This is a genomic window from Pseudomonas sp. MPB26, assembly GCF_046605355.1.
GTDB lineage: Bacteria > Pseudomonadota > Gammaproteobacteria > Pseudomonadales > Pseudomonadaceae > Aquipseudomonas > Aquipseudomonas cedrina.
The window spans coordinates 5,411,643-5,467,130 of sequence record NZ_CP176793.1 but is presented as its reverse complement, the minus strand read 5'-3'; the positions used below and the strand labels follow the sequence as shown (position 1 = coordinate 5,467,130).

Here is a 55,488-nt window from a genome sequence, read left to right as displayed (position 1 = left end):
GGCATAAGACAGCTATCACTCTTTGAGCTAGTCGTTATTCTGACGCTGGGCTCCGCTGCCGGGGACGTGTCTTTCTACCACGACGTTCCGCTGTTGCCGGTCGCCATGGTTTTTCTAACGCTCCTGCTCCTTTATCGCACTACCGTGCTGATCATGACGAAGAGCAAGACATTTGAAGCCTGGATAGATGGTTTGCCTGTGACTGTTATCAGCGAGGGCCAATACGAGCTCAAATCGCTGGACAAACTGAATATTTCATCGAGCGAACTGCTGATGGAGTTACGGCAACAAGGCGTTGAACACCTGGGCCAGGTGAGGTTGGGGCTAGTGGAGACTGACGGCGATATCAGCCTTTATTTCTATGACCAGGAAGATCTACGGCCTGGGTTATCCGTCCTCCCGGTGGAGCACCGTCCAGAGTTCAAGACAGCACCGACTTCTGCGCTCTATTGCTGCGTGAATTGCGGTTTCACTGTGCATCTTCAGGAAGAACAAGGTGCGCATTGCCTGCGATGCGATCAGGACGTCTGGTCAACAGCGCTAAGCAGCCGAAGATGCAGGTGAGGGTATTGATACCACCGCTCTCCCGCCACTTGGCACTGCCTCCCCTCTAGCACATTGATCGAAGAGCAACGCCAATAATGAAAAATCAGGCACCCTGCTACGTGCTGTTTACGGTAATGCTTTCAATGTTCTGCCAACCCGTCCTGGCATCATCCTGGCAAATCTGCAGGATGGAGTTGCGTATTACCGGTACCGTGACAAAACCGTTTCCACAGTTGCAGGCCGAGATCCTCAAAGTGAGCGCAAAGACGGCCACTGTGATCTGCCCGGAACAAGGCGCGACTATCCTGTTTACGCCGGAAACTTCGGACTACCAGGCTGTGCTTCCGCGCCGGACCTGGCCTAAAAAAGGGCACGTGGTGCGCGTTGATTACCGCTACCTGGATGGCATCTGTAAAGGCGACGGCAAGGACTACCCTTGCCGCATCAAGCACTACCCTCTGCCGGGCCACTGAATGTTGAAACAGCCCCCCATAAATCCAATGAAAAGCACCGTGTATCAATCGTCCACGTAGAAATTTTGAATTAGCCAGTTGCCCGCCCGGTCAAGAATTATGAACGCGGTAAATCTGACGAGGTGACAGCAATGACTATCCAGGCAGAGACACTCGTACAACTGACCGAAGCACTGCAAGAGCGCGGGATGAAACTGGTTTCAGATGTCCATTTCACCCGTGCGCCCTATCGGCACAACCATCTGTGGATCTGTACCGTCGAGTAATGATGCACTCTGCCGACGGCCTGGCCCACTGGCCGCCGTTGGCACCACCTCCCTTCTTTCCACCCGCCACCCTTGGCAGGCACTGGCCTGTACTGCCCCGTTCGCTCCCGCGACACATTTAAACTGGTCAGTCCAAAATTCATTTATTAACAATTGGTATTGCCAATATCGCATCCGGCGCGTAGGTTTTCAGTTCTGATCACTCGGGCGGGCATGTGTCCGCCTACAACAAAAAAGAGATCGCCTGAATGTATGCACCCCATCGCCCGCCGTTCGCTCGCTTCCCTCTTGTGCTCATCGCCACCTGTCGCGTGGCTCCCCACAAAGGAGCTTCAATATGCTGACTGTCATCTGTAACGAACCCGGTTCGTTAACCGCCGTAGAGCGTGAAAAACCGGCCAGGAAGCCCGGCGAAATCCTTATCCGCATCAAGCGCGTCGGGGTCTGTGGCACCGATCTGCATATTTTCACCGGCAATCAGCCCTACCTCGACTACCCGCGGGTGATGGGGCACGAGTTCTCCGGGGTAGTGGAAGAAGCTGACAGCGCCAGCGACCTCAAAAGTGGCGATGTCGTCTACGTGATGCCCTATCTTTCCTGCGGAACATGCATCGCCTGCCGCCAGGGCAAGACCAACTGCTGCACGCGTATCCAGGTGCTGGGGGTTCATTGCGACGGGGCCTTCACCGAATACCTGAGCATTCCCCAGGCATTCGTTCACAAGGCGGTGGGCGTGTCACTCGATCAGGCCGCGATGATCGAATTCCTGTCTATCGGCGCTCATGCCGTACGGCGTTCAAATGTACAGGCGGATAAACGTGCGCTGGTGGTCGGCACCGGCCCGATCGGCATGGCGGCGGCGATTTTCGCCAGTCTGCGTGGCGCGCGGGTCACCGTTCTGGATACGCGCGATGATCGCCTGGCATTCTGCAAGGAACACCTGCAGATTCTCGCGGCGGTGAAAATCGGCGAAGGCGACAAGGAATTGCTTGCGGAACTGACCGAGGGTGACTTTTTCGACGTGGTGTTCGATGCCACCGGCAATGCCCGGGCCATGGAGCGTGGGTTTGAGTTCATCGCGCACGGCGGCACCTATGTGATGATTTCGGTGGTTCGCGATTCCATCACGTTCTCCGACCCCGAATTCCACAAACGCGAAGCCACGTTGATGGGCAGCCGCAACGCCACCCACGAAGACTTCCATTATGTAGAGCAATGCTTGCGCAACGGCTTGATTCCGCACGCCGCCCTCAATACCCATCGACTGACGCTCAGCGATGTCCCCAGCGCGTTCGCCACATTGCTCGACCCCAAACAAGGCGTCGTCAAAGCAATCATCGAGTGTTAGGAGAGACCTGATGAGTGACAGTCAGTCCTTGCTGGTGTTGACACCCGGCGACCATGTTGCCGTGGCTCGAGGCGATATCGCCGCAGGCCAACACCTCAGCGCCGACGGTATCGCGCTGATCGCCCGGCAACCGATTCCATCCGGCCACAAGATCGCCCTGCGTGCAGTGTTGGCCGGCCAACAGGTGCTCAAGTACGGCCAAACCATAGGCTTGGCCACTCGCGGCATCGAACCCGGTGATTACGTCCATGTACACAACCTGGACATGCCCGCCACCAACGCCGAACACAGCGTGCAGAACCGCTATGTGCCCACGGTGTTCAGCCATGAACCGGCGACCTTCGAGGGGTTTGTCCGCGATGATGGGCGCGTCGGCACACGCAATTACATCGGTGTTATTTCCAGCGTTAACTGCTCGGCAACCGTCTGCAAACACATCGCCAATGCGTTCTCTGCCGAGCGCCTGAAAGACTTCCCCCACGTCGATGGCGTTGTCGCAATTACCCATGGCAGCGGTTGTGGCATGGGGGCGAAAGGTGAAGGGATCGATATCCTCAAACGGACCTTGCGCGGCTACGCCGATCACCCCAATTTTGCCGGTGTGTTATTGATCGGCCTGGGCTGTGAGGTCAACCAACTGACGCCTTTGATGAATGAACTGGGGGATCGCTCAGCCACGCTCAAGGCCAGTCTGATTATTCAGGAAGCGGGCGGTACTCGCGAAGCCGTACAACGGGGCATCGCGCACATTGAAGCGATGCTGCCCATCATCAATAGTTTGCGGCGTACCACCGTTGCGGCCAGCCACCTCAGCGTGGGTTTGCAATGCGGCGGCTCGGATGGTTACTCAGGCATCACCGCGAACCCGGCACTCGGGGCGGCGGTGGACCGGCTTGTGCGGCACGGCGGCAGTGCCATTCTTTCGGAAACGCCAGAAATCTATGGCGCTGAACACCTCTTGACGGCACGCGCCGTCTCGGCCGAGGTGTCGGCAAAGTTGATGGCGCGCATCCATTGGTGGGAAGCCTACGTACGCCACCATGACGGTGACATGAACAACAACCCCTCCCCTGGCAACAAGGCCGGGGGCATTACCACCATTCTGGAAAAATCCCTTGGCGCCGTGGCGAAAGCCGGCACCACCGGGTTAATGGGCGTCTATCACTACGCCCAAACGATCGATACCCACGGACTGGTATTCATGGACACGCCTGGCTACGACCCCGTGTCAGCCACCGGCCAGGTAGCGGGAGGCGCGAATCTCATCTGCTTTACCACAGGCCGTGGCTCGACCTACGGGTGCAAACCCACTCCCTCTTTAAAAATTGCTACCAACACCCGCCTGTTCCATCGCATGGAACTGGATATGGACTTCAATGCCGGCGGTATTGTCGATGGCCTGGAATCGGTGGCGCAGGCCGGTGAACGGCTGTTTCAATTGATGCTCGACACCGCCTCCGGACGCCCCACGTGCAGCGAAGAAAACGGCTTGGGCGACAACGAGTTCCTGCCCTGGCAGATGGGCGCGGTGATGTGAAACGAACAGCCACTCACCCGAGCTATGGTAGCCTTCGCAAACTTCCTGATGGACGCCGTACCGATGGCCGCACCGACAAACGCCTCTGAGCGAAAGCCGTATCAGAAAATCGCCGACCAGCTTCGAAACTACATCTTGCAGGGGGATTTCAAACTCGGCTCACGACTTCCTCCCGAGCGGGATTTGACGCAACGCCTTGGTGTTTCCAGGCCCTCGCTGCGCGAAGCGCTGATCGCCCTGGAAATAGAAGGCGTAGTTGACATCAAGATGGGCTCAGGCGTGTACGTCAGAGCCCTGGCCCTGGAAGGCACAAATAACACCGTAACGCTCGGCGAAAGTCCCTCGGAGCTTATGCAGGCGCGTGCCTTGATCGAGGGTGAGTCGATAATTCTGGCTTGTCTGCACGCTAAAAAAAGCGACTATCGCTACCTTCAGGAATGCATTGATGCCATGCGTGCCTCCATCGAAAAGGGTTTGCCGCCGCTGGAGGATGACCGCAAGTTTCACCATCGCCTGGCTAAAATGAGCGGCAACTCTGCCTTGGTCCGGATCATCACCGGGCTCTTTGACGAGCGACATAACCCTATCTCGGCGCACTTGAGCAAACATTCAGAGAACGCTTTGACCTGGCAAGCGGCCGTCATCGAGCATGAAGCAATCCTTCGCGCCGTGGCCCAAAAAGACGTGCTCGGTGCACAAACCTCAATGCGCCAGCATCTGAGCCGTTCGGAAAATCGTTGGTTGCAAGCGCTGGAGCCGCAAGAGCTCACGGCCAATGGACAGAACAAGTAGCCAACGGTTTGCCCGCTGGCGACTTGCTGCGTTTTCATGCCATCAAGGCAGTTGTTGGCGCACCGCCAATTCCACACCACGGATTTCCGCCAGCCCCTTGAGGCGACCGAACAGCGAATAGCCTGGGTTGCTTTTACGGTGCTGGTCGTCGAGCAGTTGATGCCCATGGTCAGGACGCAGCGGCAAGCGTGGGCCGCCTTCGCGTTCACGCCTGCGTTCTTCGGCCACCAGCGCGCCAATGACCCCGACCATGTCGACGTCGCCGTCCAGGTGATGGGCCTCGTGGAAGCTGCGCGGGTCGGCTTCGCGGCGGGTTGAACGCAGGTGGGTGAAGTAGATGAACGGCGCAAAGTGCTTGGCCATCGCCACCAGATCGTTGTCTTCACGCACGCCATAAGAGCCGGTGCAGAATGTCAGGCCATTGGCGGCGCTGGGAGCAGCGTCCAGCAGCCACTGGGCATCATCGGCGGTCGACAGGATGCGCGGCAAGCCAAGCAGCGCACGGGGTGGATCGTCCGGATGGATCGCCATGCGCACGCCCACTTCCTCTGCCACCGGTATCACCGCGCGCAGAAAATACCCCAGGTGCTCACGCAACCTGTCGGCGTCGATGTCGGCGTAGGTGCGCAGCAACGCCCGAAAGTCATCCAGGCTGTAATGCTCCTCGGCACCGGGCAAACCGGCGATCAAGGTATTGACCAATACTTCGCTGCGGGCCGGCGTCAGTTGCTCGAAGTAGGCTTTGGCCCTCTGGATATCTTCGGCGCTGTATTCGGCCTGGGCGTCCGGGCGCTGGAGGATGAACAGGTCGAACGCAGCGAACGCGGTTTGATCGAAACGCAGCGCCCAACCGCCATCCGCCAGCTCCCAAGCCAGGTCAGTGCGGGTCCAGTCGAGCACCGGCATGAAGTTGTAGCACACGATATCGATGCCGCAGCTCGCCAGGTTGCGCACGCTTTGCTGATAATTGGCGATGTACTCATCACGCCGGCCGCAGCCGCGCTTGATGTCTTCGTGCACCGGAATGCTTTCCACCACCGACCAGCTCAAGCCCGCGGCTTCGATCATCTGCTTGCGCGCCGCGATAGCTTCCACCGGCCAGACTTGGCCATTGGGAATCTCGTGCAGCGCGGTGACGATGCCGGTCGCGCCGGTTTGACGCACGTCCGCCAGGGAGATCGGATCCTTGGGGCCAAACCAACGCCATGTGTGTTCCATGCTGTGCTCCTTTCCTGTTAGTGGTGTACGGCAAAGTTGTGCAAAAGGCTGACCATGCCATCGCGGACCAGGGCGGCATAGGCGCGTTGTACAGCGTCACGAAAGGCAGGGCGATCCGACAGGCTGGCCGGGAACACCTCGTCCAGGCCGAGAAAGGCATCCACCAAGGCAGCGCCTTCGAACCGGCCGGCAAGCTCGGCAAAGGTGGCGCTCAAGGGATCGTCGATCACCGGTGCCGAACCGTCGGGGCGCGGTTGCGTGCAGTCGTGAATCCAGGCCGCGATACCCAATGCGGTACAGCTCAGGTCACGCCCTTCACCGAGCAATTGCTGCGCGCCAAGCAACCAGCGTTGCGGCAGTTTCTGCGAACCGTCCATCGCGATCTGGCGTAAACGGTGTTGCAGGCTGTCATTGGCAAATCGCGCCTTGAGATCGCGGGCGTAGAGCGCAAGATCGATACCCGCCGGCATGGCCAGGGTCGGCGCGGCTTCCTCGGCCATATAGCGTGCGATGAAACGCGCGAGATCCGCATCCTTGATGGCTTCGAACACCAAGTCGTGGCCGGCCAGCAGCCCCACGTAGGCCAGCAACGAATGGCTGCCGTTGAGCATGCGCAGCTTCATGGTTTCAAATGGACGCACATCGCCCACCATCTGCACGCCTTCCTCCTCCCAGTCCGGACGCCCGAGAGGAAAGTGATCTTCGATCACCCACTGGCTGAAGCTTTCACAGACCACCGCCGCACGGTCGGGGCAATCCAGTTGCTGCTCCAGCCGCGTGAAGGACTCGCCGTCCATGGCGGGAACGATCCGGTCAACCATGCAGCCCGGGAACGCCACATGCTCATTGACCCATTGCGCCAGGACTGGGTCCTGCAACGCCGCCAACGCGCTCACCGCCTGGCGAGTGCGCTGGCCGTTGTCGGGCATGTTGTCGCAGCACAGCACCGTAAACGCAGGCGTGCCTGCGGCGCGGCGGCGGCGCAGGGCTTCGAGGACAATACCGGGCGCCGTGCGCGGCGCTCGGGAATGCGCAATGTCATGGACAATCGCTGGATCTTCCGTACGCAACTGCCCAGTGGCCGGGTTCAGGCAATAACCTTTCTCGGTGACGGTGAGCGTGACGATCCGGGTTTGCGGCGCGGCCATGCGCTGCAACAGTTGCTCCAGCTCATGGCCGCCCTCGCCCACATACAAGGCCTGGCGCAGTACACCGATCTCACGCAGCGTCACCCGCTCGCGGTCACGGTATTCGGCCACATGATAGCGACCCTCCTGCGCGCGTAATTGATTAACCAATGTGCGATTCGAGCGCAGGTTGGCGCTGCACAACCCCCAATCGCTTTCGCCATGCCGATTGAGATGGCGTTGCAGGTAGACCGCCTGGTGGGCGCGATGAAACGCCCCCAGGCCAAGATGCACGATCCCGATGTCACGGACAGTGCCGGCTGAGGGCACACGGTTCACGGTGGGCATCGACAGGCTCCTTTGAGTTATGGTCGGCTCAGGGCCGAAACGGGTTGCGGGCTTACTGCCTGCGCGTTACCGGTATCCGCCGCCGAAAGCGGTGTGACATAACGCGCTACGCACACGGCGCCAATCACGGTCAACAATCCCGCCAGCAGGAACGCACTGGTGAACGAACCGGTGAATTGCACCAGAAAGCCGGTCAAGGTCGGACCAATGATGCCCGAGGTATTCGCCAGGAAATGCATGAAGCCACTGACGCCACCCACCCGCGCGGCAGGCACGGTGTCCTGGATGATCGCCCAATAGATGGCACCCGTGAGGTAAAGGAAGAACACCGCCAGGGCGACGAGGATAACTGCCGGGTACAGGGTCTTGACCACCCCGGCAACCGCAATGCACGCGGCGCAGAGCAACAGGCAGGTCACCAGTACGACCTTGCGCGAGAACATCATCCGCCCGGTTTTCTTGAACACGAAGTCGGAAATGAAACCGCCCAGGGCCAGGCCGAGGAACCCCAGGACCCAGGGAATGACCGTGGCGATGCTCATGTCCTTGACGTTGAGGCCGTGGGCCATGGTCAGGTAGCTGGGGAACCAGGTCAGGAAGAAGAACAACGTGTAGTTATAGGAGAAGAATGCCAGGGACGTGAACAGCACCGTGGGCTGCTTGAGGTAGTACCGCAGCGGGAACACCGGCTGCGCCGCCAGCTCGCTTTGACCCTCGGCCCGCAGGATATCCTCGGCGCCCGCGCCTTCAGGCCGCTCCTTGACGAATTTGTACCACACCGCCGCCCAGACCAGGCCGATCGCCATGATGATAATGAACGACACCTTCCAGCCGTAGGTGACGGCAATGAAGCCCACCACCGGCCCGGAAATGGCGCCGCCCAACGGTGTGCCGGACATTGACGTGCCCAGGGCCCGCGCCCTTTGCTTGGGGGTGTACCAGTTATTGACCATTTTGCTGGTGGTCACGCTCAACGGCCCTTCACCCATGCCGAACAGGATGCGGATCAATACCAGCGAGGCAAAGCCAACCGTCAGCACCGTGAGACCGCTGAACAGCGACCACAGCACCATTGCCAACAGCAGCGTGGTTTTCGCGCCGTAGCGATCGGCCGCCCAGCCGCCGATAAAGTTGAACACGGCATAACCGACGAAAAAACTACTGAAGATCATGCCCATTTCACCCGTCGAAAGATCGTAGTCTTTCTGGATGAACGGCGCGGCAACGGACAATGCCGACCGATCCAGGTAATTGATGACGCCCGCCAGGAACAGCATGATGATGATTAATGTGCGACCTTGACCAAACATTGGAACCTCCCGCTTCTTGTGTTTATTCGGTGAGGGTGCCCGTGTGGGCACGCGTGTCTACGGATGACTAGGGATGCGCGCCGCTCAGTTCCACGAGAACCTTGCGGGTTTGTTCGGGATGGTTTTCGATCAGATCGATGGCCCCCGGCATTTCGTCGAAGCTCACGCGGTGGCTGATCAGTTCCCGCACCTGCAATTTTCCGCTGGCGATCAGCTCCATCACCTTCGGAAATTTGCGATTGTTCAGGCGCGAGCCCACCAGCGTCAGTTCTTTCTTGATCATTTCCAACTGCACCAGGTCGCTCGGCACGGTGTTGAAACCCAGCAGGCCGATACGTCCCGCAGGCGAGGCCAGGCGCACCATTTGCGGCATCAGCGCGGGGATGCAGGCGGCGTCGACAATCAGCGGCACGCCTTCGCCTTGGGTCAATTCGCGCATCGTTGCTTCGACGTCGACGTCCTTGCCGTTGAGGGTGCGGCTGGCCCCGAGTGCCCTGGCCGCCTCCAGACGTGTATCGAGGACGTCGGTCACGGTGATATCGGTCATCCCCAGCGCCCGTGCCATCTGCACCAGCGTCAAGCCGATCACGCCCGCGCCGTAGATCAACAGGCTGTCGCCCGGTTCGGGCTGCATGCGGTCCAGCACGTTGAGGGCGATGGTGTACGGTTCCACCAGCGCGGCATGGCTCAGGGACATCGAGTCCGGCAAGCGGTGGGCATTGTCCGCGGGGACGCAGACTTGCTCGCTGAACCCGCCATCGCGGTGCACGCCAATCACTTGCAGCCGGGTGCAGACGTTCGGTCGGTTGATTCGGCAGGGATAACAGGTGCCACAGCTGATGACCGGGTCAATGCACACGCGGTCGCCGACCTTGAGATTATCGACCCCCTCGCCCACTTCCCGTACCACGCCGGAGAACTCATGGCCGGTCACACGCGGAAACCGCACAAAGGCGTTTTGCCCGTGAATGATGTGCATGTCCGAGCCGCAGATACCGGCGTAGGCGACGTCAACCTTGACTTCGCCAGGCGCGACGTGGGGCACCTCGACTTGCGCCAGGCCGTATTCAAAAGGGGCTCTTACTTGAAATGCTTTCATCGGGTAACTCCTGACAGGGCGGGTGGCACTCTGTGTTCTGTCGTTATCAAATCAATCGAGGCAGCGCTTACCAATGCCAGAGCGTGCCGTCTTCCAGGCGATTGACCGGCAGGCTGGCGCGCTTGTAGGGGTATTTCGCCGCCAGGCTCTCGTCGATGTCGACGCCATGCCCCGGCGTTTCGCCCGGTGTAAAGTGGCCATCCTCGAAGCGATAGGCGTGTGGAAACACTTCGTCGATACGTTCGTCGTGGGGCATGTGCTCCTGAATGCCGAAGTTGGGCACCCAGGTATCGAAATGCAGCGCCGCGCCCATGCACACCGGCGACAGGTCGGTGGCGCCATGAAAGCCGGTGCGCACCTGGTAGAGCGCAGCAAAGTCAGCAATGCGGCGCACATGGGTGATGCCACCGGCATGTACCAGGGTGGCGCGGATGTAGTCGATCAGCTGCTCCTGGATCAGCTCGCGGCAGTCATGGATGGAGTTGAACACTTCACCCACCGCCAGCGGCGTGGTGGTGTGCTGGCGGATCAGGCGGAAGGCTTCCTGATTCTCGGCCGGGGTGCAGTCTTCCAGCCAGAACAGGTTGAAAGGCTCCACCGCCTTGCCCAGGCGCCCCGCTTCAATCGGTGTGAGGCGATGGTGCACGTCGTGCAGGATGTGCAAGTCATCGCCGAATCGCTCGCGCACGGCGGCGAACAGCTTGGGTACATGGTTCAGGTATTTGGCGGTGTCCCACACATGTTCAGCGGGCAGGTCGCTGTCGGCGGGTTCATAACGTTCACCGCTGCGCTTGGCCACGCCATAGGTAGTGGCGATGCCGGGAATCCCGCATTGCACGCGCACCGCCTTGTAACCCAGCTCGACATGCCGGGCGACTTCGTCCAGGCACCCCTCGATGTCCTTGCCCGTGGCATGCCCGTAGACCATGACCCGTTCGCGACTTTTACCCCCGAGCAACTGGTACAACGGCATCTGCGCGGCCTTGGCCTTGATGTCCCACAGCGCGACGTCCACGGCGGCGATCGCGGTCATCGTCACCGGACCACGGCGCCAGTAGGCGCCGCGATACAGGTACTGCCAGATGTCCTCGATGCGCTGGGCATCGCGACCGATCAAGGCGGGCAATACGTGCTCTTCAAGGTAGGCGACCACCGCCAGTTCGCGGCCATTCAAGGTCGCATCACCAATGCCGTAAATGCGCGAATCAGTGACGATTTTCAATGTGATCAGGTTGCGACCCGGGCAGGTAACGATCACGCGGGCTTCAATGATTTTCATAAGGTCAGGCCTCTGCGGCAGAAGAAAAGGAAGGCATGCTCATGCCCGGCATGGCGGCCTTGGGGATCAGTGCACCGCGATGCTGCACGACCTGGGCCGCCAAACGATGGCCCCAGCGCGCCGCCCGTTGGGGGTCACCGCCTTGGAGGCGACACGAAAGATAGGCCGCACTGAAGGAATCGCCCGCCGCCGTGGTGTCAACGACCTGCCGCACCGGCTCGGCGGGCACGTCGAAACGACCCGAATCGCACTGCACCAGGCACGAGGCGGCGCCGCGCTTGAGAGCGATTTCACCCACGCCGAACGCCGCGTAAGCACGGAACAACGCCTCGACATCGGCATAACCGAACAGCGCTGCGTCGTCTTCCCAGGTAACCAGGGCCAGGTCAGTCAGGCGCAGCAGGTCGCCATAGGCCTGTCGTGCCGACTGGGCATCAGGCCAGAGATGAGGGCGGTAGTTGTTGTCGAAGACAATGCGCGTGCCGGCTTCACGCGCCAGGCGCAAGGCGTGCATCAGCCGCTCGCGGCCAGTGGGCGTCAAAATCGCCAGGCTGATGCCACTCAGATAGAGGTAGTCGTAATCAGCAAGGGCCTGCAACACGGCATCTGCTTGCGGGCCGTCGAACAGGCTGCGCGCTGCGGCTTCGCCCCGCCAATACAGAAAGCGTCGCTCGCCCTGGGTATCGGTCTGGATGAAGTACAAGCCCGGCAGCGCATCCTTGATCACCCGTACATGTTGCTCTCCGACACCCTCCTCGCGCCACGACTGACGCATGGCGTCGCTGAAGCTATCGGCGCCGATGGCAGTGGCGTAGTCCACGGCAATTCGGGCGGCGGGACTCAGTCGCGCCAGGTAGACGGCTGTATTGAGCGTGTCGCCGCCGAAGGTCTGGCTGAAGCCTGAGGCGGGATCGCCGCGCATCTCGATCATGCACTCGCCGATCAGCGCCACGTTGACGCGGCGGCCTGACAGGGGTTGCGGGCAGTGCCCTGGAATCGCGTTCATCACTGGCGCCTTTGTTGTTTTTAAAACGGCGTTTCATTCTTACTGACTGGGCCCGAGTTTTAATCAGATTTCCTACACCGTCAAGAAAAATGAAACAGCGTTTTGATTCGCCAGCGTATATTCTTGGGTTTTCCGTTTCCGTTGGAGCCTTCATGGACAACAGTACCCTCCAGAACAACGAACTGGTTTCCGCCGTCGCAAGGACCCTGGCCGTGCTTGAAGCGCTGGCCGAGCATCCAGAGGAAAGCGGCGTATCGGAAATCGCGCAGAAACTGGACATGTCCAAAAGCACGGTTTACCGGTTCCTGCAGTCCCTCAAAGCGCGCGGCTATGTGGTGCAAGACGCCGAGGACCGCTATCGGCTCAGCGTTCGGCTATTTGAATTGGGCGCCCAGGCTCTGCCCCACCTGGACATCGTCCGCGAGGCGGAACCGGGCATGCGCCGTATCAATGAACTGACGGGCGAGACCGTCCACCTGGGCATCCTTGACGAAGGCAGCATCGTCTACGTGCACAAGATCGACTCCAAGTACAACCTGCGCATGTACTCGCGCATCGGCCGACGTGCGCCGCTGTATTGCACCGGGATCGGCAAGGTGCTCATGGCCTGGCTGGACCAGCCGGAGCTGATCGCCCACTTGGAGGAAGAAAGCTTCGAGCGCCGTACCGCCAATACCCTGGTCAGCATCGAGGCATATCTGCAAGAGCTGGACGTGGTACGCGCCCAGGGCTATGCCGAAGACCATGAGGAATTCGAAGATAATATGCGCTGCCTGGCCGCACCGATCCGCGACCGTTTCGGCCACGTGATCGGAGGGATGAGTGTGTCATTCCCCTGCTTTCGGTTTCGCGAAGAACTCAAGCAGGATTACGTCGATCGGCTGATGGAAGCCACTCGGCAGATTTCCAGGCAGTTAGGCTGGCATGCCCAGTAGCGATTCGGCAGGGCTCGCGGATCGTCATGCAAGTCCTACCCCGGACCAACGAGCGCAGAGTTCAAGCCCAGATCGCCGTCTGCGTATTGATCTCGGCCACGGCGGTGGCGTTGAACTGCCGCTGGCGGTGCAGGTCATCGCGCATTTTCGGGTAGTTGAACGTCTTGGACCCCAGTTCTCTCAGGACAATGCTGGAAATTTTGTAGGTACCGCAGTCGGAACAGTCGACGAGTTCACTGCCTTGGTCCTCTTCGGACTGCTTCGCTTGTAGCCCGCACAGATAGCAATTCATTACCTGTCCTCCTGTTGGCTGATGTTCAGAAGATCGTCCCAGGCCTCCAGAAGTTTCAATTGCCTCACCGCGCCGCTGCGCGGGTATCTGCCTGGAAATAGCGGTGTCAGGTTGGCAAAAATCCCGCGGTGCAACGCCGAGCGGAATTGGATCCTTATTTTTTGAACGCAGCAACCTCCCATGAATCTCCTAGATCAGAGAGCATGCAGCTCCGTATAATGGCGTTAAGCCAGCAACACCTTGTGTGCGTTTGGAGTACAAAATGGCCGATTTCAAGAAACAACTTCCCGCTTCGATCATTCGCCAGGCGGACAAAATCATGGCGGAAATTCAAAAGTCCGGGTCAATGATCATGGCAGTCAAGGCCGGCGCAAGGGCGAACGGTTTCGTGCTGGGCCTACAGTGCTCGGCAAGCATTACCGACGATGCGGCGCAGTTGCTTCAAACCGAATTCGATATTTCCACCGAGATAAAGCTCAAAGAGCTTTCGATCTGGACCGCGCCTCAGTATTAGGGGTGGGCCGCTCTCGACCTTCGGATAGTATTGCAGTAGCCCGGCCAGCGCTCGGTAAAAGAGCGCCGGATGAGTGAAGGGCCCCAAGGCTGGTTGACTGCTCGGTAGCAAGGGTCACGAACCGTCAGTATTGAAGCTGCTGACCCGACTGTCCGCCAATTTGAAAACCACGCGCTGAGGGTGGTTGACCGAGACGAGGTATTCGACCGGCTGGCCCTGGCGATCAAAGATCACGCCGCGATAGACCAGCGCTGCTGTTCCGGGCTCGACGTCAAGCAGGCGCGCCTCCTGATCGTTCATCGTGGCGACACCCAGGGTGCCCTCGTCGCTGTCTATTTCGATCTGGTAGCGCGCCAGCAACAACGCATACAGCGAGGCCCCTTCGATCAGGTCCGCCGCCACCAGGTCGGGTGCGCGGGCGGCGGGAATGTAGCTGGTCTCGATGCAGAACGGTTTTTGATCCACGGTGCGCAGGCGCCGGATAGTCAGCAACGCATCACCTTCCTGGATCTTCAGCAACCTGGCGACGCGCGCGCTGGCCTGGGTCTGCTCGAAGTAGAGCAATTTACTTCCCGGCCGCGCACCGGCCTGTTCGACCACTTCGGCAATGCCTTTGCGCGCCACGGTATTGAGCGGTCGCTCGACACCTGGGGCCGTGACAAAGGTGCCACGGTTGCCCCGACGCTCCAGGATGCCGCGATCGACCAGCGTTTGCAGGGCCTTGCGCAGCGTCATCCGGCTGATCCCCAGGTGCTCGGCGAGGTCCCGCTCCGCCGGGATCCGCTCGGTCGGCCCGAACTCCGGACGTTCCAGCATTTCCAGCAAAGCCTGCACGGCCTGCCAGGCCACCTGCTTGCGTTCGGGCGCCAGCAGGGCAACGTCGGAGGATTTTGGAGGCGTTACTTTCATGGTCTACATCCTGGATTATTTTTTCGGCGCTGCCAGGGTGATCGCGAACCCATCAACCGCCCGTAAACGCAGCGGGCATGCCAACATCGACAAAATCGCCTGGAGAAACATCGCGAAAACGATGCGATACGCCTATTAGACCACGGGGGAAAAGCCTTGTAATGGTATTTTTCATGGTATAGCTTTTGGTCTAAATAGTGATCATGAACCGCAACAAGCCCCCAGGAGCTCACATGGCGATCCAGTTCAACCGGGATGCATTTATCGCTTCCTTGCAGCAATCCGTGCATATCGTCGACGACGCCCAAGCGTATGGCCAGGAGCTGGCAACGCGGATCGACCGCATCTATTTCGTCAGTTGCGGCGCTCCCAACCGCATCATGCTCGGCCTGCAGTACTGGCTTGAACGCTACAGCCACACCCTGGAAGTGCGCCGTTATTTCCCGGCCGACTTCATGGACATCGATCCGCCGCGCCTGGACGAGCGCACCTTGGTGGTCCTGGCGTCCAAATCCGGAACGACCCAGGAAACCATCGCCGCCGCACGCTTTCTGCAGGACAAACCTTGTCTCACCGTAGGCGTGACCCAGACCGCCGAACTGCCCCTGGCCCAATCAGTCCAGCATTGCTTCCTGCTGGGACGTACCGACGAAGCCTATTTCGGTTGCTTCATGACGCTGCAGGCCTTGATCGGCGGGATCCTGGCCAAACGCGAAGGCTGGCCGCTGCTGGCCAAGCTCACCCGCTCACTCAAGGCATTGCCACAAGCCCTCGCCGATGCCGCAATCAATAACGACCTGCGGGCCACCGAAGAGGCGCGCCTCTACAAAGATGATCGCGTCATGTATTTCCTGGCCTCGGGCCCCATGTTTACCACCGCCTATGTGTTCGGCGTCTGCGTGGTCATGGAAAGCCAATGGTTGCACTGCCTGCCGGTGGAAGCCGCGGAGTTTTTTCACGGCCCGTTCGAAGCCATCGATGCGACCACCCCGCTGCTCCTGCTGGTCGGTGAAGACCCCAGTCGCGCGCAGATGGAGCGGGTCGTGCAATTTTGCCAGCGCTACACCGAACGGGTCATGGTCTATGACGCCAAGGACTTCCCGATGGAGGGCATCGACGCCGAGATCCGCGCTATCGTCGCGCCCTACATCGTCGGCATCGCCGTGGAACGCATCGCCGCGCATCTCGCGGTCTGGCACCAGCAGCCACTGACAACGCGTCGCTACATGTGGAAAACGGAGTATTGAGATGGCCAGCCTGATCGCGGTCGGCGACAACACCCTGGACGTGTACCTGGACCAACACCTTGAATACCCCGGTGGCAACGCACTCAACGTCGCGGTGTTTGCTGCACGGCTGGGGGCTCGCAGCGCCTACCTTGGCTGCGTTGGCAGTGATCGGTACGGCCAATACTTGCTCGATTGCCTGCAACAGGAAGCCGTCGATGTGGCCCGTTGCAGCAGGCTGGACGGCGCCAATGGTTGGGCGTGTGTCGACAGCATCAACGGCGAACGGCTGTTCCTTGGCAGTGATCCGGGTGTGTGTCGCCAATTGCGTCTCGAGCCTGACGACCTGGCCTATATCGCTACCTTCGCGCTGGCGCACAGCAGCCTCTACAGCGGCCTTGAGCACCAACTGGCGCAGATTCGCCAGGCCAGTGGCTGCCTGTCATTCGACTTCTCGGACAACTGGGTCGAGTTCGATTGGCAGGCGCTCATCCAGCAGGTCGACATTGCCTTTTTCTCGGCGCCCGACCTGTCGTCAAGCGAGGCTCATGACCTGGCGCAGGCGATGCGCGCCAGGGGGCCGGTGGTGGTGGTCATCACCCGTGGCGCCCTGGGCGCTCTCGCGGTCGACGCCCAAGGCGTGCATGAGCAGCCCGCGCAGCCGTGCGCCTTCGTGGACAGCATGGGCGCCGGCGACGGTTTTATCGCGGCGTTCCTGCTCGCCTGGCAAGCCCGACACCCGCTTGCCGAATGCCTTTCACGCGGCGTCGAACATGCCGGCCAAGTGTGCGGCTGGGCCGGTGGCTTTGGCCATGGCCAGGCCGTCGATAGCGAGCGCGTCCAACAGCTCAAACACGCCTTGAACCTTCAAGGCTGAAGCCTGCTGCCCGGGCCGATGCCCGAGGCGGTTCCACCCCTCTGTCGTGGATACCCTGTCGATGAAAAGATGTCTGATCGGTTTGATGCTCGCGGCCAGTCCGCTGATAACCTGGGGCGCCGGCGAACCCTTGCGTTTCGGGGTCGATCCCACCTACCCGCCGTTCGAATCCAAGCAGCCGGACGGTTCGCTGACCGGCTTCGACATCGAGTTGGGCGAAAGCCTGTGCAGCGAGTTGCAACGCCGTTGCGTCTGGGTGGAGAACGCCTTCGACGGCATGGTTTCGGCCCTTAAGGGCAAGAAGTTCGACGCGATCCTCTCCGCCTTGTCGATCACTGAAGCACGCAAAGCCGAAATCGCCTTCTCCAATACCCTGTATGACACCCCGGCACGCTTGGTCGCCCCTGAAGGCAGCCCGTTGCAGCCGACGGCCGAATCCTTGCGGGGCAAGCGCATCGGTGTGCAGCAGGGCAGCGTGTTTGAGGTTTATGCCAAGCGGATGTGGGGCCTCAAAGGCGTGGAAGTGGTGCCGTATCAGAGCAGCGACTTGACCTATTCGGACTTGATCAACGGTCGGTTGGATGCCGCGTTCGATGATGCGATTGCCGTCTCTGAAGGGCTGCTGAAGAAACCCATGGGCAAAGGCTTCGGCTATGCCGGCGAGGTGGTCAAGTCACCGGAGATCTTCGGCCCGGGCACCGGCATCGGCTTGCGTAAAAGCGATACGGCCCTGGCCGGCGAGATCAACCAGGCGCTGGAACGGATCCACCAGAACGGCACCTACGATCGCATCGCCAGAAAATACTTCGACTTTGACATCTCGCCCAAATAATCACCCGTACGGAGCCTGAAAGCATGTTTCTCGAAGGGTATGGCTATCTGATTTTCCAGGGCGCGTGGCTCACCGTGCAGGTTGCCACGTGGGCCGCTTGCGTGGCCTTGCTGCTGGGCCTGCTCGGCGCCCTGGCGAAACTCTCGCCACTGGCGCCGCTGCGGCTGGCCGCGACGGTGTACACCACGCTGGTGCGCAGTGTGCCGGACCTGGTGCTGATGCTGCTGATCTACTACAGCGCGCAGATCGGACTGAACCAAGTCGCCGAAGCGTTTGGCCGTGAATCGTTGCAGTTGAACCCTTATGGCACGGCGATTGGCACCCTCGGCTTCATCTACGGTGCCTATTGCACCGAAACCTTTCGCGGCGCCTTCCAGGCGATTCCGTTCGGCCAGCTGGAAGCGGCGCGCGCCTATGGCATGAGCCATTGGCAAGTGCTGCGGCGCATCCGTCTGCCGCAGATGATGCGGTTCGCGTTGCCCGGCATAGGCAATATCTGGCAAGTGCTGTTGAAAAGCGCGGGCCTGATCTCGCTGCTGGGCCTCAACGACATGGTCCAGGTCGCCAAGCAGGCCGGCAATGCGACCTCAAGGCAGATGTTTTTCTACCTGGTGATCGCCGCGATATTCCTTGTCTTCGCGGTCCTTTCAAGCCTGCTGCTCAAACACCTGGAACGGCGCTACAGCCCTGAACCGCAGCGGAGAATGTCATGATCGAGATACTCAAAGAGTTCGGGCCGAACTTCCTCTGGTCAGACGGTTACCGCTGGAGCGGCCTGGCTGTCACCTTATGGCTATTGGTGACGTCTGCCGTGCTCGGTTTGTGCGCGGCCATACCGCTGGCGCTGTTGCGCACCTACGGCAATCGCTGGCTGGGACTGCCGGTGCAGCTTTACACCCTGGTGTTTCGCGGCACGCCGCTGTTCGTGCAACTGCTGATCATCTACAGCGGCCTGGCGAGCCTGAGTTTGATCCGAGAATCGCCGAGCCTGTGGTGGTTCTTTCGGGACGGCATGCATTGCGTGATCCTGGCACTGGCCCTGAACACCTGCGCCTATACCATCGAGATTCTGGCCGGCGTGCTGCGCACTACCCCACGCGGCGAAATCGAGGCCGCGCTGGCGCTGGGCATGACCCGCAGCCAGGTATTCATCCTGGTGCTGATACCCAGCATGCTGCGCCGTGCACTCCCGGCCTACAGCAACGAAGTGATCTTCGTCCTGCACGCCACCGCCATCGCCTTTACCGCGACCGTGCCCGACATCCTGAAAATCGCGGCGGATGTCAACGCGGCCACGTTCAAAACGTTCCAGGCCTACGGCATCGCCGCTCTGCTCTATATGGTGCTGGCGTGCGCTCTGGTAGGCGTATTCCGATTGGCTGAGCGCCGGCTGCTGGCTTATCAACGTTGAACGGCGGGACACTTTGCCGTGGAGGCTAGAACTTGGGCCCATCACCGGTGGCTTCAGCCAGGGTAGCGAGCGTCTCTTCCATGCGGGTTATCTCGTCTTGAAGCTTCTGGAAGACCAAGCGGAACGCGCCGTCCACGTCCACCGTTTGATGACCCCGCAGTGAGCCTGCTCGTTCTTCCTGCGCGCGCTCAAGCGCGGTCACGCTTTCCCGCAGCGCCAAGAGCTGGGCAAAGATCGCCGCGACTTGTTCCCGAGTGTCAGTGTCGATGCTCATTTGGGCGTTTGCGCGCGACTGGACGACACGGGGCGCAGCCTTGTTACCAACGCGCGCAGGGTGTTCTTATGGCCCTCAAGGCCTTCGCTCGCCAGTTCGTACTCTTTTACCGCGCCCGTTCGCCCGACATCCTTGTTGCTTTGAATCTGCCGACCGAGCAGCAATTGCTTTTCGTGCATGGCGCGTATAGCCACCCACAGCGCTTCCTCGATCATTTCGTTCTGGGCATGAAATAACGCAGCCGAGGTGTAACTGTGGCCGGTGTGGCAACGAAAGCGCAGCGGTGCGGCGCCCAGCTCCCATAATGAGCCGCCGCATTCCGGGCACGACACGCCCGAGACCTTGCCTATCGCGTCCAAGGCATAGGCCCCGCCTGAACTGAGGTCTTCAGTCAGATCGTTTTCAGTCGCGTAGGGCTCGATACGCTTGGGCTCCCTGGGCGCGTGCGCTTCGGGCGCGCGCTGCTGAACCAGGCGGCCAAGGGCGCTGCCCAGCTCATCGAGCGGCAAGCAAGCGTCCACCTCCACATGACGCAGGGCGTTCATCGGCATCGAGGGCGCTTCGGCGGTCTCGGGGTCCTGGACATACACCCTGCCCCTGTAAGCCTTGATCGCTTGAAGGCCGACCACGCCGTCGTCAAGCTCGCCGGTGAGGATCACGCCAATGGCTCCCTCTGCGTAGCTGACCGCAGCGGAGCGAAACATCGGGTCAATCGCAGGGCGGGAGTAATTTTCCTTGGCGCCGCGGACCAACTGCAGGGTGCCGCGCTTGATCAGCAGATGCTGGTCCGGTGGCGCCACATAGACTCGACCGTTTTTCAGAGTTTCCCCAGACAAGGCAAAGTCGATGTCCAATGAGCTCGCCTTAGCCAGCAGGCTCGGCAGCAGGCTGGGTTGATCGCCGATGTGCATGGTAATGAAAACCGCGGCCTGCAGATCGCTCGGGAGCTGGGCCAGCAATTTGCGCAATGCCATTAAACCGCCGCTGGAAGCGCCGATCACGATGATTTGGTCAACCGGGTTATCTTGATGCATCAGATATGTCCTTGCTGTGACTGTGCCGCCGGTGCACATGTTGAAACTGCGGCCTCACGCTGAACATTTGGATAAGCCACGTACCTCGCGCGGTGCCATTGGACGACCGTCTTGTTAGTTCTGATAGGTGTGCGGCCGGGAAGGTTCGGAAAAATTCACTGGGCGTGGAGAACGCCCGTTCGACCGGCGCTTAGCCATCGTCCCGGCCGCTGTGGGGCAGCGGCCGGAATGAGGCCGGCGGGTGCTTCGGATTACAAAGGACCGTCAGTTGTCGGGATGCTCGCTCGCGACCGAATCGGCAGCATCCACATCGGACATGTCCTCTTCAAGAGGTGCCTCGTCGTCCGGCGGCAACGGGATATTGTCCTCATCACGCTCAGGATCATGCCCGGCTTCGTTAGCGGGGGCGTTTTCATTGCTGTGCATATTGACTCTCCTTGCTGATGCTCGGGATATCCGCGCTTACACTTGAGAGACGGCACGCCATTCAGAGTGCCGGGGATTAGACGAATGGCACTGGCTTGCTGCACCGCCTGCTCTTGGGTGTCGAAGGCGCTGACCGCCAGGACCGGTCCGAACACTTCCCCGTGCGAAATCTGCATGTCGCCGGTCCGTTGGCGAAAACGGCCGGCAGGATGAAGATTGATGATCAACTGCTTGCCTCCAAATACCAGTGTCGCGCCTCCAGCGCGGGCGTGGCCGATTGCCTACATGATGCGTAGCCCGACGTCAGACCAGCGGTTGCAGGGTAATGCTCCAGACCTGCTTGCCCTGCACAGTGGTTTGTGCAACGCCCAGCACTTCAAAAGAACTGCCCGGCGCAAATGTGTATTCGATTTTGTTCGGGTCATCGGACAGCGCGGTGATGTAACTGACCGTATCCCAGACCCAGGCATCTGTCGGCGGGCTTGCGGTCAGGACGATGCCGTTCTGGTACTGCATCGCTTCCGCCAGCGAGCTGCCGAAACTCCAGACCATTTTGCTGGTGATAACCTGACCGACTTGGATATAGGTGTCCAATGCAGCCTCCAGCGGAGTCTGCAGAGGCGTGCCTACAGGGCCGTCGTTAAGCGGGCACTGCAAGAATTCGATACCGAAATGTTCAGTACCCAACTGCGAAATATCGACTTGCCCGCTGAACAACTGAGGCTCGCTCACAATGCTGGTACGTGGTAAAGACTGGAACGCAGCACACAGCAGTCGGTTTTCGACAGCACTGAAGGTTTGCAAGGCCGTGGCGACTTGCGTCAACTGGCTCTCGACGTTTTGCAAGGAGTTGGCTGGCACCATCAAGAACGACCTCATATAGTCCACATTCTGTGGCGTATAGGTGCCCCAGTTAGACGCCCAGATCGCCGCAGCTATGCTCGCCTGATCGAGCGGATAAGGCGCCGAACCGATGTTGGTGTACTCGAATATCTTCATCAGGACCAGACGGGTGAACGACGCCGTGGTCCAGTCATACACCGCCATCGCGAGTTGAAAGCTATAAGGTGTAAACGGAAACAACTGTTGCCCCAACGCCGCTATCTGCGCGGTGGTTTTGCCAGGGGCATCAGGGATGTTCGGGTAAGGGACGCAATTGTCCTCGATCATTTGGTTGAAATAGTCGACGTCGGTTGAGGAAATAACCGGTAGAGGCTTCAACTGACCAGACAGCGTGAGACACTTGCTGAGCTGTGTTGCACTGAAGGTGCCATCCCCCGGCAAGCTCAGCGTGAAGTCCACGTTGGGGCTGGGCGTGTAGTCGAATACCTGGCCGTTGAGGTTGACGATGTCCATGACCGGCCCATTGGGAAAGCCATTCTGGAAGTCAGTCACGTCAAGAAAACCCTGGCCCTGCACGATCAAGCGGCTGGACACGCCTTTACCACCACGGGGCACGCTCAACGGCGCGCCGTCACTGAACCACAGTGCCGCGCTGGACGGGTTAGTGATACTTTGAAACTGCCACATGATCTAGCTCCTTGCAGACCGGGATACGTAGAAGTTCTTTGCCTTGTTGCGCGCTGTTGTCGGGAATAATGACGTGCAAACTCAGTGATCCAGACATGGCCAAACTCTTTTCAATCAAGCAGATTTTGTCACTCGCGCCAGTGCGGTGTCGCTGCCCATTGCCTTCATCACCAAGGCCACCAGGGTCAGCGTTGGGTTGGCGGCGGGCAAAGTGGGCATGACGCTGTTGCTGACGACGTACAGGTTCTTCACGCCGAACACCTGCAACTCCGGGTTCACCACACCAAGCTTCGGGTCATTGGCCATCCGCGTGGTGCACGCCACATGATCGCCCCGCTGGGGGTAAGTACCCGACTTCACACCGCTGCAACCCATTCGTGACAGGACGGTTTTGAGTATGTCCACGTACTTCTGCGCCGCAAGGGGGTCAAACAGCGGGTCGGGCGTATAGATTAAAGTGCGCGGCAAGCCGAAACGGGTAGTGCCCGGTGCCAGGGAGACCCGGTTGTTGTACTGCGGAATTGCTGACAGGTTGCCATAGAGTTGAAACGCGGCGGGCGCAGTGCATGACGCCCGAATCTGGCTGGTGCTATTCCCCTGTGCCATCATCAGCCCCAGATCAATATTAGGCGTTTCATAGTTCATTGATATGAAAAACTTGCCGTCCTTCTGACACCTAGGCGAGTCGAAAGTACGTGAACACAGGCTGGGGAACCCTAACTCCTCCTCGAATGCCTGAGGGTTAGGCGCAGTGCCTGATGCGAAGAAGAATTGCGTCGCGCTGACAAAACGGCCAACCAGATCGTTGTCATTGCCGATGCCGTTGGGCCAGAAACTCGACCTGGAGGCTTGGAGCAACTTGGGAATCTCGAACGCGCCGTTGCAAAGGATCACGTTCTCAGCATCCAACTCCACCGTGTCACCCGTGCTCATGTCCGTGTAGGTGACGCCCGCCACCCTTTGCTGACTGGCCATGCGGATAGCCGTGACAGCCGCCCCCAGGCGCAGGCTCACGTTGGGGTTGTCGGCCAGCAAGGCCAGTGGCTGGTCACCGGTGAAACGTCCCGCCACCGGGCAATAATCACACGTGCCTGTGGTGCGGCACGGCCCGCCCATAGCGTTGGCCTGCCCATAGCGCGCCACCGGCAAATGCCCATAGCCTATCGACAGGCCATCAAATGCCTGAATAAAAGGTCCCGCCGAGATCGGGTAAGGAGCAGCGCCATATGGATAGGGCTGGCTGCGGGGCGGATTATTGTCGCCGGAATCACCACTGGCGCCCAGGTACTGCTCGGCCTGGTTGTAGAACGGTTCCAACTGGTCGTAGCCGTAGGGCCAATCGATGCCCTGCCCGGTGTTGCTGAACAGCGCAAAATCTTCGGGTTTGAAGCGCGGCACCCATCCTCCCCAATGCAGCATGGTGCCGCCCGCGCCGAATATCCGCCCGCCCTGAATATTCCAGGGGTTGGCTCCGGTTGCATCAAAGTCGGTCGCCTGATCGTAGAACGCTGCATATGGCGTGTTGGCAGTACCGCCGCCCCGCGCCACTTGATGAAACCACCAGCCGGGATCCCCCATGGGAATGGTCGGCCCGGTTTCCAGAATGACGACGCCCGGTTGGTTCGCACACAGGCTCGCCATGAGGCTTCCAGCCACGCCGGAACCGACGATCACGATATTGGCTGTTTCATTACGCACCTTGGCCATGATCGCCTCCAGCCGGCTGGCTCTGCAGCTGAATGCTTAGCGCCCGATAAGGGGGCGGTTGATTCAGAAATGACCCACCGCCCATCCAGCCGTTGTAGTTCATGTAACCGAACGTCTTGAATCCACCAAAAGCAATGTTCCAGCGCATAAACTCCAGCAGCACGTAGTTCGCCACTGCAGAAGGGTTGCTGGGGGCATAAGGGTTTTGATCAATCAGCGCGGCCAAGGCCAGCGTAGGTTGATGGTATTGCTGGAGAAGCACCTTGTATTCAGCGATGGTTTGCCGGTAATAACCCAAGTACGAGGGGTCACGCTGCATTTGCCATTGCAACGCCTGCTGAAACTGTTGTTGCGGCATTTGGCAGTCGGCGGCGGTGCCCCATCTCTGGCCAATAAACCCGAACAAGCTCCAAAGTACATTGATCTGGTCTTGGTCCATGCGGACTCTCCTTTTTCCGGTTTATGTGCAGCTTCCCTACGCCGCAGAACACTATGAACAGGACCGGGCGACAACGCATGCTCCGCGAAGACCCCACCTTTGGCTACTGGCGTTTGGCAATAAGCGTTATTCCAATCTGCCGGCCAACAGCCATATTTACCAAGGATCGCGGGGGCGGCCCAAGCATGTTGAGGCAAGCTATGCCAAGGCGATCCGCCTGCCCCTGGTAGTGACCTCCATCGGGCTGGACCTGGTGCTGCGCGACAATGACGTCCAGAACGTTGGGGTGGCGGGGCTTTTGACCAACTGGTGTGTAGAAGGCACGGTTCGGTCAAGTTATGAGAAGGGTTACAACCGGTACTCGCTCTGACGACTCAGCCAAGTCCGGAGCCTGATCCTCGTGTCAGCCTGCCACAGCGGCAACTTTCGTTGCGCCCTGGTTTTCAGAGGGTTCGAGCTTTTAGCCGTTCAACGTAAGTCCCGGATAACTGCGCACCGGCAGCTTGTGCCTGTGCGGTTGCTGCCGTGCAAGCTGCGTCTGCACCTGTGCAACCGCCTCCAGCACCCGTTGCGCCCACTGCTTGTCTTGTGGGTCCACCACCACCACGCGGAACCCGTGATCGACCCCCTCAAGCTGCACGCCCTCGGAGTCATCGACATGCAAGTCGATGTCGAATGCCGGTGGGAATTTTGACGGGGTGCTCGACAGGCCACGGTCCGTGAGGGCCTGGTTGTGCCGCACGCTGTTGACCACACCGTCGACGTGGATACCGTACAGCAACAACCAGCGACGGATGTAGGATGGGGTGCGGCCGGACGAGGTATAGACCCACACGCTGCAGCCCTGGCGCCGCAACTCACGGGTCAAGGCGCGGGTTCCGCTGCGCAGCGGTTCGCCCAGCCAACGGTGCACACACGCCGGCAAACGGCTGTGTTCGGTCGCACTGTGGTGGAGCTGGCAGGCCAGCGTGTCATCGATATCAAACGAGATACGGATGCGCTGGCGCTTGAACACATGCTTTAAGGTGCCGAGCATATCAATAGCCACCTTGATAAATGGGGGCCGGGGCGTCGCCCAGGAAAAACTCCGCTGGATCAGCCGCTTTGTCTTCCAGGAACGCGGCATATTTTTTCTTGATCTTGGGCAATTCGTACAAGGCCTTGACGCCATGCTTGGCGGAGTTGCGTATGACCGAGGACGGGTTGAAGTAGCCCTCGGCGTTGTCCAGCGTCAGTACAAAGGGTGCCAACCCCGCGCGCATCAGCAGGTAGCTGACGATCAGCGAACCGCTGCGGTGATTGCCTTCAATGAACAACTGCGGCTTGCTGAGAACGCGCACGTAGACACCGGCGGCGCGTTTCCACACCGATTCATCGTGGTGCTTGCAGTACCAGTTGTACAAATCCTTGATGCCACCTTCGACATTGTTGAAAAAATGCACTTCGGTCGCGGCCAGATGCTGGGCGTATTCCTGCCGGCGCCGCGGGTCTTTGCCGCAGAGCACGGTGGCATTGATCTCTAGCATCAGGTTCAGTTGCTGGAGGTCGAACAAGTCGACGCCGCGCGCCACATACTCGTCAATCAGGGCGTAGCCTTCAAGCACATTGTGCAACACCTCGTCTGTCAGCGGGTCGCGTGGCTCGGTAAAGTCCCGGCTGAGCTGGGCAAAACGGCCCTGTACCTTACGCAGTGCGCGTTCGATCGCGAGCAAATCAAGACGACGTGTTGCAGTCATTGGCAATCCTGAGAAACAGTGGATGGGCGGATCAGCTGAACTTGCCGCTGATGTAGTCCCCGGTCATTTGTTCGCGCGGGTTTTCGAAGATCTGCGCGGTGGGGCCCATTTCCACCAGATAGCCGGTACGGGTGCCCTGGGAGATATCCACCGAGAAAAACGCGGTGGTATCGGCCACGCGAATCGCCTGCTGCATGTTGTGGGTCACCAGCGCGATGGTGTAATCCTTCTTGAGCTCGACCATCAGTTCCTCGACGCGGCGCGTGGCAATCGGGTCAAGCGCCGAGCAGGGTTCATCGAGCAGCAACACCTCAGGCTCGGTAGCGATGGCGCGGGCAATGCACAGGCGTTGCTGCTGGCCGCCGGAAAGCGACAGGCCGCTGACCTTGAGCTTGTCCTTGACCTCATCCCACAACGCGGCGCCTTGCAGGGCGTGTTTGACGCGGTCACCCAGGTCACCCTTGTAGCGATTGAGGCGCAGGCCAAAAGCCACATTATCGAAAATGCTCATCGAGAACGGATTCGGCTGTTGGAACACCATGCCGATGTAACGGCGTACGACCACCGGATCAACGCCTTTGCCGTACACGTCCTGGCCGAGGAAATGCACATGGCCTTCGAAGCGAAAGCCTTTCACCAGGTCATTCATGCGGTTGAGGCTACGCAGTACGGTGGATTTGCCACAGCCGGACGGGCCGATGAAGCCGGTGATCTTGTTTTTCTCGATTGGCACATGGCTATCACGCACCGCCATGAAGTTGCCGTAGAAAATCTTGTCCAGCTTGCAGTCCATGACCACAGGTGCCTGGGTGATAAACGGAGCGGCTATTTGCGCAGATGACATGTTCAAGATTCAGTTGCTCCCGTTCTTAGTACTTGGGCTTGCCGAAAATACGGCTCACGATATTCACGACCAGCACGATCATTACCAGCACCAACGAGGCCGCCCAGGCGAGCTCGAGCTGGTTGTCGAAGGGCATGCCGGAGAAGTTGTAAATCAGCACGGCAAGGGAGGCCGTCGGATTCATCACCGCCAGGTTGCCGTCGTGGTAGATCCAGTAGTTGCTGAACAGCGCGGTGAACAACAGCGGTGCGGTTTCGCCGGCGGCGCGCGCCACGGCGAGCATGACGCCCGTGAGAATTGCCGGCATGCCGGTGGGCAGGACGATTTTCCAGATCACTTGCGAGCGGGTGCAGCCCATGCCGTAGGCGGCGTCCTTCATGATCTTGGGCACCATCTTCATCGACTCTTCAGCCGTGAGCACCACGATCGGCAGCATCAATACCGCCAGTGCGATGCCGCCGGCAGGCGCCGAGTAGGTCCCGGTGGTCATCACCACCAGGGCGTAGGCAAACACGCCCGCCAGGATTGACGGCAAGCCGGTGAGCATCTTGGCGGCGAAGCGCGAAGCGTTCGCCAGTTTGCTGTCCGGCCCCAGCTCAGCCAGGAATACGGCGGCCAGGATGCCGACCGGCACCGCGATGGCAGCCGCGATACCGACCATCACGAACGTACCCGCCATGGCGTTGCCGAAGCCACCGCCGGTCTCGAACCCGGTCGGTGGCAATTCGGTGAACACCTCCAGGCTCAGGCGAGCGCCACCGCGGGTGATCAGCATGTAGAGCACGGAAATCAGCGGCACGGCGGCCAGCAGTGCGCCGAACCACACCAGGCTGGTCAGCACCAGGCTGCGCAGGGCACGGCCTTCGAACCGGCGCTGCAGGCTCGGCATGGCGGTGATTGGGGAAGAGAGGTCAGTCATTGTTTAGTCCCCCGCTGGGCGTAGACCATGATCATCGAACCGATGATGTTCACCAAAAGCGTGATGAACATCAGCACCAGTGCGGCATACATCAGCACCTCGATCTCGTTCGGACCGGCTTCGGGGAAGTTCAGCGCCAGCAAGGCCGCCAGGGTATTGGCCGGTGCAAACAGCGACAGGGAGATATTGTTCGCATTGCCCACCAGCATCGCCAGGGCCATGGTTTCACCCAGGGCGCGACCCAGGCCGAGCACCAGGGAGCCGAAGATGCCGGTGGCGGCGGATGGCACCATCACCTTGAGAATCGCTTCCCAATGGGTGGTGCCCATGCCGTAGGCGGCTTGCTTGGTTTTCATCGGCACGCCGGTGAGGGCGTCCTGGGAAACCGCGGCGATGGTCGGCAGAATCATGATCGCCAGTACCAGCGCGGCCGGCAGCAGGCCCGGCCCACTCAGCGAGGTGCCGAAAAACGGGATCCAGCCAAGCTCGCTGTTCAGCCACGCCGTGAGCGGACGAATCGCCGGGATCACCACATAGATCCCCCACAGGCCGTAAACGACGCTGGGGATGGCGGCGAGCAACTCGACGATGGTGCGAAACACTGCAGCCAGCTTGGCCGGTAAAAAGTCCTGAGTCAGGAATATCGCCATGCTGACGCCAAAGAAACCTGCGATCAGCAACGCGATGAAGGCACTGTACAGCGTGCCCCAAATCGCCGGCAGAATGCCGTATTTGCCTTGGTTCACATCCCAGACGCTGCCGAACAGCACGTCAAAGCCGTGCTTTTCCATGCCGGGAAGTGCCTTGCGCCCTACTTCGAACACCAGCGCGAAAACCAGCGCCAGTATCAGCACCACACCGATGCGTGCAAGGGCACGGAAGGTGCGGTCAACCACAAAGTCCTTCGTGGACGGCGGCCGGCACGCAGAGTCCGGGTTAACCGGTACGACAAAAGGTGAGTTCATTGGCTGATTCCGGAACAAGGGGGGAACGCTTCCGGCATGGCGGGCAAGCCCACGCCGGGAGCGGCCTGGCAAGCCTTACTGAATGTTGGCGGAAGCTTTGCGAACCTGGTCGACCACCGATTTCGGCAGCGGGATGTAGCCCATCGAGTCGGCGATTTTCTGGCCTTCGGTCAAGCTGTACTCGACCATTTCACGCATGGCCTTGGCTTTGGCCGGGTTGCCGTTGTCCTTGCGGAAGATCATCCAGGTATAGGAAGTGATCGGGTAGGACTTGGCGCCATCCGGATCCGGCAGCCAGGCCACCAGGCTTTCCGGCATCTTCACCGCAGCCAGGGCTTCAGCACCGCTTTCGGCGTTTGGCACCACGTAGTGACCAGCCTTGTTCTGCAGTTGGGCGAAGTCGACCTTGGCCAGCTTGGCGAAGCCGTACTCGATGTAGCCGATGGCGCCTGGGGTCTGGCGCACGGTGGCGGTCACGCCATCGTTTTTCGGCGATTTGATGAACTTGTCGCTGGCTGGCCAGTTGACGGTGTTACCTTCACCCAGGTCCTGTTTGAACGCCGGATTGATGGCCGACAGGTGCTTGGTGAACACCGCAGTGGTACCGCTGGAGTCTGCACGCACCACAACGGTGATCGGCATGTCAGTCAGTTTCAGCTCAGGGTTGGCCGCGACGATCTGCGGGTCGTTCCACTTGGTGATCTTGCCCAGGAAGATGTTGGAGTACACCTCGCGCGGCAGCTTCAAGCCTTTTGGGCTGCCCGGCAGGTTGTACGCCAGGACGATTTCGCCCGCGGTCATCGGCAGCAGTTGCACGCCTTCGGCAACCTTGGCGATGTCTTCGTCTTTCATTGCCGAGTCACTGGCGGCGAAGTCGACGGTTTTGTTCAGGAAGTCCTGCACACCCGCGCCACTACCCTTGGATTGGTAGTCAACCGTTACGCCTTCTGCCTTCTTGCTGAAGTCTTTGAACCAGGTGAGGTAGATCGGAGCCGGGAAACTTGCGCCAGAACCTGTCAGGCGGACGTTTTCCGCCGCAAATACCGAGGTGGCACTCAAAGAAACCGCGACGGCGATTGCAGCAGACTTCATCAGACGTTTCATTAAGGAGAATCCTAGTGATTTCGGGCTCGGCAACTCTGCAACAATCTTGTTACGGTTTTATGAACGTGCAGTGGCAAAACGCCCGGTTGTCACCCTCTTCCCCCGCAAACACGCTATTCGGTGTAATTGGTTGGTAACAAATTGCGTCTATGACTTGGCCATCCCCCCATGCGAGTTCCGCCCATGTCCTCTGTAGAAGACGCCTTGATGCAGCGCATTCACCGTGAACTGCTTGATCACAGCGATGAAGAGCTGGAACTGGAACTGTCCGAAGACGGGCACGACCTGAACACGCTATTTGATGAGCACGTCGGTGAAAGCCGCGAAAAAGCCGCGCGCAGAATTTATTTCAGCGAACTGTTCCGCCTGCAGGGCGAGCTGGTGAAATTGCAAAGCTGGGTGGTCAAGACCGGCCACAAGGTGGTGATCCTGTTCGAGGGGCGTGATGCCGCCGGCAAGGGCGGCGTGATCAAGCGCATCACCCAGCGCCTGAACCCCAGGGTCTGCCGGGTGGCCGCCCTGCCCGCGCCGAATGACCGTGAACAAACCCAGTGGTACTTCCAACGCTATGTCTCACACCTGCCCGCCGCCGGTGAAATCGTGCTGTTCGACCGCAGTTGGTACAACCGCGCCGGCGTCGAGCAAGTCATGGGGTTCTGTAATGACGACCAATACGAAGAATTCTTCCGCACCGTGCCGGAGTTCGAACGTATGCTCGCCCGCTCCGGTATCCAGTTGATCAAGTACTGGTTTTCGATTTCCGACCAGGAACAGCACGTGCGTTTTCTCAGCCGTATTCATGACCCGCTCAAGCAGTGGAAACTGAGCCCCATGGACCTGGAGTCGCGTCGGCGCTGGGAGGCCTATACCAAGGCCAAGGAAATCATGCTCGAACGCACCCACATCGCCGAAGCGCCCTGGTGGGTGGTGCAGGCTGACGATAAAAAGAAGGCGCGGCTCAATTGCATCAGCCACCTGCTCGGGCAAATGCCTTATGAAGAAGTCGAACTGCCGGTGATCGAACTGCCCGAGCGCGAGCGGCAGGAGGATTATTCGCGCAGTCCGACGCCACCGGAGCTCATTGTGCCGCAACTGTACTGACTGGTAGGAGCGAGCTTGCTCGCGAAAAAACTCAACGATAACGCGTGCTTGCTGGATGAACGCGGCGCCTCGGGGGTTTTTCGCGAGCAAGCTCGCTCCTACAGGGGTGAGCTGCTCACGACCCGCAACGCCAGGCCCTCATACGGATCGAGCGTAATCGTGAATGCCCCCTCCGCGCTCAAATCCCCCTCGACCCGCTCGTTGATGATGTCTACCACCATCCCCGCAGCAATATCGGGTAGGTGCAGGGTTTCGGTAATCGGCGTGGCCCCGAAATTCAATGCGGTGATTTGCGTGCCTTTGCCGGCGGGCAATTCGTGCACCATCACCAACAGCCCTGGATTCTCTACCTCCGGCACCTGGATCTGACGGCTCGCGGCGATATCGTAGGCACGGCGTACGGCGAGGATTTTTTGCAACTGCGAGGCAAATGACTCGGGGTCCTGCAACTGGCTGTTCAGGCTGCCGTAGAGGCTTTTCGAGCGTGGCATGTTTCCGGCGGAAAGCTGCGCATCCGGGTTCAGCTCCACCAGGTCATACGCGCCGCGATGAATCCAGCGCGTATCGCCGTCCTGCATCAGGTGCTCGACCTCTTCGGCCGCCAACGGCAGCGCGCCCACCAAGTCCCAACCCGACAAGGCAAACACGCCGGGCTGCATGGCGTTGTACATCACCAGCAACAGATGGATCTGGCGAATCTGCTGGATATCCGCCGGTGTGATCGCCTCCAAGTCACGAATGCCCAGTGCCGCGGTGATGATGCTGGCGGTGGTGCACGACACGCCGTTGGTCACGAATTTGAGGTTGTACGGCGCATGTTCGCCGGTCAGGCGCTCGTACATCTGTTCGCGAATGTGCTCACGCAGGATATTGCCAGGGAAGGTCTGGCCCTGGTACAGGAAGGTGTCGTGGGCGTGCAGCGTCCAGAAGTGCACCAGTTCCAGGGTCAATTCATCGTGGTTCTGCAACGCATGGATCAGCGAGCCGGGGTCGATGCCCTGGCGGTGCATTTCGCGCAGCATCAAGCGCAGGAATTCGGCATCGCCCATCAGCAGCGCGTGCTGGTAGGCGGGACGGGTGATGAAGTCGTAGGACAGGTCGGCGCCGCCATGGGACATCGAAGCGATGTCATCCACGGTGAGGTTCAACTCCTGGAAGCTGAAACCGCCGGCCTTGCGGATCGCCCCGCCGAGCAACTGGTTGCCGGTGATCGATAGCGGATGGCTCTCGGACCACGCGGTGCCGTCCAGCTTGCGTTCCACGCCGAGGAAACCATTGGCGTCCAGGCGCAGGATCTTCGCGCCCATCACGTCGATGGCATGCAGCGCATCACCGATGATCATCTGCTGCGCAGCGAAGGTCGGGTCCAGCCAGTTCAGCGACGGCTGGCCCTCCTTGAAATAATGCAGGTACACCCAGCGCCGCGGCTTGCCGTCCACGCCCACCACGACGTCGGTGGCGCTCCAGTCGGTTTCCTTGACGCCGGGCTCGAAGAAGATCACCCGCTGCAACTGGCCGACGATGTAGTGCTTGTCGCGCAACGCATCGACCTGCAGCGGGCTGAGGTTCTGCGCATCGCGTCCCTCGGCGACCTCGGGCAGCAGTGGCCAGTCTTCTTCACGGATTTCAACCATGTGGTAGAGGCCGGGATAGTCCTCGTACGCCATCTCGGCCAGGCGAAAGTCCGCGCCTTTGCCGGTGTGGGATGGAATCACATCATCGATGATCACCGCGTTGTGCGCCGCCGCCATGCGCGTCAGCGCCTGCAACTGCGCCTCGGTGCCCAGCTGTGGGTCGATTTCAAAACTGATGCGGTCGAAGTTACCGTCGATGGTCGGCGTGTGCCGGGTACCGTTCAGGCCCCCGGACTTTTTCAGCGGGCCATTATGGATGCCCTGAATGCCGATCTTCGACAAGGCGTGCCACAGCGCCTCATCCCCCAACGCCTCCAGTACCGTGCCGCCCTCGCGTGTGACGATAGACGCCGGGTAGGCAGTGAACCACACCGACGACAGGGCCGTGGCATCACGCGGCCGGGTCTGCGCAAAAGGCTGCTGCCACAACCGGCCCTGCCCCGAATAGAGCTTGGCCCGCTGGCGTGCCGCATGCAGCATCGATTGTTCCACCAGCCAGTTCACATGGTTGTTTTCAGCCGCCGTCATAAGCTTGGTACCTGTCGTCGAATGCATTACTCGTGAACATATGAGGGTTGTGCGGGGCATTCGTTGCATTGCGATGTGGCTGCCCTGAAACGAACCGTAGTGAGCGGGCTTGTCCCGCGCTGGGGGGCGAAGCCGCCCTAACCGAGTCGCCGCCGAATGACAGATAAACCGAGTCGCCTGGTTTGGGGCGGCTTCGCCCCCCAGCGCGGGGCAAGCCCGCTCACTACAGACACGAGTCAGGTATTGCAGGTCTCCCGATACTGCCTCGGCGTAAACCCCGTCGACGCTTTGAACTGGCGACTGAACGCGCTGTGATCGGTATAGCCGCAGTGCAACGCGACTTCGGTAATCGGCATGCCGGTCTGCAACAACCGATGGGCCTGCTCCAGCCGCACTTTCTGGATCATCTGCCGGGGCGTGAGCTGGAATACACGTTTGCAATAACGCTCCAGCTGCGCCACGGAAATCCCGGCGATATGCGTCAATTCACCCAGCGTGACGCGGCGGTTGAAGTGCGCGCGGATATGCGCGTCCACGGCGGCCAGGCGCGGGTACGCCGGGTGGCTTTCGCTGGCGGTTTGCAGGTCGACGGAAATGCCGGCCAGGCCAATGATGGCGCCGCTGTGGTTGTACAACGGCCATTTGTGGGTCAGGCACCAGCCCGGTTCGCGAGTGCCATAGAGGTGCAGTTCCAGCTGGTCTTGCAGCACAAAGCCCTGTTCCAGCACGCGCCGGTCCTGCTCGGTGTAGCCCGGCCCCAGTTGCGCGGGAAACACTTCGGCGCTGGTCTTGCCCAGCAGCGGCTGCAGGTGCTTCAGGCCACAGCGTTGCACCAGGGTGAGGTTGGCGAGCACATAACGCGCCTGGGTGTCCTTGATGAAAATCGCCGCGTTGGGGATCACATCCAGCATTGGCAATAGCTGTACGACACCGGCCAATAGCTGCTCGAGGGAGTGAGGGCGATTCGCCTCGCTCCCTTGGCAAAGGGTCGCAAACGCGCTCTGCATCATGATGGTCGATTCCCACGGATGGCCTTGACGCCTAGCAGATTGCCGGATGCCCAGAGCACTGTCGAGCAGTGAAAACTGTGCTGATTTCGTCATCGAGACAGGCAAAAAACATCAATCGCGCCGCCCTCCATGGGCTCACTGTATGCCTATCCAATCACTCACAAGTGAGCGTCTTATGAAACGGCTGCACGTGATCGACTCCCACACCGGCGGCGAACCCACGCGCCTGGTGATGACCGGCTTTCCGGCCCTGCACGGCGCCACCCTTGCCGAGCGACTGGCGTACCTGCGCAGCGAGCACGACCCCTGGCGCCGCGCCTGCCTGCTGGAACCGCGCGGCAATGACGTGCTGGTTGGCGCGCTGTACTGCGAGCCTGTCACCCCCGGCGCGGTGTGCGGCGTGATTTTCTTCAACAACGCCGGCTACCTCGGCATGTGCGGCCACGGCACCATCGGCCTGGTGGCGTCCTTGCACTACCTGGGTCTCATCCAGCCCGGCGTGCACACCATCGACACGCCCGTCGGCCCGGTAGCGGCGACGTTGCACGAAGACGCCAGCGTGACCTTGCGCAATGTGCCTGCCTACCGTTTTCGCCGACAGGTGCAGGTAGATGTGCCGGGCCATGGCGTGGTCCACGGCGATATCGCATGGGGCGGCAATTGGTTTTTCCTGGTGTCGGAGCACGGCCAGGCCTTGCAGATGGACAACGTCGACGCCCTGACCGAGTACACCTGGGCCATGCTCCGGGCCCTCGAAGCCCAAGGCATCCACGGTGAAGACGGCGCGCTGATCGACCATATCGAATTGTTCGCCGACGACGACCTGGCCGACAGCCGCAACTTCGTGATGTGCCCCGGCAAGGCCTACGACCGCTCGCCCTGCGGCACCGGCACCAGCGCCAAGCTGGCCTGCCTGGCGGCCGATGGAAAACTGGCGCCCGGCGCAACCTGGGTCCAGGCCAGCATCACCGGCAGCCAGTTCACCGGCCGTTATGAATGGGACGGCGAGCGCATACGGCCGTTCATCACCGGCAGCGCCTACATGACCGCCGACAGCACCTTGCTGATCGATGAACGCGACCCTTTCGCCTGGGGCATCGGCGCCCCGGCCCTGCTTAACTGACTCCAGGAGCAAGAACAATGAACGGCAACATTTTTACCGGCTGCATCCCGGCCCTGATGACACCGTGCACCCTTGATCGCAAGCCGGACTTCGACGCACTGGTCGCCAAGGGTCGCGAGTTGGTCGATATCGGCATGAGCGCCGTGGTGTATTGCGGCTCCATGGGCGATTGGCCGTTGCTGACCGAAGCCGAGCGCCAGGAAGGTGTAGCGCGCCTGGTAGCGGCCGGTGTGCCGACCATCGTCGGTACGGGGGCGGTCAACAGCCGCGAAGCGATCGCCCATGCGGCCCACGCCGCCAAGGTGGGCGCCAGCGGTTTAATGGTGATTCCGCGCGTGCTGTCCCGTGGCGCATCCGCCACTGCGCAAAAAGCCCACTTCTCGGCGATCCTCAGGGCCGCGCCGAACCTGCCGGCGGTGATCTACAACAGCCCGTACTACGGCTTCGCCACCCGTGCCGATCTGTTCTTTGAACTGCGCCGCGAACACCCGAACCTCATTGGCTTCAAGGAGTTCGGCGGTGGCGCAGACCTGCGCTACGCAGCGGAACACATCACCTCCCAGGACGACAGCGTCACCCTGATGGTCGGCGTCGACACCCAGGTGGTGCACGGTTTCGTCAATTGCAACGCCACGGGGGCTATCACCGGTGTCGGCAACGCACTGCCCCGGGAAGTCCTGCAACTGGTGGCGTTGAGCAAGCAAGCCGCCAAGGGCGATGTCCAGGCCCGGCGCCAGGCCCGTGAACTGGAGGCCGCGCTGGCCGTGCTGTCGTCATTCGATGAAGGCTGCGATCTGGTGCTGTATTACAAGTACCTGATGGAGCTTAACGGCGACCAGGGCTACAGCGTGCATTTCAACGAAACCGACGTGCTCAGCGAGGCCCAGCGCCGTTACGCCCAGAGCCAGTACGCGCTGTTTCGCCAGTGGTACGCCGACTGGTCGGCGCAACACACTAACCACGCAGAAGCCTAGGCCATGGCCGAGCGCGATATCGTCGTGGTGGGCGCCGGCATTATCGGCGTGGCCTGCGCGCTGCAACTGGCGCGCCAGGGCCGGCAGGTGGTGGTGCTTGACCTGCAGGCGCCCGGCATGGGGGCGTCCTATGGCAACGCGGGGCATCTGGCGACCGAGCAGGTGTTCCCGATTGCCGACCTGTCGATCCTCAAGCGCTTGCCCCGCATGCTGTTCGACCCCATGGGCCCGCTGCGCCTGGACTGGCGATACCTGCCGTGCGCGCTGCCGTGGTTCCTGCGCCTGCTTATGAACCTGCGCCCGGCGAACTACCGGCGCACGGTCGCGGGTCTGCGCGCGCTCAATGAAGGCAGCCTGGGCGCGTGGCAACGCCTATTGCACAGCATCGGCCGCGCCGACTTGTTGCGTGAGGATGGCTCGCTGTTGGTGTATGAGCGGGCGGAGTCACGGCCAGCCCTGGAGGCCTTGCAACAACGCATGCAACAGCAGCAAGTGCCTGTGGCGTTCTGGTCCGGCGATGCCATACGCAAGGCAGCACCGCAGTTGAGCGACAACCTTCAGGGCGGGCTGTTTTTCCCTGGCACCGGTCACTTCCTGGACCCTTACCACGTGGTGCGCGAACTGGTCCGGGCAGCCGAGGCCAGTGGCGTGCAATTTCTCAAGCGCCATGTGCTGGAGGGTCGCGTGGAGGAGCACGGCGTTTCGCTCATTACCGACCAGGGCCCGTTGAGCGCACGCCAGGTGCTGATTGCCTGCGGTGCCCATTCGGCTAAGCTCACTGCCGCACTGACCGGTAAGACAGTGCCCTTGGACACCGAGCGCGGCTACCACCTCATGCTGCCCCGCGAATCTCATCGCCTGCCGTTCGCCGTCACCTCCCTGGAACGAAAATTCATCATGACCCCCATGACCGACGGCCTGCGCCTGGCCGGCACGGTGGAATTCGCCGGCCTTGCGCGTCCAGCGAACATGCAGCGCGCCTGGCAGTTGCACCGCTTGAGCCAAGGGCTGTTTCGCGAGGACCTGAGCGCGCAAGGGGCAACGCCCTGGATGGGGTTCCGGCCGTCATTGCCGGATTCGTTGCCGGTGATTGACCGGGTGTGTGACGGCAAGGTGCTGCTTGCGTTCGGGCACCAGCACCTGGGGTTGACGCAGGCGGCGGTGACGGCGGAGTGGATTGGGGAGTTGGCGAATGGCGGCCAGGTGCTCATGCCATATAGCCTGGATCGGTTCTGATAAAACCGGATCGTTGTAGTGAGCGGGCTTGTCCCGCGCTGGGGGGCGAAGCCGCCCTAACCGAATCGCCGCCGAGTGACAGATAAAACCGAGTCGCCTGGTTTAGGGCGGCTTCGCCACCCGGCGCGGGACAAGCCCGCTCACTACAATTTATTCGGGGTGTTGGGCGGCGGCGTTGAACAGTGCATCGGCCATTTTTTCAATGTCATCACGCATGCAGAGCTTCTCCAGCCAGCCTTGTGGAATACCCTGCACACCATAATGCGCACCGGCCAATTGGCCAACGATGGCCGCCGTGGTGTCCGCGTCATCGCCCAGGTTAGCGGCCGTCAAGACGGCGTCGGCGAAGCTGTCTGTGTGCTGCACGCACCACAGCGCGGCCTCCAGCGAGGCCACGGCGTAGCCGCTGCCCGTGATGTCCGCGCGGGGTTTATCGCGATACTCCCCCTGGGCAATCGCCACGACTTTGGGGGCAGTCAGGCCGGCGCATGAGACCTTCAACAGTTGCTCCTTGGTCGCCCCCTTCAAGGCGTTGCCGATTGCCCGCGCCAGCACGACGCAGCACTCGATTGCCTCTTGCGCGCCGTGGGTGGTACGGGAACTCTGGCGGGAAAAATCGTTGACCCGTTGAAGATCTGGAAAGTAAAACAGCACGACCGGCGCCAGACGCATCATCGAACCATTGCCGGCGGAAAAAGGGTCTATTGAGCCAGCAAACGGTTCACCATGCGCCTCAAACTCCGCCAGTGCCGTACGCACAGTCATGCCGATATCAAAACAATCCCCGGTGGAACTCAAGTAGCCCCACTTCCACCAGTTCAGATAGCGTCCCATCTGGTCGGCGGCATCAAACCCACCTTTACGTATCAGGCTTTCGGCCAGGCACAGCGCCATCGACGTGTCGTCCGTCCATTGGCCCGGCTTCAGGCTGAACGGCCCTCCCCCGACCATATCGGTCACCGGCGTAAAGCTGCCGCGCGGCATGAATTCGACAGTGGTGCCTACCGCATCGCCACACGCCAGGCCCAGCAGGCTACCGCGATAACGATCCAACAATGTGAGAGACATGGGGTCTTCCTTGAAAAAATGAGCAGTCGGAATGTTACTTCACCAACCGCTTTTCCTTGGAGGGGCGATAGCCGAAATACGAGCTGTAGCACTTGCTGAAATGGCTCGGCGAAACAAACCCGCATGCCACCAGCACCTCCACTTGGGACAACTCTGTGTGCTGCAACAGCCGCCGGGCTTCGGTGACGCGCAGTTCCATGTAGTAGCGCTGCGGCGTGGTGCCCAGTTGTTCCTTGAACAACCGCTCGAGCTGGCGCCGGGAGCGGCCGGCGTAAACGGCCAACTGGTCCAGTTCCAGGGGTTCTTCGAGGTTGGCGTCCATCAGTTTCACGACTTCACGCAGCGGCGCGCTGACGCTGATGTTTTCGGTGGGCTTGATGCGCCGGTAACGCGATTCTTCGAAGGCCAGGATGTCTTCAATGCCTTCGACCAGGGCTTTGTCGTGCAGGCCCTTGATCCAGTCCAGCGCCATATGGAACGCGCCGGAGGGGCTGGAAGCAGTGAGGCGGTCGCGGTCGATCACGTAGGGTTCGCTGGTGACGTGGGTGGCTTTTGACACCTCCGCCAGGGCCGGGCGATGTTCGGGATGGATGGCGCAGCGATAGCCTTGCAGCAAGCCGGCGCGGCCAAGAAACCAGGCGCCGTTCCACAGGCCGGCGAGGCTGATGCCGTGTTCGGCGGCGCTGCGCATCAGGTGGATGAAGTCGTCGCTGGCTTTGAGTTCAGTGCGAAAGCCACCGCAGATCACCAGCAACGTAAGATCTTGCAGGGCCGCCGCATCGAGGCGCGCGTCGGGGCGGATCACCAGGCCCAGGTCGCTGATGACTTCGCCATCGTCCCAGCCGAAGGTGCGCGAGGCGAACAATTCGGGGCGCAGCAGGTTGGCGGTGACGAGGGTGTCGAGGGTCTGGGTGAATGCGGGCAGGGAAAAATGTTCAAGCAACAGGAAGCCGACGCGGGTGACCGACGCCGGCTGCTGGGTTTCGTTGAGGTAGCGCAGGTTCTTGCCTTTCATGCCGCCGCTGAATTGACGTCTTTCCATCGAGGGTTGGCCCACTCTTATTGTTGATGCAATGGCGCCATCTTAGGGGCAAACGCGTCGGCTGTCTCAGGCGCTGAGCTGGAAAAAACCGCAACCGCGCAGAGCCCACGGCAGAACAGCGGCAGACGCATCTGATACGGTTTTTTCTTTGCTATCTGCCTCTGTATCGAAAAGACGCCGGGACGGACAATGGCGCCTTCCCCACCCCCCTTCCTTTCGGAGGCCTTATGACCAAGATGGCACTTTTCCTGTTCGGCTTTTTGGTATTGACCATCGGCATCGGCCTGCTGGCTACCATCTCGCCGGTTTGAGCCTCAAGCCACAAACAACATGGGGTACAACGACAGCACCAGCAAGCCGGCCATGGACCAGTTGAACAGCCGCACCCAGCGCGGGTCACGCAGCACAGTGCGCAAGCCGCTGCCGCAGCCGACCCACACGCACACGCTAGGCAAGTTGACCACGGCGAACACCAGCGCAATCACCAGCACATTGGTGACGTAGCCCTCGGCCGGCGTATAAGTGGTGATTGCCCCCAGCGCCATGATCCAGGCCTTGGGGTTGACCCACTGGAACGCTGCCGCGCCGAGGAAGGTCATGGGCTTGCCCTGTTCATCGGGGCTGTCGGACAGGCCGCCCGCCGTTGCGATCTTCCACGCCAGGTACAACAAATACGCGGCCCCTACGTAACGCAGCACCGTGTAGGCCCACGGAAACACCTTGAATACTTCGCCCAACCCCAGGCCCACCGAAATCACCAGCACCATGAAACCGATGCTGATCCCCAGCGCATGCGGCATCGAGCGGCGGAACCCGAAGTTCACCCCCGAGGCCAGCAACATGGTGTTATTGGGCCCCGGCGTGATCGAAGACACGAAGGCGAACAGCACAAACGCTGACAGCAGGCTGGTAGACATAGACATGACGCGGCATCCAAAAGGTGTGATATGCCTGCGACAGTAGAGCGTTATCGAGCGCCCCGCCCCGTACAGCCATTGCACGATTGAGGCATACACTTTTTTACCGAAGCTTTCACAAAGCTTTCACAGACGACGCCCTATGGTGAACCCAGCTCCTAGTGAACATCCCTTTAGCCCGCGCTCCCCACGCGGGCTTTTCTTTGTCCGGGGTTAAGTTTGTGTACGGCACAACCCCTAGCGTAGTGAGCGGGCTTGCCCCAATGCCGGTCAATTAAGCGAACGCGATGCTCAAAGCACCGTAGATCAAATGTGGGAGCGGGCTTGCTCGCGAAAGCGGTGGTTCAGTGAAGGCATAGTTGACTGACACACCGCTTTCGCGAGCAAGCCCGCTCCCACAGGGTATCTGCGCTTAACTGACTTGCATTGGGGCTTGTCCCGCTGGGGGCGCAGCCGCCCCAAACCAGGCGACTCGGCTTTTACTGAAACCCCAAGGTGTCTTTGTTGGGGCGGCTGCGCCCCCCAGCGCGGGGCAAGCCCGCTCACTACAGAAAACCGTTACCATGAGGCTTGACTCATGGAAGCTGATCGCTGGGACCCAATCGATGAGAGACCTACCGCCAACCGCCACCCTACGCGCTTTCGAAGTTGCCACCCGGCATGCCACCTTCACCTCGGCTTCAGAAGAGCTGCACGTCACCCAGAGCGCTGTCAGCCATCAGTTGAAGCACCTCGAAGAGCTCTGGGGCTTGCAGCTGTTCCAGCGTGGGAAATCGTTGCGACTGACCCCGGCCGGTGCCGCGCTGGCGCCGATCGTGCGTGAGTTTTTCACCAACCTTACGGCCACGCTGTCTGACCTGCGGGAACAAAAAGGCAGGGTCCGGCTCAAGGTCAGCACCACCTACTCGTTCGCACTCAAATGGCTGCTCCCCAGGTTGCCCAGCCTGTCGCAGCAGCACCCGGAAATCCTGATCACGCTCGAGACCAGCGACAAGGCGATCAAATTCTCCAGTGCGGATTCCGACGTGGCGATCCGCCTGGGCAACGGTAATTACCCCGGCCTGCACGCGGAGTTCCTGCTCAGGGAACAGATTTTTCCCGTGGCCAGCCCCGACCTGCTCAGCCGTTTCGGCACCCCGCACGAGCCCGCCGAGCTGCTGCGCTATCCGCTGCTGACGCGTGACGGCGCGGACTTGGTGCCCAAGTGGGAAGCCTGGTTCGAGCATGTCGGCGTCGGCATTGGCGCACTGAATGAAAGCGTCAGGTTTGCCGACACCAACATGACCATCGAGGCGGCGTTGCTGGGCCAGGGCATTGCCTTGGTCCGCAGCGGCCACGTTGAAGCCCAGATCAACGACGGTCGCCTGGTCAGGTTGTTCGAGGTGCCCTTCGCATCGCCGGTCGCCTACTATTTTGTCTGCCCCAAAGGCGTCGAGTCCCAGCCTCACATCATCAACTTTCGTCACTGGTTGCTGGAAGAGTCGACGCGAGCCCAACACAGCTATCGCTGAAGCATGAGCAATGGCTCATGGCAGGATGAGGGAACTTTGCTTTCAAACTGCCGATACTGATGCCTACTATTGCGCATGCCCTTGCCTATCGTAGTACTCATCCTTTTCGCCGCGCTGCTGCATGCCAGCTGGAACGCGCTGCTGCGTGCCGGCAACGACAGGCTGTGGTCGATGTCCGTGATGTGCCTGGCGGTCGCGGTCGCCAGCGCCGGCATCGCCCTGTTCCTGCCGGCGCCAGCCGTGGCCAGTTGGCCGTACGCCGTTCTGTCGGGCGTGTTGCACGTGGGTTACAACCTGTTCCTGGTGCGCAGCTACAAAGTCGGCGACCTCGGGCAAACCTACCCGATTGCCCGGGGCTCCTCGCCTATCCTGATCACGCTGTTCGCATTGGCCTTTGCCGACGAGACGGTGAGCACCAGCGCGCTATTTGGGATTGCCTTGGTCTCGGGCGGCATTATTTCACTGGCTTTCAAACAGGGCAGGCTGGCCGTGCCCAGCCTGCCCTACGCCCTGGGTACGGGTTGTTTCATTGCGGCCTACAGCGTCACGGATGGCATCGGCGCACGCCTGTCTGGCGCACCGCTGGCCTACACCGCGTGGATGTGCGCGCTCTGGGGCGTGCTGATGCCATTGGTGTACATCAGCCTGCGCGATGCACGCAGCCTGTTTGCCCAGCGACCGGGATTCATCACGGCCTTGGCGGGCGGGCTGGTGTCCCTGCTGGCTTACGGCATTGTTATCTATGCCATGGCTGAAGCGCCCATGGGCGCCGTTTCGGCCCTGCGCGAAACCAGCGTAGTGTTTGCGGCATTGATCGGTTACCTCTTCCTTGGCGAGTCGCTGAGCGTTCGCAAAATGCTGGCGTGCGTGGTCATTGCCAGCGGCACGATGCTGATCGGCTGACCTTCACCCCTCACAAAGGTACGACAAATGGATACTGTCTCTTCAGCTCCCCTGATTCTGATCACCGGCGCAAGCCGAGGTGTGGGCGCGGCCACGGCGCGACTTGCGGCCGCGCAAGGCTACGACGTGGCGATCAGCTACGTGAGCAACGAGGCCGCCGCACTGGGCGTGGTGGCTGATGTAAAAGCACTCGGCCGCCGCGCCCTGGCCATACGCGCCGACAGTGCCGACCCGGATCAGGTCACGCAACTGTTCGTCGCCATTGACCAGACATTTGGCCGAATCGACGTGCTGGTCAACAACGCAGCCATCATCGGGCTGCAATCGCGCTTCGAAGACCTAGACTTCCCCCGCATGCAACGCATCTTCGCGATCAACGCCATCGGCCCGATGCTGTGCGCGCAGCAGGCAGTCAGACGCATGTCGTTTCGTCACAACGGCAAGGGCGGCAGCGTGATCAATATATCCTCAGGCGCCGCCCGCCTCGGCAGCCCGAATGAATATGTGGACTACGCAGCGTCGAAAGGCGCCCTGGAGACGTTCACCATCGGCCTGTCCAAGGAAGTCGCGCGCGAAGGTATACGCGTCAACTGCATACGCCCAGGGCATATCTACACCGACATGCACGCCAGCGGCGGCGAACCCGGCCGCGTGGACCGCGTCAAGGACAGCATCCCGATGGGCCGCGGCGGCCAACCCGAAGAAGTGGCACGCGCGGTGCTCTGGCTGGCGGGTGCAGAGGCGTCGTTTATTACCGGGACCTTTTTGGATGTAACGGGGGGTAAGTGAGCCGTCGGACCGACAGCGGCATTTACACCAGCCGATCGTGAACGCAAGCGACCAGGAAGACAAAATGGAAGAGTTGATACAAGGGCTCGACGGGCCCAGGACCGCTCAGCAGGCGTTGTTTTATGACCTGGAAGATGCAGCGGCGGTGATCGGGTGGTCGGTGGTTGAATTGACCGCGATGGCGGCAGCCGGCAGAACGCCGAATGAAGCCGCAGCCCTGATAAAGATCTGCGCGCTGCTGACGGCGCAGCAGGAGAAAATCAGTGGGTATGCGGGTGAGGTGAAAGAGCAGCGCGTCGTCAGATATTCAGCCATATAGACAGATAGGGTGCAGGGGTGTAGCGGCGTAGAAAACGAAGAAACCCGGCGCACTGGCCGGGTTTGATGAAGTTCTACGTGTCCGGATTGGGTCTAACGGGCTCCGCCATTGTCGCGGTCGGTCTGGGCGTCCTGATCCGATCCCGGGTTGCCAGGTGGCGGGTTCCAATCTGACGGCTTCTCGCCGGTCCCCTGCTTGGGCTCGGACTCGGCCTGATCAAGACCGGACTCATGACCCTCGCCCGCATCAGGCGCTTCTTTTTTAGGTCCAGGGTATGGCGCTGCAGGCCCGTTGTTGTCATCCACCATAAATCACCTCCTATCGGTAGCGCAGGGTTGCGCATACGGTTGAGAGCGTTTGCGTGGACGAAAAGTGCTATTGCCTCGACGAGTGGCCTCCCCTTCAACGAGCTGATCGACTGGGCTCCATCAGGGCTCCCTTTTTAGCACCAGGATGTATCGCGCTAATGCTCGCACGTTTCGTTAGAGAGCGCTGACGATGCGCGGTGCAAGATGCCAAGAATTGAGCTTTTGGGCGTACTGATGCGTAAGGCGCCAGAGTAGGCGTAGCGAACGTCAGGATTCAGCCCCTGGCGGATGGCCGAAATAGGCCTTATAGGCATGGTTGAAGTTGGCAGGGTTAGCGTAGCCCAGACGGTGGGCAATCTGTGCCACGTGCCATTTGCGCTGGCGCAGCAGGTTTCGCGCCAGTTCCAGGCGTTGTTGGCGCACGTAATCGAGCATCGACTGGCCGTACACCCGGCTGAAGGCACGTCTGAGGGTGGTCTCGCCCACGCCCAGTTCCCGTGCCAGCGCCAGCGTGCCGGGTGGGGTCATCAGGTTGGCGTCGAGCTTGAAGCGTGCTTCGTGTGCCAGGTCCGAATGGCTGCGCGACGCGGCCACTGGGTTGGCCGGCTGTGGCGCCAGATGCGTCGCCAGCTCGACCAGCACGGCCAGGCTCAGGCTTTCCTGATTCAGCCGCTCCAACGTCCCTTGGTAGGGCGAGTGATAAAGGCGCTCGAACAAACGCCCGACGACACGACAGCCGTGCAGTGCTGAAAAGTGCATGCCATCGTCGAGCAACCTGGCCAGCGATTGCAGTGACGGGTCTTCTTCGGCCAATTCGCGTAGATAGTCGGCGCCGATGCGCAGCCCGGCCATGCGCGCACGGCTGCCGGCAGGCATCTGATCCATGGCTTCCATGCTTTCGCTCAAGCCCAGCACATGAGGCGCGCCGGGGGTGTATTGATTGAGTCGACCATCTACCCGATGCAGCCATTGCCCACCCAGTACCTGCACGATGCACACGCTGTCGGGCAGCACTTTGTGGATGCGTAACGGTTCGGGGAACTGCAAATCGCAGTCGAAATACTGCAGGTGCGACCGCACCGTCTGCGCGCGGTAATGGCCGATAGCGCTGCCCATGACCTGCCGCGCGCTGGCATCGAATACACCGGCCTGGTCCAGGGCCTCTGGGTGATCGAAGCAGAAGTGGGTGTCCAGATAGGGGTTGCGGCGGTCCATTGGCAAAAGCGTCCGTCAGGGCGGGTGGGCAGCGTTGCATGATATCGACATCGGGCAGCCCGATCAGTTGTTGTGAGTCACGGCCTCATTGTTGTGCGCCGCGGCCAGACCGCTTGGCAGGCGCCGCAGCTTTGATTTCAATGCTCGGCTTTGGACTGTCGAGGAAGCCATAAATGTTGATGTATCGCAAGTGGGCAGCGTTGCTGGGCTTGGTTCTGACCGTGATTGCGGGGGTCGCCCATGCTGACAACCGCCCGGAAGTCGCAGAAAAAGTGCTGGCCTATGCCGGCGAAGGCGGCGTGAAAGTCTGGACCCTGCGCATCGGTGCGCGCGGTGACAATCAGGCGCTGGTGCAGGTAGAGGGCGTGGACCATGACTGGAACATGAAGATCCAGAAGATGGCCGTGGAAAAGACCAGCAAGGACACCCGCTATTCCACCACCGTGGACGGCCAGAAATTTGTGGTGCTGGTGCTGCAACAAGGCTGGGGCGAGCTGTACCTGCCTGGTGAATCGCAGGCGCTGAACGTCGGCTATGACGAGTTCCTCTCCAGCCAAGGCAATGCACAGGCTTTTTTGACCGATTATTTGCAGGCCAACTGAGCCATGGGCCGATTCGCGCGGTGGTCGTGGCCGCTGACGATGTTCCTGCTGCCGCTGGTACTGATGGGCTGGGCCAGTGTGCAAAGCGGGCGCGTCGATGACATGCTGCGCGAAGTACCGGGTCTGGGCAGCGACTACGCGTGGCTGCGCGTGCGTCAGCTGCTGGCAGGGTTGGCCTACTGGCTGGCCCTTGCCGCGTTGGTGGCCGGGCCTGCGACGTGGCTCAAGCTGAGGCTGGATGCCTGGCGCGCGCTGAAGTCCAGGGATTTTCTCTACGACCGCCTGTTCCTCTGCTGGCGTGCCTTGGGGCATTGGCTGGTGGCATACACCGGGCTGTTGGTGGGCGCGTTGGCGCTGAGTCTGTTGTATGAACTGAGCTGGGGCTGGAGCCACTTCCAGGCCGGTGGTGGGTTCATGCTGGTGGTGGCGGTGCCGCTGGTGGCGGTGCTGTGGGCGGGATGTTTGTTGATCGGGCGTCTACGCCAGCAATGGCATGCCTTGGATAGCCCCTCCTCGGCGCTGCTGGGGCAAAGGATCGGGCGTGACAAGGCCCCGGCCTTGTGGGCGTGGATTGAACAACTGGCCACAGCCACCTATGCGCCTGTGCCCGACCATATAGTGGTGGGCATCGACCAATCGTTTTTCGTCACCAGCGTCGATGTGGTCCTGCAACCGGCCTGCGACTTGCTCTGCGGGCGTACCCTTTACCTGCCGCTGACCTACCTCTCGACCCTGAGTCAGGCCGAGACCGCATCGATCATCGGTCATGAGCTGGGTCATTTCAGCCGCCGCGACACCGAGCGGGGCAGTCAGATCGGTGCGCAGTTCAGCCTGATGTGCCTGCACTTTGCGTTTATCCATGCTGAGGATGCCGACCCGGCCTGGATCGAGCGTCCGGCGATCTGGATGACGCAACGTTTCCTGCATTACTTTCAACTGGCGGTGCATCACTGGGGCCGTGCTCAGGAATTGGTCGCGGATCGGGTGGGCGGCAACATCGGCGGTGAGCGCCTGTTCTGCCAGGCGCTGTTACGGGTGATCGCGTTGGACGGTGAAATCACCACGCTGCTCGCCGAGCGTCACTCCAACCTGATCCAGGCCCTGGCCGACCACCTGAGTCACACGCCGCTGCGCCTGAACGAGGCGGCGCTGGACCACGCCATCGAGCACCCTTTCGATACACACCCGCCGACGGCATTACGCCTCCAGCAACTGGGCGTAATGCTGGATGAGGCTCTGCTGGCCGAGGCCACCCGTGTGCCCACCCAACACGACCGACACTGGTTCAACCAACTCACCCGTACGGCGTCGCCGGCTGCCAAGCAGCCCGAATCACCGCCAATACCAACCGTCCAAGGAGAATGACCCATGACCCAAGCCTTCGATCCACTGTCGGATCTCGCCAGCGCACTCAGCCAGGAATATGCCGACGCCCGCGACGCCCAACACGCGCGTGCGATGGCCGAACTCGACCAGGTTATCCAGCGCGTACCCGAGCAGACCGAATTCACCAACTCGCGCCGGTACAAAGTGCGCGGCCCGCTGTTTTTGCTGATTGCCCTGGGCTTGCTGGGGTTCGCCCTGAATCGAGGGACCACCGGCCTGGCCGTCTGCGCTGCGGTGATGGCGGTGGTGTTTGTAGTGATCACTTGGCAGCACCGCAATGCCGGGCAACACGCGTTTATGCGCTTGACCCGACGCCAGCTGTTTGCGGACACCCTGAGCGCCCCGTTGGATCTGGTGGACATTGTCGACGTTTCCATCGGTGAGGAAGGCTGGCTGACGGTGCAGAAACTGATGTTGCGTCCCGATGCGCCCCTGCCTGTTCATCGCTCCGCGCGACAGCTGTTCGGCAACCAGGCCCTGGCCCTGAAAAAGCCCCAGCCGCACATCCGCATCCAATCTGCCGGCCTGATGCATGAGGGCCTTAGCCTGGACTGCGACCAGGTCGCAGACATCCTCAACGCCTATTGCCAAGCCGCCCACGCACAACAACGTCTTGATGCGCTGCGCAAGGGCACTCAGCGCGATTCCTGAGTTCGTGACAGGCTCACCGAAACATCGCCGTCGCCCTCGTGTATCTGGCAGCTGGAAGATAGCGGTGCCATCGCCGGCAAGCCGGCTTCTTTTAGGGATATTCGACAGCATCAGCGGCTTGCTTGGGTGCGCCACAGCACAGGCCAATACAGTTGATCCAGCCCCATGCACGGGATCATTTCAGCCGCATGCGTCAGCGTGAAACCGTTACCATCGTAACGCCAGCGCAGCGCAGTGCCACAATTGCCCATACTCATCGCCCTTACCTGACTGCTAAGTTCACCCGTGGCCGGATCAAACTCTACGAAGCCCTGGGGCTCTCTTTCCGGCAGGCTTGGCACTTCGGCGATCAGCGCTGCACGCGCCTGCTCTGGGTGGTCCAGGGGCGCTTGGTAAATATTGTAGAAACAGTTGTAGCCGCCACAGCCGGTTTCGATGACCACTAGCGCTTGATCTGAACTCAAGGCATACGCCCTGGCTTTTGGCGCGATATCTTCATTCAGATCTTCTTGCCATGCCTTGCGTGTGGCAACCACCACGGCATCCGTGATCTCTTTTGCTTTGTCCGACGTCAGCGCAGCAGGTGCCTGCCAACTTGGCGCTATCGGAGCGACAGAGGCTTGCGGCACGCTGCCAGCAGGCGCCGGCCCCTTGGCGATCAGTGCGTCCTGCGTGCCGACCCGACCCTGAACCGAGTCCATCAGCAACAGCGCCGCACTCATCCCGCTTAGCGATGCATACGATTTGCCCTCCTCGAGCGGCAGCACCAGGTAGTTCCCGTTGCGCAACTCTGTGATCAGGGCTTGGGCTGACTGACCGTTCAGCGCAAACACCTCGGGTGTATCGCCTTCTTTCAGTTCGCCAGGTTCAAATTGAGCCTTCAGCGGTTTGTCATCAAGTGTTGGCTGGCCGCGGGGTTTTGTATAGCTGAACACCCCGACATGCAAGGCGCCCTGCGGGCCGGCTTCACGTGTGACGCGTACGCTGAACGTTGAAAAGCCAGTGTCATCGCGCTGCTGCACGGCACTGATGGCCGTGCATGTTCGTGTGTTATCGCAGCCAATAATCCAGTCCTTGATCTCGCGCGCCAACGGAACCTTCTCGGCAGCGTGGACGCAGCCAATGCCTGCAGCCAAAAGGACTATGAAAGTGCTTCGTATCATCAGACAGACGCCTTTGAACAAGTAAACGCCTATTAGGACAGAACTCTTTGCTAATACCTATTGCATGGCCGTCAGTCACAACAGAATCGCTGCATTGAACAATCGGCACAATCTTCCAATCACCATTCACTCTACAACGCTAGTTTCCTACCTGCTTGTTGGTGGGGCAAACATACAAACGTACAAACGGGGTCAGACCACCCTTATCTACTTCAGGGTCTGACCCTGATTTCATTTTAGTGCCCAAGAATTGTCTCAGTGGCTGCGCCTGGCAAAAATCCGCAGGTACAAAAAAGCCCCTTCACCTGATGGCTGCGGGGCTTTCAGGATATTTAGTCGTTTCAGGACAAGAAGGGGGGCGGACCGGGCCGGGTCTTCACAGAGCCAGGATGAAACCTTTGGCCGATTGCTGTCTCCCCCAAGACCGGCTGTGGCTCGATTTTTAGCTTGCTGAAACGTTTCATCCCCTTTATAAAAATGCCACAACTCCAAGAAAGGCTGCCGCCATGACCCCGCTCAAACTCATTGTTGCCCTCAGCGCACTGTCCGCTGCCTCCCACGCCATGGCCTGGGATTACGTTCTGCTCGACACTGATAAAGCCGCCCAAAGCTGGCAGATCACCAGTCAGCAACTCGGAATAAACACCGACAAACCCTTCAGCGTTACCCTGCGCACGTTACACGGCGGTCGGCAGGAGGGCGTCAGCATCGTCGACATCGATAACGGCACGATGAAACTCTCGGTAGTGCCGACTCGCGGAATGAACGTCTTGCAGGCTTCGGTCGGCAATGTGCGCATGGGATGGGATTCTCCGGTCAAGGAGGTGGTCAATCCGTCTTTCATCGAACTCAATGGCCGCGCAGGTCTGGGTTGGTTGGAAGGGTTCAATGAGCTGGTCACCCGCTGCGGATACGAATGGGTCGGCCACCCCGGCGTCGACAATGGCGAACTGCTGACCCTGCACGGTCGGGCCGCCAACATTCCTGCGAACAAAGTCACCCTGCATATCGATGAAAAACCACCTTACGCCATCACCCTGCGCGGCGAACTGAAAGAGCAGGCGTTCAAGAAGGTCGACTTCTCGGTCGCGACCGAACTGGTCACCGAACCCGGCAGCGTCGTGTTCACCCTCAACGATACCCTGACCAACAACGGCGACTATCCGAAGGAATACCAGGCGCTGTATCACAGCAACTTCAGCACCCCGTTTCTGGAACAGGGCGCTCGTTTCGTCGCGCCGGTGAAACAGGTGTCGCCGTTCAACGACAAGGCCAAGGACGATCTGCCCGGCTGGCAAACCTACCGCGCACCGACCAGGGATTACGACGAAACGGTGTACAACGTGGTGCCGTATGCCGATGCCAAAGGCGATACGTTGACCGTGTTGCATAACAAGGCAGGCAGCCTGGGCGTTTCGGTCGGCTTCAATACCCAGACACTGCCCGTGTTTTCCCTGTGGAAAAACACCGATACCCAAGGCCAGGGCTATGTCACGGGACTGGAGCCGGGGACAAGTTTTTCCTACAACCGCCGTTATCAGCGGCCACTGAATCTGGTACCGACAATTGGGCCCAAGGAACACAAGCAGTTCCGCATCAGCTACAGCCTGTTGGTGGATAAGGCGGCGGTGGATAAAGCCATGAAGCAGGTAAGCGACATTCAGGATGGGCGGGAGACTGAGGTGCGGCAGACGCCGTTGGTTGATCTGACCAAGGGGTGACATTGCCTGCGGCATTGTGGCCCGGTACTGCAGCCCCCCGGCTAGATATTCGCGCCTGATCCCGTCGGTTTGCTCAAGGTCCGCCAGCGTGCGCGACCTTGAGCAGTCGATGGCTGCATCGCAGACAATAAAAAACCCCGTAGACGTTAATCTACGGGGTTTCCAAGAGTGGAGGCCGAGGTCGGAATCGAACCGGCGTAGGCGGATTTGCAATCCGCTGCATAACCATTTTGCTACTCGGCCTCAAACGCTGAATGCCTCAATTACCGGCACTCAACGCATAAAAACTTGAGCGGGCCATAAAGCCATGCCTCTACTCTAACTCATTGAATACATTGAGGTTTTTAATGCCTCGTTGCGTTCGATGGGCGCCATTATGTACGTATTTACCCATGCGTGCAACCCCTTGATTTCGAAAATATTTCGCATTGGCATCAAGGGGTTGCATGCCTGCCCTACTCCTTGATGTGCAGCTGTTGGTACTGCGGATCAGCCTTGATCTGGGCTTCGGTGAAGGGCAGCGGGTGCAGTTGTTTGCGCGAGAAGGCTTGGGTCTGGTCTTTGGCGTAGGGGGAAGCGGGGTTGTCGGACTCGGAGAAGGCGAGCACGCCGGTGGCATTAGGGCCTTGGTCGTCGAAGGTGACGATTTGCAGGTAGCTGCTGCCGCTGACCACTTCGCGCTTGCCGTCGGCGCGGGGCACGGTTTGCATGGCGTTGTAGATGCCCAGTTCTTGTGGGCCGCCGTGGATCGGGGTTTGGCCGCTGACCTGGACGTCGCCCCAGGTGCTGTCGGCGCTCAAGCCGAGTTTGGCGACTTCGGCGCTGGAGGCCAGCATGGCTTCGCGCAGGGCTTTGGCCACGGCAGCGCGGTCGATGGCCAGGCCGCGTGGGGTGGTAAGGGGCCGGGCCGGGTTGAAGGCGACGCGCCAGGCATCGGGGATCTGCTGCAGCGATTGCATCAGGTTGATGAAGTGCACCAGGCCCAGGCCGCTGTCGAGGTTGGCGCGTCGGTCCCAGCTTTTCAGGCTGGTGCACAGGGCTGTGATGTCCGCGCCGAGGTGTTTGGCGCAGAACGTAAGCAGGTCGGGCATGACTTGCCCTGCCAGGTACACCTCGTTGTCCATCACCATGTTTTGCAGGTCGGCAACGCTGATGGGTTTATCCAGCGATTGCAGGCGTTGCAGGGCGAAGCGCGCGCGCGGGCCGAGGCCGATGTGGTCCTGGCTGATCACCGGGGAGAACCCGGTGAGCGGCGCCTCGGGGTTGGCCAGCCATGCCGAGTCGTTGGAATGCTGCACGTAGTCGCTGCGTTGCAGTTGCGGCAGTTGGTCGGCCGGGAAGATGCCGGGCTGGGCCGCGCGCGGGTCGATGTCCCAGGCGCAGGCGCTGTGGGCGCCGTCGAGCATGATCATTTGCAGGCCGGCGCGCGGGTCGCTGCATTGCGCCAGTTTGGTCGCGCTGACGTTGGGCACCACCGACTGGTTCATGTACAGGCTCTGGCCCTGGTCGTCGGCGGCCAGGGTGTTGACCCACGGAATGCCTTGCAGGCTGTGCACCGAGGTTTTCAGGGTTTCGAGGCTGTCGGCGCGGTTCATCGCGTACCATTGTTGCAGCACGCGGTCGTTGCCGAGGTTGGCGTCACGCAGGCTGAAAGCGTAGTGGCTGTCCCAGTCGAGTTTGCCCGGCCATTGCACCACCGGGCCGAATTGAGAGCTATAGACCGTGTGCGACTGGCTCTTGAGGCTGCCACCCGCCTGTTTGACCTGCACGCTCAGCGTGGTTTTATCCAGGGGGATGGATTTGCCATCGAGCATATAGCGCGTGGAGTCCTTGGGGTCCAGGGTCAGGCGGTACAGGGTGAAGTGCTTGGACGTGTCCACGGTATGGGTCCATGCCACATGCCGGTTAAAGCCGATATTGATCACCGGCAAGCCCGGCAACGCGGCGCCCATGACATCCAGTTGGCCGGGAATGGTCAGCTGCATTTGATAAAAACGCATGCCGCCCACCCACGGGAAGTGCGGATTGGCCAGCAACATGCCGCGCCCGTTGAATGACCGATCGCGCCCCACCGCCACCGCGTTACTGCCGCGGTCGAAGGCGAAGCGCTCGCGGTTGGCGGCGGCCAGCTCAAAGGCCTTAGCTGTGGACGCTACGCTGGCGGCCGCTTGGGGCGGTGTCGCGCCGACCAGGGCTTCGGCGAATTGGCCCACACCGCCTTCTACCAACAGTCTACGGGTCAATTTGACCACGTCTTCAGCCACCAGTGGCCGCACCCAGGCCGCCTGGCATTGCGCCGGAGCGCCCTGCTCTTTCAGATAGCGGTTATAGCCGGCCACATAGCCGTCAATGCGATGCTGCATCTGCGGGCTCTGCGCTTTCCAGAACGCGGCGACCGCTTCCGGCGTATTCAGCCAACTGAAGAACAGGTCGCTGGCCAGGTTGTTGCGTTCTTCCAGGGTCGCCTGCTCGGGGCCGAAGAACCGGGCGCGCTGGCCATTCACGGTGACGACTTCGTTGGCCAACAGGCACAGGTTGTCCTGCGCATAGGCGTAGCCGATGCCGAAGCCCAGGCCACGTTCATCGGTGGCGCGAATATGCGGTACGCCGTAACTGGTGCGACGGATATCCGCCGACGCCTGCATCACCGACTCCCGCGCCGAGGCCGCCAGGCTCGCCCCCAGCAACACCCCGGCCACACCTACCCTGGACAACCCTTTGGAAATAATCACGCGCACTCCACCGTCAGATTTAACCGTCTTACCAGGGGCAATAACCCCACCGTAAGAACGCAAACCAGCGGCAATAATTTAGCGGTGATGACGTTTAGAGAAAGGCAGCGTGAATGTGACAAAACCGATACTGACGAAATTTCTACATCCAGGACTTCATGATTTCGCTCGCTCGTTCGTCTTACTAACCAAGAGCGCTCATTTTTTCCTGATCAGGCTCTGATAAGGAGTTTTTGCATGTATAACCCGCAAGTGCCCACGGATGGACATTCACCGGCTGCCGAGGCCAATTTCGCCAGCGGCACACAAGCGTTCGGCAAGGCACCCGAACAGCAAGGCAACCAGCGTATCCGCCACCTGCTCAAGTGTTTTGGCTTACGCACCAGCCTGATCCGGTTGAAGGTCATCGACGCCCTGCTCACCGCCGCCGACAACAGACGCACCCTGGGCGTACGCGGCGTGCACAGCCATTTGCTGGAACTGGGCATCCCGTTGTCGTTTCTGAGCGTGCGCGAAGTGCTCAAGCGCCTGTGCAGCGAGGGCGTGATCACCCTCAATGCCGACAAAAGCTACAGCCTCCACGAAGAGGCTGCGAAGGTACTCGACGGTCGCGCCTGATCCGCGGCCCGTGGCCTAGAGCTTGACCTTGCGGCGCATAACTCCGTTGATCACCACCACAACCACCGCGACTGCAATGGCGACGGTCTGGAATGTCTTCTCGCTGATAACCCCAGTGTTCTGCAGGTAGGACAGGCCAAACATGGTCGCCAGGACGGCCAGGGCAATCAGAATCGAATATTTCAAACGCTGCTTTTGTGTCATGACGGGTTCCTGAACCTGAAAATGTAGCCCCAGTGCATCGCTGATCGGCTGCGACGGGCGCTCATGGTACAGGCGATGCCTGGCGCTGCAAACCGGTGCCGGGTTGCGCGCAGAGTTCAACCAGCCAATCGACAAACACCCGCACGCGCTGGGACAACTGGCGGTGCGGCGGGTACAGCGCGGTCAGGGCCATTTTCGGTACGGCCAACTGGGGCAGCACCTCCACCAGCTTGCCCAGGGCCATTTGCTCGCGGGCATGGTAGTACGGCGCCTGGATCAGCCCGTACCCGGCTTCGCAGGCGCAGAAGTAGCCGTCGGCACTGTTGACCGCGACCCCCTTCGGCAGGTTGACCGGACGCAGTTCGGCGCCGATGAGAAACTCCAGGCCAAACCGTTTGCCGCTGGTACTG

Annotated in this window: 58 protein-coding genes, 1 tRNA gene and 1 pseudogene (2 of these 60 running past the window's edge); 28 read left to right on the top strand and 32 right to left on the bottom strand. The window is 60.6% G+C overall.

The window, feature by feature from the left end:
• The 6 genes from ACLH0H_RS24955 to ACLH0H_RS24930 form a co-directional block, all read left to right on the top strand.
• Positions 1-564, top strand: the 3' portion of a protein-coding gene (locus ACLH0H_RS24955; RefSeq protein WP_411380075.1) for a DUF421 domain-containing protein. 129 nt of this gene lie to the left of the window's left edge; 564 of the gene's 693 nt are visible here — the last part of the coding sequence; its start codon lies off the left edge, out of view; its stop codon occupies positions 562-564.
• Between the two features lie 77 nt (positions 565-641).
• The gene (locus tag ACLH0H_RS24950) at positions 642-1,019 is read left to right on the top strand and encodes a hypothetical protein (RefSeq protein ID WP_411380074.1); all 378 of its coding nucleotides are present in this window, start codon (positions 642-644) and stop codon (positions 1,017-1,019) included.
• 131 nt (positions 1,020-1,150) lie between these two features.
• Positions 1,151-1,285 (top strand): hypothetical protein, encoded by a 135-nt coding sequence (locus tag ACLH0H_RS24945; RefSeq protein WP_411380073.1) that lies wholly within the window; start codon positions 1,151-1,153, stop codon positions 1,283-1,285.
• Positions 1,286-1,622: 337 nt separating this feature from the next.
• Positions 1,623-2,633: a zinc-binding alcohol dehydrogenase family protein gene (locus ACLH0H_RS24940; RefSeq protein WP_411380072.1), complete on the top strand. Its 1,011-nt coding sequence runs from the start codon at positions 1,623-1,625 to the stop codon at positions 2,631-2,633.
• 10 nt (positions 2,634-2,643) lie between these two features.
• The gene (locus ACLH0H_RS24935; RefSeq protein ID WP_411380071.1) at positions 2,644-4,170 is read left to right on the top strand and encodes a UxaA family hydrolase; all 1,527 of its coding nucleotides are present in this window, start codon (positions 2,644-2,646) and stop codon (positions 4,168-4,170) included.
• 63 nt (positions 4,171-4,233) lie between these two features.
• A complete protein-coding gene (locus ACLH0H_RS24930; protein WP_411380070.1) occupies positions 4,234-4,962 on the top strand; it encodes a FadR/GntR family transcriptional regulator in 729 nt (242 codons plus the stop codon).
• A gap of 42 nt (positions 4,963-5,004) precedes the next feature.
• Here the strand turns inward: ACLH0H_RS24930 and uxuA are convergent, their stop codons facing one another.
• The 6 genes from uxuA to ACLH0H_RS24900 form a co-directional block, all read right to left on the bottom strand.
• Positions 5,005-6,180, bottom strand: coding sequence for a mannonate dehydratase (gene uxuA, locus ACLH0H_RS24925; RefSeq protein WP_411380069.1), 1,176 nt, complete (start codon positions 6,178-6,180; stop codon positions 5,005-5,007).
• A 17-nt stretch (positions 6,181-6,197) separates the two neighbouring features.
• Complete coding sequence (locus ACLH0H_RS24920; protein ID WP_411380068.1) at positions 6,198-7,655, bottom strand: mannitol dehydrogenase family protein; 1,458 nt, start codon at positions 7,653-7,655, stop codon at positions 6,198-6,200.
• A gap of 17 nt (positions 7,656-7,672) precedes the next feature.
• A complete protein-coding gene (locus ACLH0H_RS24915) occupies positions 7,673-8,965 on the bottom strand; it encodes an MFS transporter (RefSeq protein WP_411380067.1) in 1,293 nt (430 codons plus the stop codon).
• Positions 8,966-9,032: 67 nt separating this feature from the next.
• Positions 9,033-10,064: a Zn-dependent oxidoreductase gene (locus ACLH0H_RS24910; RefSeq protein ID WP_411380066.1), complete on the bottom strand. Its 1,032-nt coding sequence runs from the start codon at positions 10,062-10,064 to the stop codon at positions 9,033-9,035.
• Positions 10,065-10,131: 67 nt separating this feature from the next.
• A complete protein-coding gene (manD, locus tag ACLH0H_RS24905) occupies positions 10,132-11,343 on the bottom strand; it encodes a D-mannonate dehydratase ManD (protein ID WP_411380065.1) in 1,212 nt (403 codons plus the stop codon).
• Between the two features lie 4 nt (positions 11,344-11,347).
• Complete coding sequence (locus ACLH0H_RS24900) at positions 11,348-12,349, bottom strand: sugar kinase (protein ID WP_411380064.1); 1,002 nt, start codon at positions 12,347-12,349, stop codon at positions 11,348-11,350.
• Positions 12,350-12,501: 152 nt separating this feature from the next.
• On the opposite strand from ACLH0H_RS24900, the gene kdgR reads away from it, so the two are divergent.
• On the top strand, positions 12,502-13,284 hold the full coding sequence (gene kdgR / locus ACLH0H_RS24895) for a DNA-binding transcriptional regulator KdgR (protein WP_411380063.1): 783 nt from the start codon (positions 12,502-12,504) through the stop codon (positions 13,282-13,284).
• 61 nt (positions 13,285-13,345) lie between these two features.
• Here kdgR and ACLH0H_RS24890 read toward each other — a convergent pair whose 3' ends face one another.
• Entirely contained in the window at positions 13,346-13,576 is a 231-nt protein-coding gene (locus ACLH0H_RS24890) for a hypothetical protein (protein WP_411380062.1), read from the bottom strand.
• A 262-nt stretch (positions 13,577-13,838) separates the two neighbouring features.
• On the opposite strand from ACLH0H_RS24890, the gene ACLH0H_RS24885 reads away from it, so the two are divergent.
• Entirely contained in the window at positions 13,839-14,090 is a 252-nt protein-coding gene (locus tag ACLH0H_RS24885; protein WP_411380061.1) for a hypothetical protein, read from the top strand.
• A 114-nt stretch (positions 14,091-14,204) separates the two neighbouring features.
• Here the strand turns inward: ACLH0H_RS24885 and ACLH0H_RS24880 are convergent, their stop codons facing one another.
• The gene (locus ACLH0H_RS24880) at positions 14,205-14,999 is read right to left on the bottom strand and encodes a GntR family transcriptional regulator (RefSeq protein ID WP_411380060.1); all 795 of its coding nucleotides are present in this window, start codon (positions 14,997-14,999) and stop codon (positions 14,205-14,207) included.
• Here ACLH0H_RS24880 and ACLH0H_RS24875 point away from each other — a divergent pair.
• The 6 genes from ACLH0H_RS24875 (at position 14,998) to hisM (ending at position 19,345) form a co-directional block, all read left to right on the top strand.
• A complete protein-coding gene (locus ACLH0H_RS24875; protein ID WP_411380059.1) occupies positions 14,998-15,138 on the top strand; it encodes a hypothetical protein in 141 nt (46 codons plus the stop codon). The two genes, ACLH0H_RS24880 and ACLH0H_RS24875, sit on opposite strands and share 2 nt — an antisense overlap.
• A 94-nt stretch (positions 15,139-15,232) precedes the next feature.
• Positions 15,233-16,246: an SIS domain-containing protein gene (locus ACLH0H_RS24870; RefSeq protein WP_411380058.1), complete on the top strand. Its 1,014-nt coding sequence runs from the start codon at positions 15,233-15,235 to the stop codon at positions 16,244-16,246.
• Between the two features lies 1 nt (position 16,247).
• Complete coding sequence (locus ACLH0H_RS24865; protein ID WP_411380057.1) at positions 16,248-17,102, top strand: PfkB family carbohydrate kinase; 855 nt, start codon at positions 16,248-16,250, stop codon at positions 17,100-17,102.
• A gap of 61 nt (positions 17,103-17,163) precedes the next feature.
• Positions 17,164-17,934 carry an ABC transporter substrate-binding protein gene (locus ACLH0H_RS24860; RefSeq protein WP_076953938.1) on the top strand — a complete coding sequence of 257 codons (771 nt, stop codon included), beginning with the start codon at positions 17,164-17,166 and terminating at the stop codon, positions 17,932-17,934.
• Positions 17,935-17,957: 23 nt separating this feature from the next.
• A complete protein-coding gene (locus ACLH0H_RS24855; RefSeq protein ID WP_411380056.1) occupies positions 17,958-18,647 on the top strand; it encodes an ABC transporter permease in 690 nt (229 codons plus the stop codon).
• Entirely contained in the window at positions 18,644-19,345 is a 702-nt protein-coding gene (gene hisM, locus ACLH0H_RS24850) for a histidine ABC transporter permease HisM (RefSeq protein ID WP_411380055.1), read from the top strand. The genes ACLH0H_RS24855 and hisM overlap by 4 nt, the downstream gene beginning before the upstream one ends.
• Positions 19,346-19,370: 25 nt before the next feature.
• Here hisM and ACLH0H_RS24845 read toward each other — a convergent pair whose 3' ends face one another.
• The 7 genes and pseudogenes from ACLH0H_RS24845 to ACLH0H_RS24815 form a co-directional block, all read right to left on the bottom strand.
• Positions 19,371-19,619: a hypothetical protein gene (locus ACLH0H_RS24845; RefSeq protein ID WP_411380054.1), complete on the bottom strand. Its 249-nt coding sequence runs from the start codon at positions 19,617-19,619 to the stop codon at positions 19,371-19,373.
• Entirely contained in the window at positions 19,616-20,692 is a 1,077-nt protein-coding gene (locus tag ACLH0H_RS24840; RefSeq protein WP_411380053.1) for a chemotaxis protein CheB, read from the bottom strand. Before ACLH0H_RS24840 ends, ACLH0H_RS24845 begins: the two co-directional genes overlap by 4 nt.
• A gap of 225 nt (positions 20,693-20,917) precedes the next feature.
• Positions 20,918-21,079 (bottom strand): hypothetical protein, encoded by a 162-nt coding sequence (locus ACLH0H_RS24835; protein WP_307392884.1) that lies wholly within the window; start codon positions 21,077-21,079, stop codon positions 20,918-20,920.
• Between the two features lie 104 nt (positions 21,080-21,183).
• Positions 21,184-21,357: pseudogene (locus tag ACLH0H_RS24830) on the bottom strand (aldehyde dehydrogenase PuuC); the annotation flags it as partial.
• A 25-nt stretch (positions 21,358-21,382) separates the two neighbouring features.
• Entirely contained in the window at positions 21,383-22,609 is a 1,227-nt protein-coding gene (locus ACLH0H_RS24825; RefSeq protein ID WP_411380052.1) for a hypothetical protein, read from the bottom strand.
• A gap of 114 nt (positions 22,610-22,723) precedes the next feature.
• Positions 22,724-24,316: a GMC oxidoreductase gene (locus ACLH0H_RS24820; protein WP_411380051.1), complete on the bottom strand. Its 1,593-nt coding sequence runs from the start codon at positions 24,314-24,316 to the stop codon at positions 22,724-22,726.
• Positions 24,300-24,755 (bottom strand): hypothetical protein, encoded by a 456-nt coding sequence (locus ACLH0H_RS24815; RefSeq protein ID WP_411380050.1) that lies wholly within the window; start codon positions 24,753-24,755, stop codon positions 24,300-24,302. Before ACLH0H_RS24815 ends, ACLH0H_RS24820 begins: the two co-directional genes overlap by 17 nt.
• Between ACLH0H_RS24815 and ACLH0H_RS24810 the strand changes: the two genes are divergently transcribed.
• Positions 24,754-25,125 carry an isochorismatase family protein gene (locus ACLH0H_RS24810; protein WP_411380049.1) on the top strand — a complete coding sequence of 124 codons (372 nt, stop codon included), beginning with the start codon at positions 24,754-24,756 and terminating at the stop codon, positions 25,123-25,125. The two genes, ACLH0H_RS24815 and ACLH0H_RS24810, sit on opposite strands and share 2 nt — an antisense overlap.
• 90 nt (positions 25,126-25,215) lie before the next feature.
• On the opposite strand, the gene ACLH0H_RS24805 is transcribed toward ACLH0H_RS24810, so the two are convergent.
• From ACLH0H_RS24805 to pstS, 6 genes are all read right to left on the bottom strand, one after another.
• Positions 25,216-25,791 carry a hypothetical protein gene (locus ACLH0H_RS24805; RefSeq protein ID WP_411380048.1) on the bottom strand — a complete coding sequence of 192 codons (576 nt, stop codon included), beginning with the start codon at positions 25,789-25,791 and terminating at the stop codon, positions 25,216-25,218.
• 1 nt (position 25,792) lies between these two features.
• Positions 25,793-26,491, bottom strand: a complete 699-nt coding sequence (locus ACLH0H_RS24800) for a hypothetical protein (protein ID WP_411380047.1) — start codon at positions 26,489-26,491, stop codon at positions 25,793-25,795.
• 31 nt (positions 26,492-26,522) lie between these two features.
• Positions 26,523-27,284: a phosphate ABC transporter ATP-binding protein PstB gene (pstB, locus tag ACLH0H_RS24795; protein WP_010210300.1), complete on the bottom strand. Its 762-nt coding sequence runs from the start codon at positions 27,282-27,284 to the stop codon at positions 26,523-26,525.
• Between the two features lie 76 nt (positions 27,285-27,360).
• Positions 27,361-28,254, bottom strand: coding sequence for a phosphate ABC transporter permease PstA (gene pstA / locus ACLH0H_RS24790; RefSeq protein WP_411380046.1), 894 nt, complete (start codon positions 28,252-28,254; stop codon positions 27,361-27,363).
• Positions 28,251-29,219 carry a phosphate ABC transporter permease subunit PstC gene (gene pstC, locus ACLH0H_RS24785; protein ID WP_411380045.1) on the bottom strand — a complete coding sequence of 323 codons (969 nt, stop codon included), beginning with the start codon at positions 29,217-29,219 and terminating at the stop codon, positions 28,251-28,253. The genes pstA and pstC overlap by 4 nt, the downstream gene beginning before the upstream one ends.
• A 75-nt stretch (positions 29,220-29,294) precedes the next feature.
• Positions 29,295-30,323 carry a phosphate ABC transporter substrate-binding protein PstS gene (pstS, locus tag ACLH0H_RS24780; RefSeq protein ID WP_411380044.1) on the bottom strand — a complete coding sequence of 343 codons (1,029 nt, stop codon included), beginning with the start codon at positions 30,321-30,323 and terminating at the stop codon, positions 29,295-29,297.
• A gap of 183 nt (positions 30,324-30,506) precedes the next feature.
• On the opposite strand from pstS, the gene ppk2 reads away from it, so the two are divergent.
• Positions 30,507-31,424, top strand: coding sequence for a polyphosphate kinase 2 (ppk2, locus tag ACLH0H_RS24775; RefSeq protein WP_411380043.1), 918 nt, complete (start codon positions 30,507-30,509; stop codon positions 31,422-31,424).
• 98 nt (positions 31,425-31,522) lie between these two features.
• Here ppk2 and treS read toward each other — a convergent pair whose 3' ends face one another.
• Both treS and ACLH0H_RS24765 read right to left on the bottom strand, forming a co-directional pair.
• Entirely contained in the window at positions 31,523-33,586 is a 2,064-nt protein-coding gene (gene treS, locus ACLH0H_RS24770; RefSeq protein WP_411380042.1) for a maltose alpha-D-glucosyltransferase, read from the bottom strand.
• Between the two features lie 236 nt (positions 33,587-33,822).
• Complete coding sequence (locus ACLH0H_RS24765) at positions 33,823-34,596, bottom strand: helix-turn-helix domain-containing protein (protein WP_411380041.1); 774 nt, start codon at positions 34,594-34,596, stop codon at positions 33,823-33,825.
• Positions 34,597-34,771: 175 nt separating this feature from the next.
• On the opposite strand from ACLH0H_RS24765, the gene ACLH0H_RS24760 reads away from it, so the two are divergent.
• The 3 genes from ACLH0H_RS24760 to ACLH0H_RS24750 are packed head-to-tail and all read left to right on the top strand — an operon-like array spanning position 34,772 to position 37,929.
• Positions 34,772-35,719 (top strand): 4-hydroxyproline epimerase, encoded by a 948-nt coding sequence (locus ACLH0H_RS24760; protein WP_411380040.1) that lies wholly within the window; start codon positions 34,772-34,774, stop codon positions 35,717-35,719.
• Between the two features lie 17 nt (positions 35,720-35,736).
• Positions 35,737-36,693, top strand: coding sequence for a dihydrodipicolinate synthase family protein (locus ACLH0H_RS24755; RefSeq protein WP_411380039.1), 957 nt, complete (start codon positions 35,737-35,739; stop codon positions 36,691-36,693).
• 3 nt (positions 36,694-36,696) lie between these two features.
• Positions 36,697-37,929, top strand: coding sequence for an NAD(P)/FAD-dependent oxidoreductase (locus ACLH0H_RS24750; protein WP_411380038.1), 1,233 nt, complete (start codon positions 36,697-36,699; stop codon positions 37,927-37,929).
• Between the two features lie 150 nt (positions 37,930-38,079).
• On the opposite strand, the gene ACLH0H_RS24745 is transcribed toward ACLH0H_RS24750, so the two are convergent.
• From ACLH0H_RS24745 to ACLH0H_RS24735, 3 genes are all read right to left on the bottom strand, one after another.
• Entirely contained in the window at positions 38,080-38,997 is a 918-nt protein-coding gene (locus tag ACLH0H_RS24745; protein WP_411380037.1) for an ADP-ribosylglycohydrolase family protein, read from the bottom strand.
• Between the two features lie 34 nt (positions 38,998-39,031).
• On the bottom strand, positions 39,032-40,012 hold the full coding sequence (locus ACLH0H_RS24740) for a GlxA family transcriptional regulator (protein WP_411382462.1): 981 nt from the start codon (positions 40,010-40,012) through the stop codon (positions 39,032-39,034).
• A 341-nt stretch (positions 40,013-40,353) separates the two neighbouring features.
• A complete protein-coding gene (locus ACLH0H_RS24735; RefSeq protein ID WP_076953898.1) occupies positions 40,354-40,962 on the bottom strand; it encodes a LysE family translocator in 609 nt (202 codons plus the stop codon).
• Positions 40,963-41,561: 599 nt separating this feature from the next.
• Between ACLH0H_RS24735 and gcvA the strand changes: the two genes are divergently transcribed.
• From gcvA to ACLH0H_RS24715, 4 genes are all read left to right on the top strand, one after another.
• Positions 41,562-42,467, top strand: coding sequence for a transcriptional regulator GcvA (gene gcvA, locus ACLH0H_RS24730; RefSeq protein ID WP_411380036.1), 906 nt, complete (start codon positions 41,562-41,564; stop codon positions 42,465-42,467).
• A gap of 75 nt (positions 42,468-42,542) precedes the next feature.
• Entirely contained in the window at positions 42,543-43,370 is an 828-nt protein-coding gene (locus ACLH0H_RS24725; protein WP_411380035.1) for an EamA family transporter, read from the top strand.
• A 27-nt stretch (positions 43,371-43,397) separates the two neighbouring features.
• On the top strand, positions 43,398-44,159 hold the full coding sequence (locus ACLH0H_RS24720; protein ID WP_411380034.1) for an SDR family oxidoreductase: 762 nt from the start codon (positions 43,398-43,400) through the stop codon (positions 44,157-44,159).
• A gap of 64 nt (positions 44,160-44,223) precedes the next feature.
• Complete coding sequence (locus ACLH0H_RS24715) at positions 44,224-44,478, top strand: hypothetical protein (protein WP_411380033.1); 255 nt, start codon at positions 44,224-44,226, stop codon at positions 44,476-44,478.
• Positions 44,479-45,053: 575 nt separating this feature from the next.
• On the opposite strand, the gene ACLH0H_RS24710 is transcribed toward ACLH0H_RS24715, so the two are convergent.
• Positions 45,054-46,001, bottom strand: a complete 948-nt coding sequence (locus ACLH0H_RS24710; RefSeq protein WP_411380032.1) for a helix-turn-helix transcriptional regulator — start codon at positions 45,999-46,001, stop codon at positions 45,054-45,056.
• Between the two features lie 173 nt (positions 46,002-46,174).
• Here ACLH0H_RS24710 and ACLH0H_RS24705 point away from each other — a divergent pair, with 173 nt between their 5' ends.
• Genes ACLH0H_RS24705 through ACLH0H_RS24695 form a run of 3 tightly spaced genes read left to right on the top strand, consistent with a single transcriptional unit; the run spans position 46,175 to position 48,640 of the window.
• Positions 46,175-46,603, top strand: a complete 429-nt coding sequence (locus ACLH0H_RS24705; RefSeq protein ID WP_411380031.1) for a hypothetical protein — start codon at positions 46,175-46,177, stop codon at positions 46,601-46,603.
• A gap of 3 nt (positions 46,604-46,606) precedes the next feature.
• Entirely contained in the window at positions 46,607-47,968 is a 1,362-nt protein-coding gene (locus ACLH0H_RS24700; RefSeq protein WP_411380030.1) for a M48 family metallopeptidase, read from the top strand.
• A 3-nt stretch (positions 47,969-47,971) separates the two neighbouring features.
• Positions 47,972-48,640, top strand: a complete 669-nt coding sequence (locus tag ACLH0H_RS24695) for a hypothetical protein (RefSeq protein ID WP_411380029.1) — start codon at positions 47,972-47,974, stop codon at positions 48,638-48,640.
• Positions 48,641-48,750: 110 nt separating this feature from the next.
• Here the strand turns inward: ACLH0H_RS24695 and ACLH0H_RS24690 are convergent, their stop codons facing one another.
• The gene (locus ACLH0H_RS24690; RefSeq protein WP_411380028.1) at positions 48,751-49,824 is read right to left on the bottom strand and encodes a DUF1176 domain-containing protein; all 1,074 of its coding nucleotides are present in this window, start codon (positions 49,822-49,824) and stop codon (positions 48,751-48,753) included.
• Positions 49,825-50,309: 485 nt separating this feature from the next.
• On the opposite strand from ACLH0H_RS24690, the gene ACLH0H_RS24685 reads away from it, so the two are divergent.
• Positions 50,310-51,524: an aldose 1-epimerase family protein gene (locus ACLH0H_RS24685; protein ID WP_411380027.1), complete on the top strand. Its 1,215-nt coding sequence runs from the start codon at positions 50,310-50,312 to the stop codon at positions 51,522-51,524.
• Between the two features lie 169 nt (positions 51,525-51,693).
• On the opposite strand, the gene ACLH0H_RS24680 is transcribed toward ACLH0H_RS24685, so the two are convergent.
• A tRNA-Cys gene (locus ACLH0H_RS24680) sits at positions 51,694-51,767 on the bottom strand.
• A gap of 212 nt (positions 51,768-51,979) precedes the next feature.
• Positions 51,980-54,256 carry an acylase gene (locus tag ACLH0H_RS24675; RefSeq protein WP_411380026.1) on the bottom strand — a complete coding sequence of 759 codons (2,277 nt, stop codon included), beginning with the start codon at positions 54,254-54,256 and terminating at the stop codon, positions 51,980-51,982.
• Between the two features lie 237 nt (positions 54,257-54,493).
• On the opposite strand from ACLH0H_RS24675, the gene ACLH0H_RS24670 reads away from it, so the two are divergent.
• Positions 54,494-54,874: a fe2+ zn2+ uptake regulation protein gene (locus ACLH0H_RS24670; protein ID WP_411380025.1), complete on the top strand. Its 381-nt coding sequence runs from the start codon at positions 54,494-54,496 to the stop codon at positions 54,872-54,874.
• Positions 54,875-54,889: 15 nt separating this feature from the next.
• Here the strand turns inward: ACLH0H_RS24670 and ACLH0H_RS24665 are convergent, their stop codons facing one another.
• On the bottom strand, positions 54,890-55,078 hold the full coding sequence (locus ACLH0H_RS24665; protein WP_411380024.1) for a hypothetical protein: 189 nt from the start codon (positions 55,076-55,078) through the stop codon (positions 54,890-54,892).
• Positions 55,079-55,139: 61 nt separating this feature from the next.
• Positions 55,140-55,488: the 3' end of a LysR family transcriptional regulator gene (locus ACLH0H_RS24660; RefSeq protein WP_411380023.1), read on the bottom strand. It continues 581 nt past the right edge of the window; the window shows 349 of its 930 coding nt (coding positions 582-930); the start codon falls outside the window, past its right edge; it ends in the stop codon at positions 55,140-55,142.

Coding starts and splice junctions, on each gene's coding strand:
- ACLH0H_RS24950 (WP_411380074.1), top strand. CDS start 642: ATGAAAAATCAGGCACCCTGCTACGTGCTGTTTACGGTAATGCTTTCA.
- ACLH0H_RS24945 (WP_411380073.1), top strand. CDS start 1,151: ATGACTATCCAGGCAGAGACACTCGTACAACTGACCGAAGCACTGCAA.
- ACLH0H_RS24940 (WP_411380072.1), top strand. CDS start 1,623: ATGCTGACTGTCATCTGTAACGAACCCGGTTCGTTAACCGCCGTAGAG.
- ACLH0H_RS24935 (WP_411380071.1), top strand. CDS start 2,644: ATGAGTGACAGTCAGTCCTTGCTGGTGTTGACACCCGGCGACCATGTT.
- ACLH0H_RS24930 (WP_411380070.1), top strand. CDS start 4,234: ATGGCCGCACCGACAAACGCCTCTGAGCGAAAGCCGTATCAGAAAATC.
- uxuA (WP_411380069.1), bottom strand. CDS start 6,180: ATGGAACACACATGGCGTTGGTTTGGCCCCAAGGATCCGATCTCCCTG.
- ACLH0H_RS24920 (WP_411380068.1), bottom strand. CDS start 7,655: ATGCCCACCGTGAACCGTGTGCCCTCAGCCGGCACTGTCCGTGACATC.
- ACLH0H_RS24915 (WP_411380067.1), bottom strand. CDS start 8,965: ATGTTTGGTCAAGGTCGCACATTAATCATCATCATGCTGTTCCTGGCG.
- ACLH0H_RS24910 (WP_411380066.1), bottom strand. CDS start 10,064: ATGAAAGCATTTCAAGTAAGAGCCCCTTTTGAATACGGCCTGGCGCAA.
- manD (WP_411380065.1), bottom strand. CDS start 11,343: ATGAAAATCATTGAAGCCCGCGTGATCGTTACCTGCCCGGGTCGCAAC.
- ACLH0H_RS24900 (WP_411380064.1), bottom strand. CDS start 12,349: ATGAACGCGATTCCAGGGCACTGCCCGCAACCCCTGTCAGGCCGCCGC.
- kdgR (WP_411380063.1), top strand. CDS start 12,502: ATGGACAACAGTACCCTCCAGAACAACGAACTGGTTTCCGCCGTCGCA.
- ACLH0H_RS24890 (WP_411380062.1), bottom strand. CDS start 13,576: ATGAATTGCTATCTGTGCGGGCTACAAGCGAAGCAGTCCGAAGAGGAC.
- ACLH0H_RS24885 (WP_411380061.1), top strand. CDS start 13,839: ATGGCCGATTTCAAGAAACAACTTCCCGCTTCGATCATTCGCCAGGCG.
- ACLH0H_RS24875 (WP_411380059.1), top strand. CDS start 14,998: ATGGTCTACATCCTGGATTATTTTTTCGGCGCTGCCAGGGTGATCGCG.
- ACLH0H_RS24880 (WP_411380060.1), bottom strand. CDS start 14,999: ATGAAAGTAACGCCTCCAAAATCCTCCGACGTTGCCCTGCTGGCGCCC.
- ACLH0H_RS24870 (WP_411380058.1), top strand. CDS start 15,233: ATGGCGATCCAGTTCAACCGGGATGCATTTATCGCTTCCTTGCAGCAA.
- ACLH0H_RS24865 (WP_411380057.1), top strand. CDS start 16,248: ATGGCCAGCCTGATCGCGGTCGGCGACAACACCCTGGACGTGTACCTG.
- ACLH0H_RS24860 (WP_076953938.1), top strand. CDS start 17,164: ATGAAAAGATGTCTGATCGGTTTGATGCTCGCGGCCAGTCCGCTGATA.
- ACLH0H_RS24855 (WP_411380056.1), top strand. CDS start 17,958: ATGTTTCTCGAAGGGTATGGCTATCTGATTTTCCAGGGCGCGTGGCTC.
- hisM (WP_411380055.1), top strand. CDS start 18,644: ATGATCGAGATACTCAAAGAGTTCGGGCCGAACTTCCTCTGGTCAGAC.
- ACLH0H_RS24845 (WP_411380054.1), bottom strand. CDS start 19,619: ATGAGCATCGACACTGACACTCGGGAACAAGTCGCGGCGATCTTTGCC.
- ACLH0H_RS24840 (WP_411380053.1), bottom strand. CDS start 20,692: ATGTGCACCGGCGGCACAGTCACAGCAAGGACATATCTGATGCATCAA.
- ACLH0H_RS24835 (WP_307392884.1), bottom strand. CDS start 21,079: ATGCACAGCAATGAAAACGCCCCCGCTAACGAAGCCGGGCATGATCCT.
- ACLH0H_RS24825 (WP_411380052.1), bottom strand. CDS start 22,609: ATGTGGCAGTTTCAAAGTATCACTAACCCGTCCAGCGCGGCACTGTGG.
- ACLH0H_RS24820 (WP_411380051.1), bottom strand. CDS start 24,316: ATGGCCAAGGTGCGTAATGAAACAGCCAATATCGTGATCGTCGGTTCC.
- ACLH0H_RS24810 (WP_411380049.1), top strand. CDS start 24,754: ATGCGGACTCTCCTTTTTCCGGTTTATGTGCAGCTTCCCTACGCCGCA.
- ACLH0H_RS24815 (WP_411380050.1), bottom strand. CDS start 24,755: ATGGACCAAGACCAGATCAATGTACTTTGGAGCTTGTTCGGGTTTATT.
- ACLH0H_RS24805 (WP_411380048.1), bottom strand. CDS start 25,791: ATGCTCGGCACCTTAAAGCATGTGTTCAAGCGCCAGCGCATCCGTATC.
- ACLH0H_RS24800 (WP_411380047.1), bottom strand. CDS start 26,491: ATGACTGCAACACGTCGTCTTGATTTGCTCGCGATCGAACGCGCACTG.
- pstB (WP_010210300.1), bottom strand. CDS start 27,284: ATGGACTGCAAGCTGGACAAGATTTTCTACGGCAACTTCATGGCGGTG.
- pstA (WP_411380046.1), bottom strand. CDS start 28,254: ATGACTGACCTCTCTTCCCCAATCACCGCCATGCCGAGCCTGCAGCGC.
- pstC (WP_411380045.1), bottom strand. CDS start 29,219: ATGAACTCACCTTTTGTCGTACCGGTTAACCCGGACTCTGCGTGCCGG.
- pstS (WP_411380044.1), bottom strand. CDS start 30,323: ATGAAACGTCTGATGAAGTCTGCTGCAATCGCCGTCGCGGTTTCTTTG.
- ppk2 (WP_411380043.1), top strand. CDS start 30,507: ATGTCCTCTGTAGAAGACGCCTTGATGCAGCGCATTCACCGTGAACTG.
- treS (WP_411380042.1), bottom strand. CDS start 33,586: ATGACGGCGGCTGAAAACAACCATGTGAACTGGCTGGTGGAACAATCG.
- ACLH0H_RS24765 (WP_411380041.1), bottom strand. CDS start 34,596: ATGATGCAGAGCGCGTTTGCGACCCTTTGCCAAGGGAGCGAGGCGAAT.
- ACLH0H_RS24760 (WP_411380040.1), top strand. CDS start 34,772: ATGAAACGGCTGCACGTGATCGACTCCCACACCGGCGGCGAACCCACG.
- ACLH0H_RS24755 (WP_411380039.1), top strand. CDS start 35,737: ATGAACGGCAACATTTTTACCGGCTGCATCCCGGCCCTGATGACACCG.
- ACLH0H_RS24750 (WP_411380038.1), top strand. CDS start 36,697: ATGGCCGAGCGCGATATCGTCGTGGTGGGCGCCGGCATTATCGGCGTG.
- ACLH0H_RS24745 (WP_411380037.1), bottom strand. CDS start 38,997: ATGTCTCTCACATTGTTGGATCGTTATCGCGGTAGCCTGCTGGGCCTG.
- ACLH0H_RS24740 (WP_411382462.1), bottom strand. CDS start 40,012: ATGAAAGGCAAGAACCTGCGCTACCTCAACGAAACCCAGCAGCCGGCG.
- ACLH0H_RS24735 (WP_076953898.1), bottom strand. CDS start 40,962: ATGTCTATGTCTACCAGCCTGCTGTCAGCGTTTGTGCTGTTCGCCTTC.
- gcvA (WP_411380036.1), top strand. CDS start 41,562: ATGAGAGACCTACCGCCAACCGCCACCCTACGCGCTTTCGAAGTTGCC.
- ACLH0H_RS24725 (WP_411380035.1), top strand. CDS start 42,543: ATGCCCTTGCCTATCGTAGTACTCATCCTTTTCGCCGCGCTGCTGCAT.
- ACLH0H_RS24720 (WP_411380034.1), top strand. CDS start 43,398: ATGGATACTGTCTCTTCAGCTCCCCTGATTCTGATCACCGGCGCAAGC.
- ACLH0H_RS24715 (WP_411380033.1), top strand. CDS start 44,224: ATGGAAGAGTTGATACAAGGGCTCGACGGGCCCAGGACCGCTCAGCAG.
- ACLH0H_RS24710 (WP_411380032.1), bottom strand. CDS start 46,001: ATGGACCGCCGCAACCCCTATCTGGACACCCACTTCTGCTTCGATCAC.
- ACLH0H_RS24705 (WP_411380031.1), top strand. CDS start 46,175: ATGTTGATGTATCGCAAGTGGGCAGCGTTGCTGGGCTTGGTTCTGACC.
- ACLH0H_RS24700 (WP_411380030.1), top strand. CDS start 46,607: ATGGGCCGATTCGCGCGGTGGTCGTGGCCGCTGACGATGTTCCTGCTG.
- ACLH0H_RS24695 (WP_411380029.1), top strand. CDS start 47,972: ATGACCCAAGCCTTCGATCCACTGTCGGATCTCGCCAGCGCACTCAGC.
- ACLH0H_RS24685 (WP_411380027.1), top strand. CDS start 50,310: ATGACCCCGCTCAAACTCATTGTTGCCCTCAGCGCACTGTCCGCTGCC.
- ACLH0H_RS24670 (WP_411380025.1), top strand. CDS start 54,494: ATGTATAACCCGCAAGTGCCCACGGATGGACATTCACCGGCTGCCGAG.
- ACLH0H_RS24665 (WP_411380024.1), bottom strand. CDS start 55,078: ATGACACAAAAGCAGCGTTTGAAATATTCGATTCTGATTGCCCTGGCC.